Annotated in this window: 57 protein-coding genes (1 of these 57 cut by a window edge); 24 read left to right on the forward strand and 33 right to left on the reverse strand. The window is 52.6% G+C overall.

Translation table 11 applies throughout. From position 1 onward, the window contains the following. The 3 genes in view from napA to napF are tightly spaced (each overlapping or abutting the next) and all read right to left on the reverse strand, a layout consistent with a single transcriptional unit that may run on beyond the window. Positions 1-131: the beginning of a nitrate reductase catalytic subunit NapA gene (gene napA, locus ACY2RQ_RS12470; protein WP_490113308.1), read on the reverse strand. Its footprint begins 2,410 nt before the window's first position; the window shows 131 of its 2,541 coding nt (coding positions 1-131); its start codon is at positions 129-131; its stop codon lies beyond the left edge, outside the window. Further along, entirely contained in the window at positions 128-403 is a 276-nt protein-coding gene (locus ACY2RQ_RS12475; protein ID WP_490113309.1) for a chaperone NapD, read from the reverse strand. The genes napA and ACY2RQ_RS12475 overlap by 4 nt, the downstream gene beginning before the upstream one ends. Beyond that, complete coding sequence (gene napF, locus ACY2RQ_RS12480; RefSeq protein WP_490113310.1) at positions 400-921, reverse strand: ferredoxin-type protein NapF; 522 nt, start codon at positions 919-921, stop codon at positions 400-402. The genes ACY2RQ_RS12475 and napF overlap by 4 nt, the downstream gene beginning before the upstream one ends. A 260-nt stretch (positions 922-1,181) precedes the next feature. Between napF and ACY2RQ_RS12485 the strand changes: the two genes are divergently transcribed. Together ACY2RQ_RS12485 and narL are read left to right on the forward strand one after the other, a co-directional pair. Beyond that, on the forward strand, positions 1,182-3,011 hold the full coding sequence (locus tag ACY2RQ_RS12485) for a histidine kinase (RefSeq protein WP_490113311.1): 1,830 nt from the start codon (positions 1,182-1,184) through the stop codon (positions 3,009-3,011). Then, the gene (gene narL, locus ACY2RQ_RS12490; RefSeq protein ID WP_490113312.1) at positions 2,986-3,624 is read left to right on the forward strand and encodes a two-component system response regulator NarL; all 639 of its coding nucleotides are present in this window, start codon (positions 2,986-2,988) and stop codon (positions 3,622-3,624) included. Before ACY2RQ_RS12485 ends, narL begins: the two co-directional genes overlap by 26 nt. Positions 3,625-3,639: 15 nt before the next feature. On the opposite strand, the gene tadA is transcribed toward narL, so the two are convergent. Continuing rightward, on the reverse strand, positions 3,640-4,191 hold the full coding sequence (tadA, locus tag ACY2RQ_RS12495) for a tRNA adenosine(34) deaminase TadA (RefSeq protein WP_490113313.1): 552 nt from the start codon (positions 4,189-4,191) through the stop codon (positions 3,640-3,642). Positions 4,192-4,269: 78 nt separating this feature from the next. Beyond that, on the reverse strand, positions 4,270-5,127 hold the full coding sequence (locus ACY2RQ_RS12500; protein WP_490113314.1) for a MaoC/PaaZ C-terminal domain-containing protein: 858 nt from the start codon (positions 5,125-5,127) through the stop codon (positions 4,270-4,272). 237 nt (positions 5,128-5,364) lie between these two features. Between ACY2RQ_RS12500 and ACY2RQ_RS12505 the strand changes: the two genes are divergently transcribed. Then, the gene (locus ACY2RQ_RS12505) at positions 5,365-6,393 is read left to right on the forward strand and encodes an AraC family transcriptional regulator (protein WP_490113315.1); all 1,029 of its coding nucleotides are present in this window, start codon (positions 5,365-5,367) and stop codon (positions 6,391-6,393) included. A 79-nt stretch (positions 6,394-6,472) separates the two neighbouring features. Here the strand turns inward: ACY2RQ_RS12505 and ACY2RQ_RS12510 are convergent, their stop codons facing one another. After that, positions 6,473-7,894, reverse strand: coding sequence for a 3-oxoacyl-ACP reductase (locus tag ACY2RQ_RS12510; RefSeq protein ID WP_490113316.1), 1,422 nt, complete (start codon positions 7,892-7,894; stop codon positions 6,473-6,475). A gap of 194 nt (positions 7,895-8,088) precedes the next feature. Between ACY2RQ_RS12510 and ACY2RQ_RS12515 the strand changes: the two genes are divergently transcribed. From ACY2RQ_RS12515 to ACY2RQ_RS12565, 11 genes are all read left to right on the forward strand, one after another. Further along, positions 8,089-9,387 (forward strand): acetyl-CoA C-acetyltransferase, encoded by a 1,299-nt coding sequence (locus tag ACY2RQ_RS12515; protein WP_490113317.1) that lies wholly within the window; start codon positions 8,089-8,091, stop codon positions 9,385-9,387. 245 nt (positions 9,388-9,632) lie between these two features. Next, entirely contained in the window at positions 9,633-10,160 is a 528-nt protein-coding gene (locus ACY2RQ_RS12520; protein ID WP_490113318.1) for a type III secretion system chaperone, read from the forward strand. Positions 10,161-10,255: 95 nt separating this feature from the next. After that, positions 10,256-11,590 carry a type III secretion system ATPase SctN gene (sctN, locus tag ACY2RQ_RS12525; protein WP_490113319.1) on the forward strand — a complete coding sequence of 445 codons (1,335 nt, stop codon included), beginning with the start codon at positions 10,256-10,258 and terminating at the stop codon, positions 11,588-11,590. Positions 11,591-11,607: 17 nt separating this feature from the next. After that, complete coding sequence (gene sctO / locus ACY2RQ_RS12530) at positions 11,608-12,069, forward strand: type III secretion system stalk subunit SctO (RefSeq protein WP_490113320.1); 462 nt, start codon at positions 11,608-11,610, stop codon at positions 12,067-12,069. Between the two features lie 40 nt (positions 12,070-12,109). Next, positions 12,110-12,823 (forward strand): type III secretion HpaP family protein, encoded by a 714-nt coding sequence (locus ACY2RQ_RS12535; protein WP_490113321.1) that lies wholly within the window; start codon positions 12,110-12,112, stop codon positions 12,821-12,823. Positions 12,824-12,828: 5 nt separating this feature from the next. Beyond that, the gene (sctQ, locus tag ACY2RQ_RS12540; RefSeq protein WP_490113322.1) at positions 12,829-13,995 is read left to right on the forward strand and encodes a type III secretion system cytoplasmic ring protein SctQ; all 1,167 of its coding nucleotides are present in this window, start codon (positions 12,829-12,831) and stop codon (positions 13,993-13,995) included. Positions 13,996-14,028: 33 nt separating this feature from the next. Beyond that, entirely contained in the window at positions 14,029-14,679 is a 651-nt protein-coding gene (sctR, locus tag ACY2RQ_RS12545) for a type III secretion system export apparatus subunit SctR (RefSeq protein WP_490113323.1), read from the forward strand. A 12-nt stretch (positions 14,680-14,691) separates the two neighbouring features. Next, positions 14,692-14,955 carry a type III secretion system export apparatus subunit SctS gene (gene sctS, locus ACY2RQ_RS12550; RefSeq protein ID WP_490113324.1) on the forward strand — a complete coding sequence of 88 codons (264 nt, stop codon included), beginning with the start codon at positions 14,692-14,694 and terminating at the stop codon, positions 14,953-14,955. 12 nt (positions 14,956-14,967) lie between these two features. Next, positions 14,968-15,765 carry a type III secretion system export apparatus subunit SctT gene (gene sctT, locus ACY2RQ_RS12555; protein ID WP_490113325.1) on the forward strand — a complete coding sequence of 266 codons (798 nt, stop codon included), beginning with the start codon at positions 14,968-14,970 and terminating at the stop codon, positions 15,763-15,765. A 24-nt stretch (positions 15,766-15,789) separates the two neighbouring features. Continuing rightward, a complete protein-coding gene (sctU, locus tag ACY2RQ_RS12560) occupies positions 15,790-16,848 on the forward strand; it encodes a type III secretion system export apparatus subunit SctU (RefSeq protein WP_490113326.1) in 1,059 nt (352 codons plus the stop codon). A gap of 509 nt (positions 16,849-17,357) precedes the next feature. Further along, complete coding sequence (locus ACY2RQ_RS12565; protein WP_490113327.1) at positions 17,358-17,999, forward strand: response regulator transcription factor; 642 nt, start codon at positions 17,358-17,360, stop codon at positions 17,997-17,999. Between the two features lie 116 nt (positions 18,000-18,115). Here the strand turns inward: ACY2RQ_RS12565 and ACY2RQ_RS12570 are convergent, their stop codons facing one another. After that, a complete protein-coding gene (locus ACY2RQ_RS12570; RefSeq protein WP_490113328.1) occupies positions 18,116-18,310 on the reverse strand; it encodes a hypothetical protein in 195 nt (64 codons plus the stop codon). On the opposite strand from ACY2RQ_RS12570, the gene ACY2RQ_RS12575 reads away from it, so the two are divergent. Next, positions 18,297-18,668, forward strand: a complete 372-nt coding sequence (locus ACY2RQ_RS12575; protein ID WP_490113329.1) for a response regulator — start codon at positions 18,297-18,299, stop codon at positions 18,666-18,668. The genes ACY2RQ_RS12570 and ACY2RQ_RS12575 overlap by 14 nt on opposite strands. A gap of 29 nt (positions 18,669-18,697) precedes the next feature. Here ACY2RQ_RS12575 and sbcB read toward each other — a convergent pair whose 3' ends face one another. Both sbcB and ACY2RQ_RS12585 read right to left on the reverse strand, forming a co-directional pair. Beyond that, positions 18,698-20,146, reverse strand: coding sequence for an exodeoxyribonuclease I (gene sbcB, locus ACY2RQ_RS12580; protein ID WP_490113330.1), 1,449 nt, complete (start codon positions 20,144-20,146; stop codon positions 18,698-18,700). A gap of 96 nt (positions 20,147-20,242) precedes the next feature. Next, positions 20,243-20,608 carry a PilZ domain-containing protein gene (locus ACY2RQ_RS12585; protein ID WP_490113331.1) on the reverse strand — a complete coding sequence of 122 codons (366 nt, stop codon included), beginning with the start codon at positions 20,606-20,608 and terminating at the stop codon, positions 20,243-20,245. Between the two features lie 442 nt (positions 20,609-21,050). On the opposite strand from ACY2RQ_RS12585, the gene ACY2RQ_RS12590 reads away from it, so the two are divergent. After that, positions 21,051-21,902, forward strand: coding sequence for a tetratricopeptide repeat protein (locus tag ACY2RQ_RS12590; RefSeq protein WP_490113332.1), 852 nt, complete (start codon positions 21,051-21,053; stop codon positions 21,900-21,902). Here the strand turns inward: ACY2RQ_RS12590 and dnaE are convergent. The 9 genes from dnaE to rseP form a co-directional block, all read right to left on the reverse strand. Further along, the gene (gene dnaE, locus ACY2RQ_RS12595) at positions 21,883-25,386 is read right to left on the reverse strand and encodes a DNA polymerase III subunit alpha (protein WP_490113333.1); all 3,504 of its coding nucleotides are present in this window, start codon (positions 25,384-25,386) and stop codon (positions 21,883-21,885) included. The genes ACY2RQ_RS12590 and dnaE overlap by 20 nt on opposite strands. Positions 25,387-25,531: 145 nt before the next feature. Then, complete coding sequence (gene rnhB, locus ACY2RQ_RS12600) at positions 25,532-26,158, reverse strand: ribonuclease HII (protein WP_490113334.1); 627 nt, start codon at positions 26,156-26,158, stop codon at positions 25,532-25,534. Next, the gene (lpxB, locus tag ACY2RQ_RS12605; RefSeq protein ID WP_490113335.1) at positions 26,155-27,318 is read right to left on the reverse strand and encodes a lipid-A-disaccharide synthase; all 1,164 of its coding nucleotides are present in this window, start codon (positions 27,316-27,318) and stop codon (positions 26,155-26,157) included. Before lpxB ends, rnhB begins: the two co-directional genes overlap by 4 nt. 3 nt (positions 27,319-27,321) lie before the next feature. Beyond that, positions 27,322-28,092, reverse strand: coding sequence for an acyl-ACP--UDP-N-acetylglucosamine O-acyltransferase (lpxA, locus tag ACY2RQ_RS12610; RefSeq protein ID WP_490113336.1), 771 nt, complete (start codon positions 28,090-28,092; stop codon positions 27,322-27,324). A gap of 2 nt (positions 28,093-28,094) precedes the next feature. Continuing rightward, positions 28,095-28,535, reverse strand: coding sequence for a 3-hydroxyacyl-ACP dehydratase FabZ (gene fabZ, locus ACY2RQ_RS12615; RefSeq protein ID WP_490113337.1), 441 nt, complete (start codon positions 28,533-28,535; stop codon positions 28,095-28,097). Positions 28,536-28,647: 112 nt separating this feature from the next. After that, complete coding sequence (gene lpxD / locus ACY2RQ_RS12620; protein ID WP_490113338.1) at positions 28,648-29,676, reverse strand: UDP-3-O-(3-hydroxymyristoyl)glucosamine N-acyltransferase; 1,029 nt, start codon at positions 29,674-29,676, stop codon at positions 28,648-28,650. Between the two features lie 12 nt (positions 29,677-29,688). Continuing rightward, positions 29,689-30,189, reverse strand: a complete 501-nt coding sequence (locus ACY2RQ_RS12625; protein WP_490113339.1) for an OmpH/Skp family outer membrane protein — start codon at positions 30,187-30,189, stop codon at positions 29,689-29,691. Positions 30,190-30,319: 130 nt separating this feature from the next. Beyond that, positions 30,320-32,665 carry an outer membrane protein assembly factor BamA gene (bamA, locus tag ACY2RQ_RS12630; protein WP_490113340.1) on the reverse strand — a complete coding sequence of 782 codons (2,346 nt, stop codon included), beginning with the start codon at positions 32,663-32,665 and terminating at the stop codon, positions 30,320-30,322. 48 nt (positions 32,666-32,713) lie between these two features. Further along, entirely contained in the window at positions 32,714-34,075 is a 1,362-nt protein-coding gene (rseP, locus tag ACY2RQ_RS12635; RefSeq protein ID WP_490113341.1) for a sigma E protease regulator RseP, read from the reverse strand. Between the two features lie 151 nt (positions 34,076-34,226). On the opposite strand from rseP, the gene ACY2RQ_RS12640 reads away from it, so the two are divergent. Next, the gene (locus ACY2RQ_RS12640; RefSeq protein ID WP_490113342.1) at positions 34,227-35,012 is read left to right on the forward strand and encodes a methyltransferase domain-containing protein; all 786 of its coding nucleotides are present in this window, start codon (positions 34,227-34,229) and stop codon (positions 35,010-35,012) included. Between the two features lie 51 nt (positions 35,013-35,063). Here ACY2RQ_RS12640 and cmoB read toward each other — a convergent pair whose 3' ends face one another. The 14 genes from cmoB to ACY2RQ_RS12710 all read right to left on the reverse strand — a co-directional run bounded on the left by cmoB (position 35,064) and on the right by ACY2RQ_RS12710 (position 48,925). Next, positions 35,064-36,047 carry a tRNA 5-methoxyuridine(34)/uridine 5-oxyacetic acid(34) synthase CmoB gene (cmoB, locus tag ACY2RQ_RS12645; RefSeq protein ID WP_490113343.1) on the reverse strand — a complete coding sequence of 328 codons (984 nt, stop codon included), beginning with the start codon at positions 36,045-36,047 and terminating at the stop codon, positions 35,064-35,066. Between the two features lie 11 nt (positions 36,048-36,058). Next, complete coding sequence (gene cmoA, locus ACY2RQ_RS12650) at positions 36,059-36,784, reverse strand: carboxy-S-adenosyl-L-methionine synthase CmoA (protein ID WP_490113344.1); 726 nt, start codon at positions 36,782-36,784, stop codon at positions 36,059-36,061. A gap of 137 nt (positions 36,785-36,921) precedes the next feature. Beyond that, positions 36,922-37,719 carry a phosphatidate cytidylyltransferase gene (locus tag ACY2RQ_RS12655; RefSeq protein WP_490113345.1) on the reverse strand — a complete coding sequence of 266 codons (798 nt, stop codon included), beginning with the start codon at positions 37,717-37,719 and terminating at the stop codon, positions 36,922-36,924. 30 nt (positions 37,720-37,749) lie between these two features. Beyond that, positions 37,750-38,541: a polyprenyl diphosphate synthase gene (gene uppS, locus ACY2RQ_RS12660; protein ID WP_490113346.1), complete on the reverse strand. Its 792-nt coding sequence runs from the start codon at positions 38,539-38,541 to the stop codon at positions 37,750-37,752. Positions 38,542-38,668: 127 nt separating this feature from the next. After that, the gene (gene frr, locus ACY2RQ_RS12665; protein WP_490113380.1) at positions 38,669-39,226 is read right to left on the reverse strand and encodes a ribosome recycling factor; all 558 of its coding nucleotides are present in this window, start codon (positions 39,224-39,226) and stop codon (positions 38,669-38,671) included. Between the two features lie 122 nt (positions 39,227-39,348). Continuing rightward, positions 39,349-40,077 (reverse strand): UMP kinase, encoded by a 729-nt coding sequence (gene pyrH / locus ACY2RQ_RS12670; protein ID WP_490113347.1) that lies wholly within the window; start codon positions 40,075-40,077, stop codon positions 39,349-39,351. Between the two features lie 300 nt (positions 40,078-40,377). Continuing rightward, the gene (tsf, locus tag ACY2RQ_RS12675; protein ID WP_490113348.1) at positions 40,378-41,229 is read right to left on the reverse strand and encodes a translation elongation factor Ts; all 852 of its coding nucleotides are present in this window, start codon (positions 41,227-41,229) and stop codon (positions 40,378-40,380) included. 180 nt (positions 41,230-41,409) lie between these two features. Next, a complete protein-coding gene (gene rpsB / locus ACY2RQ_RS12680; protein ID WP_490113349.1) occupies positions 41,410-42,249 on the reverse strand; it encodes a 30S ribosomal protein S2 in 840 nt (279 codons plus the stop codon). A 283-nt stretch (positions 42,250-42,532) separates the two neighbouring features. Continuing rightward, the gene (mvaD, locus tag ACY2RQ_RS12685) at positions 42,533-43,534 is read right to left on the reverse strand and encodes a diphosphomevalonate decarboxylase (RefSeq protein WP_490113350.1); all 1,002 of its coding nucleotides are present in this window, start codon (positions 43,532-43,534) and stop codon (positions 42,533-42,535) included. Beyond that, entirely contained in the window at positions 43,515-44,492 is a 978-nt protein-coding gene (gene mvk, locus ACY2RQ_RS12690; RefSeq protein ID WP_490113351.1) for a mevalonate kinase, read from the reverse strand. The genes mvaD and mvk overlap by 20 nt, the downstream gene beginning before the upstream one ends. Further along, positions 44,473-45,498 (reverse strand): mevalonate kinase family protein, encoded by a 1,026-nt coding sequence (locus ACY2RQ_RS12695; RefSeq protein WP_490113352.1) that lies wholly within the window; start codon positions 45,496-45,498, stop codon positions 44,473-44,475. Before ACY2RQ_RS12695 ends, mvk begins: the two co-directional genes overlap by 20 nt. A gap of 120 nt (positions 45,499-45,618) precedes the next feature. Then, positions 45,619-46,791 carry a hydroxymethylglutaryl-CoA synthase gene (locus tag ACY2RQ_RS12700; protein WP_490113353.1) on the reverse strand — a complete coding sequence of 391 codons (1,173 nt, stop codon included), beginning with the start codon at positions 46,789-46,791 and terminating at the stop codon, positions 45,619-45,621. A gap of 21 nt (positions 46,792-46,812) precedes the next feature. Next, positions 46,813-47,886, reverse strand: a complete 1,074-nt coding sequence (gene fni, locus ACY2RQ_RS12705; RefSeq protein WP_490113354.1) for a type 2 isopentenyl-diphosphate Delta-isomerase — start codon at positions 47,884-47,886, stop codon at positions 46,813-46,815. 4 nt (positions 47,887-47,890) lie between these two features. Further along, positions 47,891-48,925: a hydroxymethylglutaryl-CoA reductase gene (locus ACY2RQ_RS12710; protein ID WP_490113355.1), complete on the reverse strand. Its 1,035-nt coding sequence runs from the start codon at positions 48,923-48,925 to the stop codon at positions 47,891-47,893. A gap of 200 nt (positions 48,926-49,125) precedes the next feature. On the opposite strand from ACY2RQ_RS12710, the gene map reads away from it, so the two are divergent. From map to ACY2RQ_RS12725, 3 genes are all read left to right on the forward strand, one after another. Next, positions 49,126-49,920 carry a type I methionyl aminopeptidase gene (gene map, locus ACY2RQ_RS12715; RefSeq protein ID WP_490113356.1) on the forward strand — a complete coding sequence of 265 codons (795 nt, stop codon included), beginning with the start codon at positions 49,126-49,128 and terminating at the stop codon, positions 49,918-49,920. Positions 49,921-49,988: 68 nt separating this feature from the next. Further along, entirely contained in the window at positions 49,989-52,706 is a 2,718-nt protein-coding gene (gene glnD, locus ACY2RQ_RS12720; RefSeq protein WP_490113357.1) for a [protein-PII] uridylyltransferase, read from the forward strand. Between the two features lie 231 nt (positions 52,707-52,937). Beyond that, positions 52,938-53,708: an SDR family oxidoreductase gene (locus ACY2RQ_RS12725; protein WP_490113358.1), complete on the forward strand. Its 771-nt coding sequence runs from the start codon at positions 52,938-52,940 to the stop codon at positions 53,706-53,708. A gap of 88 nt (positions 53,709-53,796) precedes the next feature. Here ACY2RQ_RS12725 and ACY2RQ_RS12730 read toward each other — a convergent pair whose 3' ends face one another. After that, on the reverse strand, positions 53,797-54,150 hold the full coding sequence (locus ACY2RQ_RS12730) for a DMT family protein (protein ID WP_490113359.1): 354 nt from the start codon (positions 54,148-54,150) through the stop codon (positions 53,797-53,799). Between the two features lie 312 nt (positions 54,151-54,462). On the opposite strand from ACY2RQ_RS12730, the gene ACY2RQ_RS12735 reads away from it, so the two are divergent. The 4 genes from ACY2RQ_RS12735 (at position 54,463) to dapD (ending at position 57,467) form a co-directional block, all read left to right on the forward strand. After that, on the forward strand, positions 54,463-54,936 hold the full coding sequence (locus ACY2RQ_RS12735; RefSeq protein ID WP_490113360.1) for a hypothetical protein: 474 nt from the start codon (positions 54,463-54,465) through the stop codon (positions 54,934-54,936). Positions 54,937-55,020: 84 nt separating this feature from the next. Then, entirely contained in the window at positions 55,021-55,893 is an 873-nt protein-coding gene (locus ACY2RQ_RS12740; protein WP_490113361.1) for a phytanoyl-CoA dioxygenase family protein, read from the forward strand. Positions 55,894-55,946: 53 nt separating this feature from the next. Beyond that, positions 55,947-56,291 carry an ArsC family reductase gene (locus tag ACY2RQ_RS12745; protein WP_490113362.1) on the forward strand — a complete coding sequence of 115 codons (345 nt, stop codon included), beginning with the start codon at positions 55,947-55,949 and terminating at the stop codon, positions 56,289-56,291. A gap of 138 nt (positions 56,292-56,429) precedes the next feature. Then, the gene (gene dapD, locus ACY2RQ_RS12750) at positions 56,430-57,467 is read left to right on the forward strand and encodes a 2,3,4,5-tetrahydropyridine-2,6-dicarboxylate N-succinyltransferase (RefSeq protein ID WP_490113363.1); all 1,038 of its coding nucleotides are present in this window, start codon (positions 56,430-56,432) and stop codon (positions 57,465-57,467) included. Positions 57,468-57,671: the final 204 nt, after the last annotated feature.

Consider the following 57,671-nt stretch of genomic DNA (forward strand, 5'->3'; position numbering starts at 1 on the left):
TTGGTAGCAGACGACGGCATGCTTATACCTGCCGCTGCGGCAGTGGCCGCGACCGCGCTGGATTTCATAAAATCCCGGCGGCTCTGCTTAGGGGACATCGACTTTAATGTCTCTTTAATAGAGCGCTTCATGTTTCACTCCAGGCATCATTGTGCGTGTACACCAGCGCGGTGGAAATCACCCCCTCCACGTGGCTGATTCGATCAATGGTATCGACCATTATTTTTTGTCCGGGGAACTCTTCCACAGTGACCACCAGTTTGCCTTCCGGCGCGGCAGCATGGACTTCTACCCCGTCAATCAGGTTCAAGTGTTCCTGTACATCAGTCAGCTTTACCGGGCTTGCATGTACGACCAGACCCGACACGGATATGCCTTCCTTATATTCCATTGGCCTGTTCATGTTTTCTCCCCGCCAAAAGGCATCATGGCAATGGCTGAGACAGGACACCCCGACACACAGGCCCCACAACCATTACAGAGTTCACTGTTTATGAAGGGCCTGGCCACCCCACCGGGCATCAGGCGAAAAGCAATCGCCTCCTGTTCGCACCGTTCGCCACAGGTCCGGCAGTGAACCCTGTTGTGTGCCAGACAGGAATCCTGAATACGGGCCTGCAGTGTCCAGGGCGCTTGTTGTGTGTTCTTCTGCAGGGCGTTCTTGTCTAAAGCATGAGTTGGACAGGCATTGACACAGGCCTGACAAAAGCTGCATTCCGCCGTGGTAAAGTCGGCTTCAGGAAAACCACCGTCACCTTTTTTCAGCAACCCGGTTTCACAGACATCAATACAGGCATTGCAGCGTGTACAGCTATCAACGAAAGCGTCCTCAGAACGACTCCATGGAGGACGCAGAACGACCTCTCTGCCCCTTCGGCCCCTTAAAAGGCTTCTTCGTGAATGGTTAATTGCCTGCTGCATAACGCTCTGAAACCTGCCTGAAAAGACGACACAGGTTTATAGTAATGCTGCGAAAAATAAGAGAAAGAGGGGAAAAAGCGGTGGTCTGGCGGGAAACACTCCCCCTCTACCACTTTAGGGGTAGAGCCAGACCCGGGAAAACTCCGACGCTATCGCTAATATCGTAAACTTGTGTAAAGATGCTCAGACGCTGCCAACTCATTGGTGGTAGAGCAAGAAAAACAATCAACCATTGATTCAAATCAATTAATGAAAAACCAATGTCTCTTCGCTGCAAACATCTACTGATTCTTTTCTCAATAATCACACTGGCCGGAGCCGCCATTCTGACATCATTGTGGTTTGCCAGAATCACCAGAACAGACGCGGCGGCGATTAATGAAGCCGGCTCCCTGCGCATGCAGTCCTGGCGGCTGGCCGAGCAAGTTGTGGTGCCTGAACTGGTAACAGAAGAAATTCTTGCTCCACTGGTAAATGTCTACGATCGCAGTATTGAACATCCTGCCCTTTCACTCCTGGCGGAATGGAGCAATCCCATAGGTCAGCAATACCGCCAGATTCGTACAGACTGGCATAACAATATGCGCACCATGCTGGAACAGCGTAACTTCGCCGGTTATATCAGTGCCGTCCCTGCTTATGTTGACAGGATTGATGTCCTGGTTGATGCCCTGCAGCAGCATACCGAGAGTAAACTTCACAGACTCTACAGCGCTATGATTGCCGCACTGGCCTGTCTGATCATTATCGCCGTACTGGTTCTTCGGGATACGCGAAAAAACCTGCTGGAACCTGTCAGCGACTTGGCCAAAGCCGCAAGAAAAGTCCACCACCAGGACTTTAATATTCACCTTTCCTACAGCGGAAATAATGAACTGGGACAACTCACCCGTGCATTTACCGATATGGCCGGTGAACTGCAGGAACTCTATACCCGGCTTGAACAGAAAGTCCAAAAGCAGACCCAGGCTCTGAGTCATGCCAATGAAGCATTGAAGTTACTTTATCTGTCATCCCGCACACTGTCCGGCAACCCATACGACAAAGACAATATGACGTTATTGCTGGATCGCTGGCAGACACTGCTCAGACTCGACAGTTGTTATCTTTGCCTTTCCGACTCCACCAGCCAGCAATGGCTGCAGAGAATAGATGCTCCCTCCAGTCACGCCCTGGCATGCCATGGCAATCACTGCCTGACCTGTCTGAGCAGTTGCGGTAACAACCATATACCGGACAACGCCTCCAGTCATATAACCGAGCAGCTGCCGGTTATCAGCACCAAAAATAACCAGCACTTTGGTTTTCTGCAGATTCAACCCATGCCGGGTCATACTCTCAGTGAAAAAGAGCGACAATGGCTGCAGGTTTTTGTCGATATTCTGGCCACAGCCCTCAGTCAGAACCGGCAACAGATGCATGAACGAAGACTGTTGTTGATGGAAGAGCGTACCGTTATTGCCAGGGAGCTCCACGACTCCCTTGCCCAGGCTCTCTCCTACCAGAAAATCCAGGTCTCCCGCCTGCGTCGGCAGTTGTCTTCCGACAACAACCATCCGGCAAACAGCATCATGGAAGACCTTCAAACAGGTATTAACAGCGCCTACAGGCAGTTACGGGAGCTGCTGGTCACTTTTCGTCTGTCGATGGCGGAAGGATCACTGCAGGACAATATTGCCCAGACTCTGGAAGAATTTAATAAACGGGCCGACAGCACTCACTTTGACCTGGACTACCGTATCCGTTTCCAGCAGATAGGTGCCCACCAGGAAGTGCATGCTCTGCAGATTATTCGGGAAGCCCTGAACAATGTCGTTCAACATGCCGGTGCGCAGCAGTGTACGGTCAGCTGTTTTCAGCAGAACGATCAAAAAATCCTGATAACCATTGACGATGACGGCCGGGGGCTGCCGAACAACCCCGAACACCATGGCCATTACGGCCTGAGTATTATGCAGGAACGGGCCAGCAGCCTCTCGGGACAGCTGGACATGCTTCCTTCCCCCCTCGGGGGTACCCGTGTTCAGCTGCACTTTTATGCCCCATCCAGAGAGACCGAAAATAATGACATCGAGCGTGTTGCTGATTGATGATCACCCCCTGTTACGCCGGGGGCTTAAACAGTTGATTGATGATGAGCCGGATCTCCATGTCGCAGGTGAAGCCGGCAGCGGAAGTGATGGCCTGAAGCTGGCCTCGGAGATAGACCCAGACCTGATCCTTCTGGACTTGAACATGAAAGGCATGAATGGCCTGGATACCCTGAAAGCGATCAGAGCCAGCGATATTACCTGCAAGGTTGTGATGCTGACGGTCTCAGACCACAGAGATGATGTTGCCGCCCTGTTCCGGGCCGGTGCCGATGGTTACCTGCTCAAGGATATGGAACCGGATCACCTTATTGAGCAGGTGCGGGAGGCGGTCAGTGGGCAGGTGGTTGTCGACGACCGACTGGCCGGTGTTCTCGCTTCCATTTTACGGCCGAATACAGACGGCAACAGTAACCCCCTGGAGAATCTGACAACCCGGGAACAGGATATTCTTCACCTGATTACTGACGGTCTGTCCAACAAAATGATTGCCCGTAACCTGGATATCAGCGAAGGCACTGTGAAAGTCCATGTCAAACACCTGTTGAAAAAGCTGAATGTCCGCTCCCGGGTAGAAGCTGCCGTATGGATGCTGAACCGGAAAAAACGATGATTGACCACAGCCTCGTTAAAGCTGCCGCCTTGCCTGTTTTTTCTGGATTCGGCGACGGCGAAAAAAGGCCGACATCATCTCAGAGCACTCATCCGCCAGTACACCACCCACAACACCCACAAAGTGGTTCAGGCTGCCCCGGGCCAAAGCCTGGTCCTGGCTTTCAACCGCACCGGCTTTGGGTTCTGTCGCGGCATAAACAAGCCGCCGTATACGACTATGGACTAAAGCCCCGGCGCACATGCCGCAGGGTTCCAGGGTCACATAGAGATCACAATCCACCAGCCGGTAATTATCCAGGGTGCGGGCAGCATCCTGAAGGGCCAGGATTTCGGCATGGGCGCAGGGGTTGGAACGACCTATAGGACTGTTATAGCCCCGACCGATAATACGTCCCTGATAAACAACAACCGCACCAACGGGCACTTCCCCGACAGCTCCCCCCAGTTTTGCCAGGGCAATGGCTTCCCGCATCCAGTGCTCATCCTGCACCTGTTGTTTCCGCAGATGCTGTTCCCGTAAATGCTTTGCCCGTAGAGAGTTGGATTGTGCAGTTTTTTCCGACATTGCCTTTTCTAACACAGGTATTCCGCAAACAAATCGGCCCATTATACAGGCCGACTGCAGAATCTGTGAGCGCTCGTCCTAAAGAGGCAGAAGCGTTAACTGACCTTCAAGGTGAGGTTTGCCTGAGGATTCTGTACGGAGCAGAAAATCAACATGCTCACCTTCCTTAGCATGGCTGAACTCCACCTGTCCCGGCAGAAAGATCGGGGTTTTAAAATCAACCCGGATTTCAAAACCATGGTCTCCAATCTCCGCCATCAAAGCCGCCAGACAGCGGGCCTTGGACCACATACCATGGGCAATATGTCGCTTAAACCCCAGGAACTTTGCGGTAAGTGGCCAGAGATGTATCGGGTTAATATCCCCGGAAATGCGCCCGTACCGCCTGCCAAGATTGGCCGGCATCTGCCAGCTTTGCACGGTTGTGTAAGGCTCCGGGGGCTGATGCTGTTTCTTGCCCTTGCCTCCAGCGCCGGAACTGGCACGACGGCGCAGATTGGTGCTGGTGCTTTCCCAAACCAGCTCACCGGAGGCATGAATACGGGTGTAAATATCAAACTCCTGGCCAGCATCCACATCCCGGGGCTGCCCCAGGGAGCACTCGATATGCAGCAGCTCTTCTTTCTCCACCGGTCGCAGCTGGCGAATGGTGTTGTGAATATGAACCAGGCCAACGGGTTTGTAGGGCATACGTTCATCGGTCATCAGACACATATGCAGAGGGAAAGCCATTACATGCAAAAACGTGGGCGGCATAAAACGGCTTTGGGGGAAATGGCACAGGCGTTCATAGGCCCGCACATCCTTCAGGACTGCCCTTTCCCCCTGCAGCACAACGGACAACTCCGGGAAATCCCTTTTCTGGGCTTTTTTCAGTGCTGCCCGTCCATATAACGACAGCATTGAAGGGGTGTTCTGCAGCACCTGTGTCGGCATACCTGTTTCCTTTCGAGACTGTTTTCTCTATTTACCAGCAGAGATTGTTACTCCACTCACCCCGACAACCATTGGCAGACGGGACAAAACCCTTATGAATCCGCCGCCAGTGACACTCTGTCATATTCACATGTGACTTTAATTTGATAACCGATTGTCACTCAGACCAATCGGTTCTAAGATAGCTCCTCAGGGACATGATTAAAAAAAATAAAATACCCACAGGGCTGTATATCCATGAGCGAACTCAGAGACGCAGGTATCCTGGTACGGATGGCCCATCAGGGCTTTATCAATGCTGGCATCGACGCCAGTGCTATTTATGAACGATGCGGTATAACCCGGCGACACCTTGAAGATCACCAGGTGCGCACTCCCCACGATGCTCAGGCCATTTTCTGGAAAAGCGCTGAAGATGTGACCGGCGACCCCTGTATCGGTCTTCACCTCGGCGAGCATGTGCCGGTCTTCCGCGGACAGGTGATTGAATACCTGTTTCTCAGCAGTCCGACCTTTGAAGAAGGCCTCAACCGGGCCATACGCTACCAGCGCCTGATCAGCGACGCAGTGCTGGCCAGCTTTGAACGCAACGGCGATACCTGTCGTTTTACCATGGACCCCTGCAGTGACGGCAAAAATATACGTCACCTGATTGATGCAGTACTGCTTAATGCCCTGCGTTTCTTCCGTAACCTGACCCAGAACAGCTTTGAAGCTCTCTCGATCAGCCTCGTGCATCAGGGCTCCGCTGATAACAGCGAGTATACCCGTCGCTTTGGCTGCCCGGTGATTTTTGGTGCGTCTTCCAACTCTATTGAGTTCAGCGCCAATATCCTGCAGTTCCCGTCCCAGCATGCGGAGCCGGAACTGATGCGGGCCCATGAACTGGTAGCCCTGGAACAGATTTCCCGACTGGAAAAACAGGATATTGTCAGCGACGTGAATCGCGTGATCGCAGAACTACTGGATTCCGGTGAAGTCAGCCTTGAGTCGGTGTCGGAACGTCTTGATATGACTGCCCGCTCCCTGCGCAGCCGGCTGGCCGATGCCAATACCAGTTTTAACCATCTGCTGGCCAACTATCGCTGTAATCTGGCCAAGCAACTGCTGGCCCGTACCGATGAATCCATTGATGAAATTGTTTATCTGACCGGTTTCTCCGAGCCCAGTACTTTCTATCGGGCCTTTAAGCGCTGGACCAATCTGACGCCTATTGAATATCGCAAAACCAAGAAAGCTTCTCGCACTACTGCGGAAGCTGTTTAAACCAACCCAATAAAAAGAAAAAAGCCTGACGAGTTGTGAGCCCGCCAGGCTTTTTTATTTCAGGCAATATTTTTAGATATCAGGCACCCAGCAGAGACTGACCACAGACCCGAATCACATTCCCATTAGTGCCCGTTGAAGCCGGGCTGGCGAAAAATGCGATAGCTTCCGCCACATCCCTTGGCTGGCCACCCTGGGACAGGGAATTCATACGACGGCCGACTTCCCGTGTCATCAAAGGAATCGCAGCGGTCATCTGGGTTTCGATAAAGCCCGGGGCCACTGCATTAATGGTGATATTCTTTTCAGCCAGAGGCGCGGCCATAGCCTGCACATAACCGGCAACACCGGCTTTGGAAACCGCATAGTTGGTCTGCCCAAAATTACCCGCCAGTCCGCTGACAGACGATACGCAGACTATACGACCATTTTCACGCAACAGATTGCGGGACAGTAATTCATCATTAATCCGCTCTTCCGAGGAGAGATTGATATCAATCACCATATCCCACCAGTCAGGCTTCATATTGGCCAGAGTCTTGTCCCGGGTTACACCGGCATTATGGATCAGCACATCTACGCCTCCGAATTCACTTTCCAGGGTATCGGCAATAATCTTTGGCGCATCGGCAGCAGTAATATCCACAGCAATGGCAATACCACCCAGACGACTGGCGACTTTTTCCAAGGCATCTTTGGCCTGGGGTACATCCAGGCACACCAGTTTGGCACCGTCCCGGGCAATCACTTCCGCGATAGATTCACCAATGCCTCGGGAAGCGCCGGTCACCAGTACAACCTTTTCATTCAGGGGATAAGCCCAGTCGATAGCGGAAGGCTCCTGAGCAGGGGAAACATTCAACACCTGCCCGGTAACGTATGTACAACGGGGAGAGAGACAGAAACGCAGCGGGGAAGTAATCAGGCTTTCTGCACCCTTGCCAACATAGACAAGCTGAACGGTCGTACCTTTTTTACCCACTTCCTTACCAAAGCTGCGGGTAAAGCCTTCCAGTGCCCGCATAGCCGCAGCCTGGGAAGCCGTTTCACATTCAGACATAGGGCGACCCAGCACAACCACACGACCGCAGCCTCCAAGCTTGCGGGCCACCGGATTAAAAAAGTCGTACAGCGCCCGCAGTTCAGATGTTGAGCTGATACCCGTGGCATCAAACACCATGCCTTTAAAACGGGTCGCGTCTTCTTTTCCAGTGCTGACCTGGGTGACTTTTTTATCGACGGCTTCTGCCGCATTCACTATCTCTGAGGCTGTTACGGCATTAGCCTGGCAGCATATCTGGGCGCTGGAGTCAGCCAGGGTCTCCATAATATCGCTCAGCAGTGCCGAACCCTGGGCCACGCCCACCAGCACCCGCCCCTTGATAAAATCCGCTTCCGCCTGCTCCTGACGGTCCAGAGTCACCGGAGTCGGCAGACCGAGGCTGGTGAAAATACTTTTGCCCAAAGGAGAATTGGCAATCTTCTGGTATCTGTCAGACATGGTGATTCAGTTCTCTTTATTATGTTGCAGGATTTTATCAATCCGTTTGCCCGGTCGCTATTTCAGCAAAGCTACCGTAACAGTGAATTGACTCGACTGGATTCAGAGACCAGTCATAATAGCCAATGTGAGTGTAATCCTGCGCTATACACTTCCTGCAAGACGATAAAACGAACATCCACACAGGACAAGTCATGAGCCAGTCTGTCAGAAAGGTTGCCATTATCGGGGGAAACCGTATTCCCTTCGCCCGCTCCAACACCACTTACTCCCATGCCAGTAATCAGGATATGTTAACCGCCACGTTAAATGGCCTGATTAACCGTTACCGGCTGCAGGGGGAACGTCTCGGCGAAGTGGTGGCTGGCGCAGTGATCAAACACTCCCGTGACTTTAACCTGACCCGGGAATCCGTTCTCAGCACCTCCCTGAGCGCCAGCACCCCCTGTTACGATATTCAGCAGGCCTGTGGCACCGGCCTAGAAGCAGCCATTCTGGTGGCCAATAAAATCGCCCTTGGCCAGATCGACAGTGGTATTGCCGGAGGCTCCGACACCACCTCCGACGCGCCCATCGGTGTGAATGAAGAGCTACGCAAAATCCTTCTGGACTTAAACCGCTGCAAAACCAATGGCCAGAGACTGAAAGTCGCCGCCCGCCTGCGCGCCCGTCATATTGTTCCCCTGATTCCCACCAACGGCGAACCAAGAACCGGACTGTCCATGGGCGGACATACAGAAATCACCGCCAAAGAGTGGCAGATTCCCCGGGAAGAGCAGGACAAGCTGGCCCTTCAAAGCCATCAGAATCTCCATAAGGGCTATGAAGACGGTTTCTTTGATGATCTGGTGACGCCCTATCTCGGGCTGGAGCGGGATAACACCATGCGCCCGGATACCAGTCTGGAAAAACTGGCTTCCCTGAAACCCGCCTTCGACAGAAAGAGCGGCAAAGGCACGCTTACCGCCGCCAACAGTTCCAACCTGACCGATGGCGCTTCTGCCGTTCTGCTCTCTTCCGAAGAGTGGGCAGCGGAACGGAACCTGCCTGTGCGTGCTTACCTGACCCATTGTGAAACCGCTGGCGTGGATTTCTTTGGTAAAGAGGGCAGGGAAAAAGAAGGGCTGTTGCTGGCTCCCGCTTATGCTGTTCCGAAAATGCTGGCCAAAGCTGGTCTTACCCTTCAGGACTTTGACTACTACGAAATCCATGAAGCCTTTGCCGCCCAGGTGCTGGCCACCCTGCAGGCTTGGGAAAGCGAAGACTTCTGCAAGAACCGTCTGGGTCTCGACCAGCCCCTGGGCTCCATTGACCGCAGCAAGCTGAATGTCTGCGGCAGTTCACTGGCCACCGGCCATCCCTTTGCGGCCACTGGCGGACGCATTATTGCCACCCTGGCCAAGATTCTTGAACAGAAGGGTTCCGGTCGGGGACTGATCTCCATCTGCGCCGCTGGTGGCCTGGGTGTGACAGCCATTGTTGAGCGCCCTTAACAAATCATTGAACGTCCCTGACAAGATTGTGACCCAGTTATAAACAGTCGGGTACAACTGCACGATCAACTACGGTTTTCCGACTTTTCCCCTCCGTGGTTACCCTTCCTTATAAGAAGCAGGCTTGTGCCTGCTTTTTTTATGCTTAACTTCTACTAAGACCTGGACAGTACACAGCAATACGTGACCTGAACAGACCATCATAAGGAATACGGACAGAAAAGAAGCCAGGGAGGATTTCACCCATGTCCCATCGGCAGAATGTCGAAGAGAACCTGCAGCGATTTGCCGAAGGTATTGGCCTTGGCGAATTAAAGCTGAATGAGCACGGTGCCTGTGGCCTCTGCTTTGATGACACCCTTATCGTCAACATGGAATACCTGGAAGAAGATGAAGCCCTGGTCTTTGTCTCCGCGGTAAAACCTGTTGAGCCCCATTTAGACACTGAAGATAAGCTGGCCCTGTTTGAGAAGCTGCTGTTTATCAATCTTCAGCACCACAGCATGCAGGGCGCTTACCTGGCCCTGAACCATGACAAAACTGAAATCCTGCTGATTCGCTCCATGCCCGCCGGTATCGACTATGGCTCCTTTGAATCCAACCTGGAAAAATTCGTTAATACTCTGGAATGGGTCGTTCAGGAAGCCGGCAATACCGACAGCGACGGTACAGCGCCCCAGCCCCCCACCAGTTCCGGTACTCCCAGTGGTGGCAATCAGCCACCGGGAACACCTCCAAACCAGCCCGGCGGAGATATGGGCATTATGGTGTAACAGAAATCCCCCCACTCATAGCGTCATAGCGCCCCTTCGGGGCGTTTTTTTTGATGGGCGGAGTTTCAAACAGAGTCAGGCACGAGGAATACGTTTTGAGCGACAGTGACGCACTCAGCTATTTAACCGAATCCCTGCAGAACGCCGTGGATGGCAGTCGTCTGGTGGATATCCGCGGTCGGGTCACCGAAGTCCAGGGTATGATTATCAAAGCCGCCGTTCCCGGAGTAAAAATCGGTGAACTATGCGAGCTGTTTACTCCCGGCGAAGACGATATGAACTATGCCGAAGTGGTGGGCTTTGAAGGCTACGACGCGGTTCTTACCCCCCTCGGCGATATGCTCGGTATCTCTTCCAATACCGAGGTGATTCCCACCGGTCGGGTACACCATGTGGCCGTTGGCACTCACCTGCTGGGTAAAGTCCTTGATGGAATGGGCCGCCCTCTTCATGAAGACCCGGATGATACCACCCAGCCAGAAACCTGGTATCCAGTGTATGCCGACGCTCCAGACCCGCTGACCCGAAAGCTTATCGATAAGCCTCTCCCTCTTGGCCTGCGGGTGATGGATGGAGTACTGACCTGCGGCGAAGGCCAGAGAATGGGTATTTTCGCTGCGGCCGGTGGTGGTAAGTCCACCCTACTCTCCATGCTGGTGAAAGGGGCGGAAGTGGATGTCACCGTACTGGCCCTGATCGGTGAACGGGGGCGGGAACTGCGGGAATTCCTGGAACACGACCTTGGCCCGGAGGGTGTCCAGAAATCAGTCACCGTTGTTGCCACCTCAGACAGATCCTCCATGGAGCGTGCCAAAGCTGCTTATACCGCAACCGCTGTTGCTGAATACTTCCGGGATCAGGGGAAACGAGTGCTTCTGCTGATGGATTCTGTTACCCGTTTCGCCCGGGCACAGCGGGAAATCGGCCTGGCAGCGGGTGAACCTCCCACACGGCGTGGTTTCCCGCCTTCTGTCTTTGCCACACTGCCAAAACTGATGGAGCGGGCCGGCATGTCCGACAAAGGCTCTATTACTGCGTTTTACACTGTTCTGGTAGAAGGCGATGATATGACCGAACCCGTAGCCGATGAAACCCGTTCAATCCTGGACGGTCATATTATCCTCTCCCGAAAACTGGCTGCGGCCAACCACTATCCGGCCATTGATGTTCTCGCCAGTGCCAGCCGGGTTATCAACAACATCGTGGACCGCGAGCATCTGGATGCCATAGGCAAAATTCGGGAGCTAATGGCCAAATACGAAGATATTGAGCTTCTGGTGAAGGTGGGCGAATACAAACAGGGAACAGATGCCATGGCAGATCTGGCCCTGGCCAAGATCGACAGTATCCGCACATTCCTGAAGCAACGAACAGATGAACTCTCGGAATTTAATACAACAGTTCAGCAACTGCACCAGCTCGCCCGCTGAATAAAGGATGATTCCAGATGCTGAATGACCTGCTGAAAATCAAACGGATTCGGGAGAAATCAGCAGAAGATGAAGTCCGTAAATGCCGTTATCGGGTAGAAGTCGCATCCCAGGAGCTGGAGAAAAAGCGTCAGGAACTGGTGGACTACAAAGTCTGGCGCCAACAGGAAGAGCAGCGGCTCTACGACAACATTATCAATACCTCGGTTAAACAGTTCGACCTGGATATCCTGAAACAGAAAATCGCCAGGCTTCGAGAGAAGGATCTGGTGCTGGAAGAGAATATTGCCGACGCCGAGAAACACTTGGAAGAAACCAAAAAGCAACTGGCCGAGGCCGAAGAAAAATACCGCCTGGCAGTACAGGCCGTTCAAAAATTTGAAGAATTTACCGATGTACTCAATAAGGAAGAGGCTAAGGAAAAGGCCCGTATCGAGGAACTGGAGCTGGAAGAGTTCACACCCAGAAACCGGTTTTAGGACACAAGCCGTTAGCCAAAAGCACTGAGGGTATAACACCATGAGCACCATGCAGACACCCCCGCCATCCTCCGGTGCCGCCAACAGCGGCCGGGCCAACCATCAGGATAACGCAGCCAAAAGCCGTCCCAAAGAACAGGAAGCCGAGCGGGGCAGTGATGATTTCAGTAAAGCCCTGGATAAAAAGCCCAAAAAGGACATTGCCGATCAGGTGAAAGGCCAGGGCCAGGGCGAAGAGAAGAAAAAAGGTGTTGAAGACCTGTTCCGCCAGGCCCACAGCAAGAAGAAAGACACCAAGGACGAAGGGGAAGCCCTGGCTTCCGGCGACGTGGCCAAGGGTATGAGCACACAGGCCAGTGGCAAGGCAGAAGTCCAGGCCGTTGATAATAAGCAGATGATCGAGCGGATTGAGAAGATCGCCGACCGCATTATGGTCAGCGAAGCCAGCAATGTAAAAGCAGTTAAGATCGACTTTAAAGACGGCGTTCTGCCGGGCACAGAAGTCATGATCCGCAAGGATGCCACCGGTAAACTGCAGATCGACTTTACTACCACTTCCTCGGAATCCTTCAACTTTCTTAACAAGGGTGAACAGGCTCTGATGGATACCCTGACCCGCAAGATCGGGGGGGATATCAACGTCAATATCAAGATGCAGGGTGACGGTACGGACCAGGACACCGGCGATGGTCGTTCCCGTGAGAAGTATTTCGCTCAGGACGATGATGGCAAACAAGACGGACGGAACACCTGATAACCATGTCAATCCGGCCCTTCACCTTTACCCCGGTTTCCCACCAGCAGGCCTTGCTGAATAACCTTGTCTGCCTGCCGGGTCGCGCCCTGCAAAGCCAGATCAACGGTATGCCCTGCGCTGTTTCCCTTACGCCTTTATCCGAGACCCGGCCGTTTGACCTGGAATTCCACTGTTCCATTGATAGCCTGCCGGTACGGGTGCAAGCCTCACGGGATCTGTTTGCGAATATCTCTATGGGTGGTGTTCCCCTGGGGGATATTCTGGAGCAGCTACCCGATGATCTTCGTCTTGGCTGCGCGTCATCGGCTATAGACCGCCTGCTGGCGGACCTGCGTTCCCTGATTCAGAAAGATATCACCCTGAACCGTATCAGCCGCTGCGAACATATTCCTGAAGGAACACCCTGCCTTGGTATTCAGTTTCAACAGGAAGACAAAGTCAGCAGCGGGCTGCTGGTGATCAGCGACCAGATTCACGGCCTGCTGAAAACCGCCCTGGATACAGCTCCCGTTCCTGCGGCCGATCATATTTTTATGCCTTTAGCGGTTGAGGTTGGTTACACCATGATCGCCGACCGGCGTCTGGCAACCCTGGCCAGCGGCGATATCGTGTTACTGGATCGCAGCTGGCACAGGGACGGAGAACATGTCTTTTTGCGGCTTTCGGAAACCAGCGGCTTCCTGGCACGCATGGACGATAACCGGATCACTCTGGAACAACGGCTGGAGAACCCTATGAGTGACGACGATTTCGATGATTTTGATGATCTCGACGACGAGCTTGACCTTGGCGACGACTTCGATGATGACGACGATCTGCTGGGTGGTGAGCCACAGACGGATGCGGCCCCACAGGACGTCCAGCAGCCAGCGCCCCAACCGGAAGCTGCCCAGTCACAACCTCAGCAGCCTCAACAACAGGCAGTCCCTGCACCCCAGACCGTCAGCCACGAAGATGTACAGGGACTTCCGGTGAAACTGGTCTTTGATATAGGCCACCACGAGCTAACCGTGGGTGAAGCCGGGCGTCTCGGGCCGGGTTATACCTTTGAGCTGAACCGGGATATCACCAGCCCGGTTACCATGAAGGCCAATGGCAAACCATTCGCGGAATGCGAACTGGTCAGTATCAACAACCAGCTGGGCGCACGTATTACCCGTCTGCTCTGACAGGCTCTCTGAGCCGGGGACCAAGGATCGGTTATGGAGTTTGATATCTCCACCCCGTTTTACCTGATACTGCCACTGGCGCTGTTGTCTCTGGTGCCGTTTGTCGCCATTCTCGGTACATCTTTTCTGAAGCTGGTTGTCGTCTTCGGCATCCTGCGTAACGCCACCGGCCTGCAGCAGATTCCCCCGAATATGGCCCTGAACTCCCTGGCCATTATCCTCACTATCTACATCATGGCTCCCGTCGGCATGGATATGTATGAGGTATTGAAGGAGGAAAAAATCAATATTCAGGACAACTCCTGGAAAGGCGCTTTTGAAGCCGGTGTGGTGCCCTATCGGAAGTTTCTGGTGCAGAATACCACAGAGCGGGAACGGCGCTTCTTCAAGAAAACCGCTGTCGCCCTCTGGCCTCCCAAGTACCAGGAAGAACTGGCCACCGACAGCCTGATGATCCTGATTCCCGCCTTTGCCATAGGGGAACTAACCAAGGCGTTCCAGATCGGCTTCCTGCTCTATCTGCCGTTTATTATTATCGATTTGATTGTCTCCAACATTCTTCTGGCCATGGGTATGATGATGGTTTCCCCCATGACCATCTCCCTGCCATTTAAGCTGTTGCTGTTTGTGCTGCTGGATGGCTGGACCCGGTTGATCCACGGCCTTGTGCTCAGTTATCAGTGACGGGGAGATCCTATGGTTGAAGCAGAAGTTCTGACAATGACCTCCAAGGCACTGATGTTGACCTTGATTCTGTCTATGCCGCCCATTATTGCCGCGGCCGGTATCGGCCTGCTGGTGAGTCTGATACAGGCTCTGACTCAGATTCAGGAGCAGACCCTGCCCTTTGCCTTCAAACTGGTGGCTGTGGTGATCAGTATTTTTGTCACCGCGCGCTGGATGGGTATTGAGGTGTATAACTTCTCCCTGGCCATTCTTAATTACCTGCCACAAATCTAGGGGGCTGACACCGTGCCTCCGGAGCTGAACCCCAACGAAATCAAAGGCTGGCTGTTTATCTACTCCCTGACCATGGTGCGTATGGCAGCGGCCTTTAATATTTTCCCGCTGCTGAACAAACAGATTGTCGGTGGAGCGATGATTCGCAACGGTATTGTCGGGGCCATGGCGATCTTTCTGTTTCCCCTGGTTTCCTCCCAACAGCCGGAAACTACGCCAGGCATGCTGGTGATTCTGACCATTATTCTGAAAGAAGTAATGATTGGCTTGTTTATCGGCTTTATCGCCACTATTCCCTTCTGGGCCATGGAAGCAGCGGGTTTTGTAATCGATAACCAGCGGGGCGCGTCCATGGCCAGTACCATGAACCCCATGTCCGGCTCCGAGTCTTCCCCCATGGGGCTGATGTTTGCCCAGTCCTTTTACACCATTTACCTGATCAGCGGCACCTTCCTGATTCTGCTGGGCAGCCTGTTCCACAGTTACCAGGCCTGGCCGGTGTTTGAGTTTTACCCCCAGATGAACCAGTCAGCGGTGCTGTTCTTCCTCGGGCAGTTTGACCAGATTATTACCCTGGGAGTATGGCTGGCGGCCCCCATTATGATCTGCATGTTTATAACCGAATGGGGCATTGCCCTGATCAGCCGTTCGGCCCCCCAGCTCAACGTGTTTATTCTGGCCATGCCTATCAAGAGTGCGGTGGCCGTGGCCATTCTTGTGCTCTATATCGCTACAGTGATGACCCTCGCTAAAAAGAATGCCGGTAAGTTCCCTGACGTACTGCAGATTCTTGGCCAATATTTAACATAGCGTTCTCAAAAGAAGCCTCAATCCATGAGCGGCAGCAGCGGCGAAAAGACTGAACAACCCACCCCGAAAAAACTGCGGGATGCCCGTAAAAAAGGCCAGGTTGCCAAGAGCAAGGAAGTCTCTTCAACCATGGGCATTATTGCAGTAGTGGTGATTATCTGGGCGCTGAGCGACTGGTATCTGCAGATGTTCCAGGAAATAATGCTGTTTCCAGCCGAATTCTATGAGATGGAGTTCCGCAATGCCCTGAAAGCAGTGACCTGGGGCCTTTTATCCAAAGCCCTGCTTATGCTGGCACCTCTCGTTGTCGCATCCGCCTTTGCCGCTATTGCCGGTAATCTGATTCAGTTTGGTTTTCTGCTGGCCTTTGAGCCTATCAAACCCGATATTAAGAAAATTAATCCGGTACAAGGTGCCAAAAAGATTTTTTCCATTAAGAACGTCGTGGAACTGTTTAAATCTATTATCAAGATTCTGTTTCTCTCCCTGGTTGTCTATTTCGTGATACGGGACAGCCTGAATGACCTGATGAATATGCCCTGGTGCGGGTCATCCTGTATTTTACCGGTGCTGGGTTCCCTGATGAAAAAGCTGATGCTGTTTGCCATCGTCGCTTTTATCGTGATTTCCATCCTGGATTTTATGTTTGAAAAATACCAGTTCACCAAAGAGCAGAAGATGACCAAGGACGAGGTGAAACGGGAATACAAGGAGATGGAGGGTAACCCTGAAATCAAGGGCAAACGCAAAGAGCTGCACCGGGAACTGCTGAACTCCGAAGATAATGTCGCCCAGTCCGATGTGGTGATAAAAAACCCCACCCATCTGGCCGTTGGCCTGCACTACGACAAAGCCTCAACTCCCCTGCCCATGATTACCTGCCTGGGCAAACGCAACCAGGCGCAGTTTATTATCAAGGTGGCCGAGCGCCATAATATTCCGGTGATGGAGAATGTCCCCCTTGCCCACGCCCTGTTCAGCCAGACGGAAGTGGGGGATTACATCCCCAGCGAACTGATCAGCCCGGTGGCGGAAGTGTTCCGCTGGGTTCAGCAAATGCAGCAGGATAACGAGCCGGAATAATTATCAACACGTTGAAAACGCTATCTTGAAAAGACACACTCAACATTTGGCACAAAATAAATACACGACAAAACATGTGTCTATACAGATAAAATACGCTCAACAACAGCAAACATAGTATTTTTACGAATAAAAATCCGCAATTTTACGCTATAAACTTGGCAGAATCGTCGGTATTCCCTTTACCCTTAAGGAAAACAGGCAATAACAAGGGAAATACCACTAATCGGCAGGACGTCAGTCGCACACAGTGATTAAAGCTGTACCAAAGCCTACATTGCACTGAGAACGCATTAAGACAACTGTTTTTACCACGGGCAAACAGATCATGTTGAGCCGTGGTTTGCCGATTCTGTGTCCAGCGGCTATAAAACTGACATCCTGATTCAGGGGAATGACAAATACGGGACCCTCGTGCACACGCACAGAAATCATGTTTCCGGTAAACAGTCAGCCCTTCAGTCAACTCAATCCAGAGCTTACAGTCTGTTAGCAGTACCGGAGCAATCATGCAGCAACAACAGGAACCCACTGTATTTATCATCGACGATGATGAAGCAGTTCGCGACTCACTCAAAATGCTGATGAATTCTGTGGGTCAGAAGGTTGAAGCTTTTGCCTCTCCTGCGGATTTCCTCGAAGCCTATGACGAGAACAGGCCTGGCTGCATTGTTCTCGATATCAGAATGCCCGGCATGAGTGGCCTGGAACTACAGAGCAAACTGAACAACATGCACTGTATCCTGCCCATCATATTTATTACCGGTCATGGGGATGTACCTATGGCGGTTCAGGCCATCAAGGATGGTGCCATGAACTTTATTCAGAAGCCCTTCCGTGACCAGGAGCTGCTGGATCTGATCAATGATGCTCTCAAACTGGATGCTCAGCAGCGGGCCGAACTGCTGGAACACAAGGAAATTCTGCGCCGCCTGTCTACTCTGACCGAGCGTGAACGGGAAGTTCTGCATCATGTTGTTGAAGGTAAGGCCAATAAGGTGATCGCTGCCGATATCAACCTGAGCCAGCGTACCGTGGAAATCCACCGTTCACGGGTTATGGAAAAAATGGTGACCAAATCACTGGCTCACCTTGTACGTCAGGTCATGCAGGTTAAGGATCACCTGAAAGAGGATTTTCATTTCAAGTAAGACATCAACAGAAAGATCTTTCAGTAGCCCCCCCACTCCACCCGGTATCTGAGCAAAGATACCGGAAATCATCCCCCACGATTTTTCCCAACGCATACTTGCCCGTCTCCTTCCGGCTAGTCACTTGGCGCATGACGCTGGGTAAAAGCAACAATAGTTCTGACAGCCCCGGCAAAACTATGATTGTCTTTCCGCCCGGACAGGAACACGCGGATATTTTTGTATTCCTGAAAACCTCCAAGCCGGACAAGACGTACCAGAAAGTGCGGGCGATGATAAAAACTTTTGGGGTAAAAGATGAACAATGCCACAGAGTCTTGCGTTTTCCTGTATGAAAACGACCAAGCGACGACAAGCGCCATCAGCCGTCTGTGCAAACAGAAACAACTGGCATTGTACAGTTTCACCACCTGGCAAGACGTAATTCAGCAGCTCAAAAAAAAATCCCCCTGCTGCCTGATTATTTCACAAGATTATGAAAGCAGCAGTGTGCCTGGATACATCACTGATATCAGCCTGCACGACGAAAATATTCCGGTGATAGTCCTTGGTCAGCAGCATGATCTGACAGGAGCTGTTGCGTCCATTCAGGCTGGCGCTATCGACTATATTGAAAAGCCGGGCATCAGCGGACGGTTGTCTCAGCATATCACCCAGCTATTTGCTTAAGCCCGGAGCCAAAAAGCCTCAGCCCGGAGTTAAAGAGCCTTTTCCTGCCGGGCACCGTAAGCCAGCAATTCTTTCAGAATCTGCTGATTTCGCTGATCCTGCTTATCATTCAGCATATGATGAATATGTTCTTTGTAGCTTTCAAGGTTATGGCTGCTGCCACCACAGCCTTTACGCAGCCTCCTCACCCGGTGTTCCGCCCAGCGCATCTTTCCAGCTTTATCTAACAGCTCCGGCCAGTTTCTGGCCCGATAGCGGAACAGCATTTCTTCCAGGCGACCTTCTGTAAAAGGAAGGTTTAAACTCGCCAACCCTTCCGAAGGCGTACGTCTAACCTGATCGATATAGTTACGGTCTTCATTGGAAAAGAAACCTCCATAGAGCTGCTGGTCCGGATCATCACTTCCTTCAAAATCCCTGCTGGAGAACACTTCCGCCAGTTTGATTCTCAGACCGTGAATATCCTGATGAAAAATAGAATCGTAATGACGCCTGCAAAGATCAAGATCAACGCTCAGCCTTTCCTGATCGGCTGGCGTCATAACCTTTAAAGGCACAACCACCGGACATTTATTGATACGAATCGTTTTCAGAGGGATGCGTTCAACTCCTTCCACATTTAATTGCTCGGTGGACGTGTAAATCCGGTGTCGAATATCATCCGCCGAAAGACTCAGTAAAGGTATAGGGTCAACCGACAAATCATAAACAATTACCTGATTCTTATCAGTAGGATGAGAGGCCAGGGGAACAACAACACCAAGACAGTGTTTAAGGGCGGAAAAACGACCGGAGATATGTATCACCACATTTGGACGGGAAGAGACTGTATCCAGCATCTCCGCCACCTTATATTTCACCTTGTGTTTCAGGGCGAAATCAAACAGCTTCGGTTGTTTTTCTCTTAATAGCTTCGCCATGGCAATCGTTGCCCGCACATCTGACAAAGCATCATGGGCATCCAGATGGGTAATACCATTAGCTTTGGTCAGTTCTTCCAGGCGAAAGCTCTTGGCTCCATCTTCCCGCTCCGGCCAGTTAATACCGTCGGGTCGCAGTGCCGCGCACAGCCGCACCACATCAATCATATCCCAGCGGCTGCAGCCGTTCTGCCACTCACGGGCGTAAGGATCAAAGAAGTTGCGGTAGAGACTGTAACGAGTCACCTCATCATCAAAACGCAACGTGTTGTAACCCAGCACACAGGTATTTGGCAGGGAGAATTCCTGGTGAATACGGCTGATAAAGTCCGCCTCACACATGCCACGTTCGTTGGCAATATCAGGGGTAATACCGGTCACCAGACAGGCCTCCGGGTGGGGCAGCTGGTCATTAGGCAGGCGGCAGTAAATATTCAGTGGCTCGCCAATCTCGTTGAAGTTTTCGTCGGTGCGCATACCGGCAAACTGGCAGGGCCAGTCCCGGGCTGGATCGACACCAAAGGTTTCAAAATCGTAGAAGTAAAAAGTCTGAGCCACTGGGAAGTCCCGAATAGAAGTGTTCAGTACAGCTTACCACTCCCTTTCAGGAACAGAAGTCACCCACCTGAGAAATGGGCAACTTTGAAGAAAGGATTATTCGTCGGGGAAAGAGAAATAGCGGCGAAGAGCCTTGATCAGAAGATCGTAATTGACCGAACTCTGCACAACCGTATAACCGGAATCAAAGCTCTCTGCATCAATATCAGGGCGGCACCACTGGCACCGTGCATCAAAGTCCACATAGAGCCGGCCCAGCAATGTGCCCGGAAGCACTATACGCATATTAAATACGGAATCCACCTGCATCCGCCAGCGGGTAATCAGCATCAGACCATTACGGCTGATATTGCCGATATAACCCATCTCACGACCGGTACGTCGATTAAACACCCTGAGATATTGACCGAGGCTGTCCCCATGAAACGGAAGAGGAGCCTGTGTGAACGCTTTTTTTGACATCACCGAAACATCCTTGCTGCATTCGGACTTTGTGCATCACCAGACTTGTTGATTTATGGGTATCTGGGTACGAAGCCGTAAACCAAACCGTTCCGCAGTTAACAAACCATTAGAACAGCTAAAAAAATCCGCCCGACCCGCTAACCGGTAAACTGGCCCCGATACACTCGAACTGTCATCGGGAAGCCGGACACTACGGATACTTCACACCCAAGACTAGAGCAGCCGGAATCCGGTCAATTAAAACCCTTCGGTCTAGATATCCGGCTATTCATTCCAACCCCGCCAAATCAATCAGGAACAGGAATAAGAAGATGACAGATTAATTACCGATAAATCCATTCGCCCGGATTCATGACTCCCCTGTCAGTCTGACCAGAACCCGCCCCGGCAAACATGTTATCATCCCGACAAACAATCATAATCAACCATGGAACCCGGTATGCCAGCAAAACGGATAAGAGGCATAGTCCGCCCCTGCCTGCTCTTGCTATTGAGCGTTTTTCTGGCTGCCTGCGCAGCGACAACCCCTATATATATTGCCGAACTGGGCACACGGGAATTTGCCCGCCATGAAGACCTGAAAGGCCGGCTCTCCAACGCCATTATTGATGAGGAAGGAGACCTGTTTACCTACTCGGTGCGGGCCATTATCAATAACACTTCCAAATCTGCAGAAAAGCTGTACCTGAAGGGTTATCAAGACCCGGACTTCGGGGATGAGATCAAAGGCATTGCCCTGTACCAGATTGCCATGATTTACAAAAGCAGCTACAACACTGACAGGGACTACAACAAGTCCCTCAGTTACCTCAGCAAAATCGTCAATGAATTCCCGGAAACCCAGGCTGCCCAGTATTCCGCCCGGCAGATGAGCAAAGTTCTGAAACTACGGAACAGCCCTATTCAGCTCTCCCCGAAAGAAAAACTGAAAGAGTGGGAGCAGACCGGTACCCGACTGGATGCCCTCTACAAGACCTTTGACCAGGATATGAACCCCCTCTCCCGCAGGGCCGTGGTGAAACAGCGCATCGCCGAAGCCATGGACCTGTACACCATTGTCTATGAAGAGAGAGGTATGCCGGAGGATTTCCGGGCTGCGGCTTTATATCAGAAGTCACTGATCCTGATCAGCCAGAAACCTGTCAGTGCCGGGGACCGCAGTGAAGCCATTCTCACCCTGCGCCAGATACTCAGGGAGTTCCCCAACACCCGCTACAGACCGGGTGTGGAAAAGCATTTGAACACATTACTCAATAAGGACATAAATATCCTCAGGAGTACAGAATCTTAACCCGCTTCTTGCCGTATCTGTCCCGGAGCAGCTGAACCAGCTCATCTCCGGGACTGACGGACCACTCCTCTCCCAGCTGTATACGACCACTGGCGTCTTCTTTTTCAAACTGTACGGCTACCGGCGTATTGCCCCGATGATCCGCCAGCAAGGTCTGCAGTCGCCCGGTAAACTGTTTTGTACAGTCATCGGTATCCATACCAATTTCCAGCTCTTTCACATACTGGCTCCGGGCATCCACCAGGCTCATCACCTTGCGGGCATTGGCCTTCAGGGAACCAGAGTAGTCATCAAAGCTGACCTCCCCTTCAACCACCACCAGAGTATCTTTTACCAACAGGTGCTGATGGCTGGCAAAGGCATCGGAGAATACAGACACCTCAATACGACCACTGCGGTCATCCAGAGTCAGGAAGCCCATCTTGTCCCCGCGCTTGTTCTTCATCACCCGCATATTGACGATAAGGCCTGCAAGGTTGATGGTGTCACGGGCGGGCTGAAGATCAGAGATACGGTTACGGACAAAGTGACGAATCTCATGCTCGTACTCATCAATGGGATGACCGGTCAGATAAAGCCCAAGGGTATCCTTCTCCCCTTTTAACCGCTCTTTATCCGGCCATTCCCGGGTGCCCATATATTTCTCGTAGGTTTCTTCGTTTTCTTCCGGAGCCAGACCACCAAACAGATCCCCCAGTCCACCAGCAGCACTGCGGGCAGCCTGATCCGCCGCCTTGACCGCTTCCGCCATGGACGCATCAAGAATAGCGCGATTGGTATTCAGGGTCTTTTTGCCGGGACAGGGACCAAGAATATCAAAGGCACCGGAACGAATAAGGGCTTCCAGACAGCGCTTGTTGACTTTTTTACTGTCGATACGCTGACAGAAATCAAACAGATCTTTAAAAGGGCCACCCTCTTTACGGGCAGCAACAATGGCTTCAATGGGACCTTCACCCACCCCCTTGATCGCGCCTAGGCCGTAGATAATCTGCCCCTTGTCGTTTACATCAAAAAGATAGTCGCCGCTGTTGACATCCGGGGGCCTAACATCCAGTTTCATATTCCGGCACTCTTCAATAAACGTCACCACCTTATCGGTGTTCTGCATATCCGACGACATAACCGCCGCCATAAACTCAGCAGGATAGTGCTGCTTCAGCCAGAGAGTCTGGTAAGAGACCAGGGCATAGGCGGCAGAGTGGGATTTGTTAAAACCATAACCGGCAAATTTTTCCACCAGGTCGAAGATTTTCATGGCCAGTTCGCCATCAACACCCTTGGCTACCGCGCCAGCCTCAAAACCGGCCCGCTGCTTGGCCATCTCCTCGGGCTTTTTCTTACCCATGGCCCGACGCAGCATATCCGCACCGCCCAGGGTGTAACCGGCCAGCACCTGGGCAATCTGCATAACCTGCTCCTGGTACAGGATAATGCCGTAGGTGGGTTCCAGAATCAGTTTCAGCCACTCATGTTGCCACTGCACATCGGGATAGGAAATTTCCTCCCGGCCGTGTTTCCGGTTAATAAAATTGTCCACCATGCCGGACTGCAGAGGACCGGGGCGGAACAGGGCCACAAGGGCGATAATATCTTCAAAACAGTCGGGCTGAAGACGTTTAACCAGATCTTTCATACCCCGGGATTCCAACTGAAAGACAGCTGTCGTTTCCGCAGACATCAGCAGTTTGAAAGAAGCCTTGTCTTCCAGATCAATCTGCATAATGTCGATGGGCTCTTTCCCCTCCTTCTCCAGGCGGGGGTTAATCATCTTCAGAGTCCAGTCAATAATGGTCAGGGTCCGCAGGCCAAGGAAGTCAAACTTAACCAGCCCGGCGGTTTCCACATCATTCTTGTCGTACTGAGTCACCAGCCCCTGGCCGTTTTCATCACAGTACAGCGGCGCGAAATCCGTGAGCTTTGTAGGGGCAATAACCACACCACCGGCATGTTTACCCACGTTACGAGTGATGCCCTCAAGCTTCAGGGCCATGTCCCAGACTTCCCGGGCATCCTCGTCATTATCAAGGAATTCCCGCAGGGCTTCTTCCTGGTCATAGGCTTTGGAAAGAGTCATGCCCACTTCAAAGGGAATCAGCTTGGAGAGCTTGTCGGCCATACCATAGGATTTGCCCTGAACCCGAGCTACATCCTTGACCACCGCTTTCGCGGCCATGGTACCGAAAGTAATAATCTGGGAGACCGCATCCCGACCGTAGGTACGGGACACGTAATCAATCACCTTGTCCCGGTTATCCATGCAGAAGTCGACGTCAAAGTCAGGCATGGATACACGTTCAGGGTTCAGGAATCGCTCAAACAGCAGGTCATATTCCAGGGGATCAAGGTCGGTAATCTTCTGGGCATAGGCCACCAGAGAACCAGCACCGGAACCACGACCCGGCCCCACAGGTACACCGTTATCCTTACCCCACTGGATAAAGTCCATTACGATCAGGAAGTAACCGGGGAAACCCATCTGCAGGATAATATCCAGCTCGAAATTCAACCGGTCGTAGTAAACCTTGCGACGCTCCTCATAATCAGGAGCGTTCGGATCAAGAATAATTTTCAGGCGCTCTTCAAGCCCTTCCGCGGAGAACTCGCGGAAATACTGATCCATGGTCTTGCCTTCCGGCACCGGGAAATCCGGAAGGAAATAAGTCCCCAGTGGAACATCCACGCTGCAGCGGCGGGCAATCTCAAGGGTGTTTTCAACAGCCTCCGGAATATCGGCAAACAGCTCACACATCTCTTCCGGAGTTTTCAGGTATTGTTGATCGGAATAGTTACGCGGACGACGCGGGTCGTCCAGCGTCCGGCTTTCACCAATGCAGACCCGGGCTTCATGGGCTTCAAAATCGCTCTGGTCCACGAACATAACATCATTGGTGGCGACAACGGGCACATCCATACGCACAGCCAGGTCAACTGCGCCATGGAGATAACCCTCTTCACCGGGCCGCCCGGTGCGCTGCAGCTCAAGGTAGAAACGATCACCAAAGGCCCGCAGCCAGTCTTCCATCAGCTCATCGGCCTGACCGGGATGCCCCCCCAGCAGCACCTGACCGATTTCTCCACGTCGGCCACCGGAAAGGGCAATCAGCCCTTCATTGCGTTTAAAAATCCATTCACGCTTGATAATCGCTTTGCCCTGGTGCTGGTTTTTCTGGAAACCCTCAGACACCAGCTCAAGCAGGTTCTTGTAGCCGGTGGTGTTCATGCACAGCAGCACCAGCTGTGTGGGCGGCTCCTCCGGCACAATATTTTCCACCCACAGGTCACAACCGCAGATCGGCTTAAGCCCGGCCCCCTGGGCACCCTGATAGAAACGTACAAGGGAGCACATATTAGCCTGGTCCGTCACGGCAACCGCTGCCATGCCGCGCTCGGCCACGGATTTAATCAGGGGCTTGATACGAACAAGACTGTCGATCAGTGAGAACTCACTGTGGACGCGCAGGTGCACAAACTGGGCAGACATGAAGATCCCGAAACAAGAGTAATAGCCAATCGTACAATGATACCAGCTACAGCGATACAGCAGGGAGAATTACAACCACCTTCAGGGAAAGGAAGAGGCAGATAATACAGGCAACACCCAGGACTCATCTGATGCATTCATTCAGTCAGTCAGTCAGTAGCTCAATATATTCCCGCACAGGCTTAAAAGAACGGCGATGAATCGGCGTTACACCCAACCTTTTTAAAGCTTCCATATGAGCCTTGGTTGGGTAGCCCTTATGCCCGGCAATACCATAACCGGGATAAAGCTTATCCAGCTCCTTCATTTCCCAGTCACGAACAACCTTGGCCAGAATGGAAGCGGCGGAGATTTCCGCTATACGACCATCACCTTTCACTTCCGCCCGAGCACGGCAACCGGAAAAATCCGGAGTCCGGTTGCCATCCACAAGTACCAGGGTTGGTTTTACGGAAAGACCGTCAACGGCCCGCTGCATGGCCACCATGGTTGCCTGCAGAATATTAATGCGGTCAATTTCCTCAACCTCAGCCCGGCCAATTGACCAGTCCAGAGCCTTCTCTTTAATCTCATCAAAAAGTGCATCACGCTTTTTCTCAGAAAGCTTTTTGGAATCATTCAGCCCGGCAATGGGACGAACCGGGTCAAGAATCACCGCAGCGGTCACCACAGCTCCGCATAAAGGACCACGGCCAACTTCATCCACACCGGCCACAATATCTTTCAAGGGATTTTCCGCGAAATCCAGTCCGCTCTGTACCCATTCAGTCATGATCTGTCTCCGGTAATTTCAGCTTTCTCCACCACAGAAAGTACAACTTCTGCAGCCCTGGCGCTGGCATCCCGTTTCAGCATTTTGTGAATGGAGATAAATTCCTCAACCTGGGCCTGGTTGCTGTCGGAGTTTGCAAGGCAGGCCAGTGTCGCACGGGAGAGAGCATCAGGGGTTGCGGCATCCTGGATAATTTCCGGCACCAGATCACGCTCTGCCAGCAGGTTAGGCAGGGAGTAACGGGTAACAGACACCAGCTTTTTGAGAATCCAGTAGGTCAGAGTATTGACCTTATAGCTGATCACCATCGGTTTTTTATGGAGCAGACCTTCCAGCGCTGCGGTGCCAGATGCCATCAGCAGGGCATCTGAAGCAGCCATAACTTCATGGGAGTGGCCATCAAACAGAGTAATGGGTAGCTCTGCATTTCTTTCCGCAAGCACTTTTTCCATTTGTGCCTTTCTGGCGCTGTTGGCACAGGGCACCAGAATACGGATATCCGGTCGGGCAGCAACAATCTGTTCCGCCGCTTCAAAAAACAGGGGAGCCAGACGTTTTACCTCCCCTCCCCGGCTGCCCGGAAGCAGGCCCAGCAGGGGGTCATCACTTTCATAGCCCAGTGCCTTGCGGGCTTCGGCAGTTTTCGGTTCAAGGGGGATCTCATCCGCCAAGGGGTGACCAACAAACGTAGCCGGAACGCTGTGCTCTTTATAAACGTCCGTCTCAAAAGGCAGCAGACAGAGCATATGATCCACGGCATCGCGGATTTTCAGCACCCGTTTTTTACGCCAGGCCCAGACCGAGGGGCTGACATAATGCACAGTGGGAATACCGGCTTCACGGAGGGACTTTTCCAACCCGAGGTTAAAATCCGGGGCATCGATACCAATAAATACCGAAGGGGGGTTGGCAATAAAAGTCTTTTTCAGGCTTTTGCGGATGCCCAGCAGCTCTTTCAGCCGCCCCAGCACTTCCACCAGCCCCATAACCGACAGGCGATCCATGGGAAACAGGGTTTCAAAGCCTTCAGCGATCATCAGTGGGCCGCCAATACCCACAAAGCGGATATCAGGACAGGACTGTTTCAGGCTTCGGATAAGGCCGGCACCGAGGATATCCCCGGAGGCCTCACCCGCGACAAGGGCAAAGGTTCTGGCCATAGATCAGCGCGTAATACCCCGTGTGGACCCCTGAAGGGTGTCAACAAGGGCCTGGATTTGCGGTGTTTTCGAGGTCATGCCCTGGAGCACTTCCACTGCTTCGGTAAGCTTCATGCCCTGGCGGTAAACAACCTTATAGGCCTTGCGCAGGTCACGGATGGTGTCATCGTTCCAGCCCCGACGGCGCATACCTTCAAAGTTCATACCGTGAACCCGGGCCGGATTGCCGCTGGCCATAATAAAGGCTGGAAGATCTTTAAACAGCGCGGTCTGGGCCGCAGTCATGCTGTTGCGACCGATCAGGCAGAACTGGTGAACCGTTGTGAAACCACCCAGGATCACGTTATCCTCAACCACAACATGGCCGGCGATGGAGGCATTATTGGCAAAAATGCAGTTATCACCCACGATGCAGTCATGGGCAACATGGACATAAGCCATCAGAAGGTTGCCACTGCCGATACGGGTAATACTGTTATCCTGAACAGTGCCCCGGTGTATGGTGCAGCCCTCACGGATAACATTATTGTCCCCGATTTCCAACCGGGTTGGTTCATCGGCGAATTTTTTGTCCTGGCAGTCCTCCCCCACTGAGGAGAACTGAAAAATACTATTGTTACGACCGATGGTCGTTGGGCCTTTAATGACAACGTGGGAGTGGATCTTCGTACCAGACCCGATTTCCACATCGGGGCCTATGGTAGTGAAAGGCCCCACCTCTACATCATCGGCCAGCCGCGCGGATGGATGGATAACGGCACGGGAGTCGATCAAGGTCAGATTTCCTTTTTCGCACAAGTTATAACAGCAGAACTTGCCATTCTACCATCAACCAGCGCCTCACAGGAAAATTTCCAGATACCTCTTTTTTCCGTGATAAATTCCGCTTTTAACTGCAACCTGTCTCCCGGAACCACTGGCTGACGGAAACGAACCTTGTCAGCCGCGGCAAAATAATAAACAGAATTTTCCCCGGGTGCCTTGGCTGCCATACTGAAACCCAAAAGACCAGCGGCCTGAGCCATAGCCTCCACAATCAGCACACCGGGCATAACCGGATGCCCGGGGAAGTGCCCGTTAAAAAAATCTTCGTTACTAGTGACATTCTTGTAGCAGTCGATGGTGTTCTTTTCGAGGTCAATATCGACAACCCTGTCAACTAACAGAAACGGATAGCGCTGGGGCAACAGCGTTTTGATTTCCTCAATCTGCATCATGGCAGAAAAAAGCCTCCCAGTACTTTAAAAATTTATTGCGTCGCATTTGTTGTCTCTGAAAATAGAAAAGCCGGCAATGCCGGCTCTCTACGATTCAGGGAAAAAGCAGGGATCAGGGCTGCTTTTTCTCCAGATTCCGTAACCGCTTCGCCATATCGTCCAGCTGGCGGAAACGAACCACATTGCGTCGCCACTCTTTCACCGGCATGGTTCCCACGCCAGCAGAAGACCAGGCTCCTGCCTGGGTAATGGACTTGGTTATCATGGCCATTCCGGCAATATGAACATTGTCCGCTATAGTCAGATGCCCGGCAATCCCTGTAGCTCCGGCAATGGTACAACCTTCACCGATACGGGTACTACCGGAAATACCAACACAGCCGGCAATAGCCGTATTTTTACCGATTTCCACGTTATGTGCGATCTGGACGAGGTTATCCACCTTCACCCCGTCGTGCAGCACGGTATTCCCCAATGCCCCACGGTCAATAGTTGTGTTAGCGCCAATATCCACATCGTCGCCAATCACCACGCTGCCCAGCTGGGCAATCTTGACCCATTCGCCGCCACTGCTGGCAAAACCAAAACCATCAGAGCCAATCACCGCACCGGAATGGATTATACCCCGTGCGCCCACCGAGACTTCGTGACAAAGGGTAACATTGGCTTTAAGAATCGTATCTGCGCCCACATGGCAGTCACGCCCAACATAACAGCCACCAAGAATACGTACGCCGTCTTCTATAACAACGCCCGCCTCAACTACAGCATTAGGGCCAACCCAGGCTTTGGATGAAACTTTGGCCGTAGAATCCACGACCGCATGGGGATGCACCCCCAGCTCCTCACCATTACCCGGATCAAACAACCGGCTGACTCTGGCAAAGCCAAGATAAGGGTTTTTCATGACCAGCGCGTTACCGGCAAATTCCTCTGCCATTTCCGGTGTGAGCAATACCGCACTGGCACCTGTGCCCGCAAGGTGTTTTTCATAAACCGGATTGGCAAGGAACGAAAGGGTCCCGGCCTTGGCATCATTGAGGGTGGCCAAACCCGTGATGACGCACTCAGCATCACCACGAATGTCCGCCTGTAAAAAATCTGCCAGTTCTGACAGAGTGTACTGCTTCACCGACGTCATCAGTCCCTGCTTTTACTTAGTCAGCTTGTTGAGCTTCTCGATCACCTTGCCGGTGATATCGAGACCCGGCTTGGTGTAACGAGTTGTCGCCTGTTCAATAACGGCATCGTAATTACCACCAGTGGCCACAGACTTGATCGCTTCTTCCAGCTTGGGACGCAGACGATCCAGCTCGCCCTGGTCGGAGCGGGCTTTTTCGTCCTGCAGCATCTTCATCTGGATCTGGTAATCTTCCTGCTTGCGACCCAGTTCACGTTCAATCTTGGAACGTTCGCCAGCGCTCATGGTGGCACCATCACGCTCAAGCTTCTGCACCTGCAGTTTATACTCATCTTCCAGCTTCTTCAGACTGGCGATCTGGGAGCTGAACTTCTTTTCAGATTTCTGGGCATAAGCTTTTGCCGCGCTGGATTCCAGCAGTGCTTTCTGGGTATTGATAACAGCAACACCGGCGGCCTGTGCCAGGGGAGCTGTCAGGGCCAGGGCCACCGTTATATATTTCAGACTACGCAATTCTTTCACTCCTGAAATTCATTTCGCTATCTATTGAGCTTTTAACACTAGTTTACAAAACTAGTTTACAAAAACAGAGGCAAGGCTAACGCCCTGCCCCTGAAATGTCACCTGTCTGATACTTCCTCAATCAGAACGGTGTACCAAGAGAGAACTGGAACACCTGAGTCTCGTCATGCTTTTCTTCCTTAAGCGCTTTCGCCAGGCTGAAAGTCAGCGGACCCATAGGGGTAATCCAGGTCAGGCCGACACCGACACTGTAACGCATGTCGGAGAAGGACGGTTTGTAACAGTTCTGACTGAGGTCCTTACCTTTGTTCGTACCGGAAGTTTCCGTACCGGTCTTACAGTTGGTATCAAAAACATTACCCACGTCAAAGAAGACAGAGGTACGCAGCTGACGCTGGTCCTTGATAAACGGCAGCGGAAAAAGGATTTCTGCGGTGCTTTCCACCAGTACGTTACCACCGATGGGATCATAGTCACCATCCACCTGCAAGGAACGGGGGCCAAGGGTATTGTCTTTGTAACCACGGACAGAGCCGAAGCCACCGCCGTAGAAGTTTTCAAAGAACGGCAGTTCAGAGGTGCTGCCGTAAGCACCACCGTAACCGACACGTCCGGCCAGACGCAGGGTCAGATTTTCAGTCAGGGGGACAAAGTACTGACCACGGTAATTCAGCTTGTAAAAATGGAGCTTACTGCCGGGAATCGTCACTTCCGCAGAAATGCTCTGGGACCAGCCACGGGTAGGTAGCAGACCATTATTCAGATTCGACTGGAACAGACCGACATTAGCTTTGAAATTGGTGAAATTATTACCTTCCCGCTTAATAAAGTCTTGGACTTCCCGAGCCGGGTCCTTGCCTTCTTTCAGTTTGTTGTTCTCAACACCAGCCCCGAAGCGCAGGCTGGAAAGCTCAGAGATCGGATAGCCGAAAGTAATGTCCGCGCCCATATTGTCGACGCTGTAATTGGAAATATTACTGTCTTTGTTATTGGTTTCGCTGTAATACAGACTGTATCCACGACTTACACCATCAACGGTGTAGTAAGGGTCGTTAAAGGAGAAGCTGTACAGCTTTCGGACTTTACTGGTATTAGCCGCAATGGACACCCGGTTACCAGAACCCAGGAAATTATCCTGGCTGATTGACCCTCCCAGAATCAAACCATCGGACTGGGAGTAACCCACACTGGCGGTAATAGAACCGGAAGGCTGTTCTTCCACGCTGTAGTTCACATCCACCAGATCGCTGGTGCCAGGAACCGGTGTGGTTTCAACATTCACTTCCTTGAAGTAACCCAGACGGCTCAGGCGGGCCTTAGAGCGATCAATCTGCGCAGTATTGGCAGACGCGCCTTCCATCTGGCGCATTTCCCGACGCAGCACTTCATCTTCCGTTTTGACATTGCCGGAAAAGTTGATACGGCGAACATAAGCACGACGGCCAGGTTCAACAAAGAAGGTAATATCAACGGTATTGTTTTCGTGATTGGGCTGGGGAATACCTGCCACGTTGGCAAAGGTATAACCTTCGTTACCCAGACGACGGGTGACCAGTTCTTCAGTACTGGTCATCAGCTGACGTGAGAATACAAACCCTTCTTTGACCAACAGCAGCGGCTCAATTTCCGCTTTGCCCACCACCAGGTCACCGGCAAGTTTCACTTCATTAACAGTGTACTTATTACCTTCGTCCACATTAACGGTGATATACACACCCTGTTTGTCTGGGGTGATGGACACCTGGGTCGAAGTGATATTGAAATTGATATAACCTCGATCAAGATAATAGGAACGCAGGCGCTCCAGGTCTCCGGAGAGTTTTTCCCGGGAATACTTATTATCGCTGGAGTACCAGGATGTCCAGTTGGTGGTTTTCAGGTCGAAGAGATCAATCAGCTCTTCAGTTTTGAATACCTTGGCACCAACGACATTAATGTCCTTGATGGTGGAAACCTTTCCTTCCCGCACCTTGATAGTCACTGCCACACGGTTACGGGGCAGGGCCCGGACATCAGCCTCAATACGGGCACCATAACGGCCCTGGGCGACATACTGGCGTTCCAGCTCCATGCGGATGGCCTCGAGAGTGGCCTGCTGGAAAATTTCCCCCTCTGAAAGTCCTGACTGTTTCAGACCCTTTAGCAGATCTTCTGTTTTTATCGCTTTGTTGCCTTCGATCTCAATCTTGCTGATCGAAGGCCGCTCCACCATGGTCACTACCAGAACATCGCCATCCCGACCAAGCCGGATATCCTGAAAATACCCTGTGCGGAACAGTGCTTTTGCCGCCTCAGCCACAGACTGGCTGTCAAGATCGTCACCAATTGTTACAGGTAACACATTGAAAACGGTACCCGCAGACACCCTCTGCAGGCCGTCAAGACGGATGTCGTTTACTACAAAAGCACTGGCCTGGCCGGCGGCGAGCATGCTTCCGGCGACGAGCGGCAGTAATAATCGCTTCATGGAATCCGTTCTTCCAGATTAAATAGTCTCTTTATCCCCCAAAGAGGGTCACAGTCGACTCAAGTCATTAAACAGGGCGACAAACATAACACCCAGAATCAGCGCCAGGCCTATCCGCATGCCAAACATCTGTACCTTCTCCGACAGGGGCCTGCCTCTGATCAGTTCTACGAAATGATACAGCAGGTGGCCACCGTCGAGCACCGGCACTGGCAACAGGTTGATCACACCAAGACTGACACTCAACATGGCCAGAAAACCGAGAAAGCTTTCCAACCCTGATTTGATAGAAGCACCGGCAGCCCGGGCTATTGTAATGGGACCACTCAGATTACTGACTGATACCAACCCCGTTACCATCTTGCGTAATGAGTCAATCATCAAGACTGATAAGGAGGCCGTTTCTTCGGCAGCCACCCCCAGTGCGGCAACCGGACTAAAACGAATATCCCGAATTTGATCTTCTGGCCACTTATACGGGCTCGACCCCGCACCAATGTAACCAATTTTTGTGTTATCGGCTAATGGTTTTTCCCCGGGCACCAGCTTCAGCGGTACCTCAGAGCCATTTCTTTCCACGATAATTTTCAACGTGTTACCCGGGTTATCCCGAATCATGCTGACCCATGCGCCCCAGCTTTCCACCGCTCGGCCATTCATACTCAGTATCCTGTCACCCGGCTTCAGCCCTGCCTTTTCCGCAGCCTGGCCAGGAACTATTTCACCAATCACAGGAGCAACTTTAGGAGACCAGGGGATAATACCCAGCGCCCGTACCGGGCTTTGGGGTTCATCACCGGAAAGCCAGCGGGAAATCTGCACCTGTTCAACCGTTGGCAAAGAAGCCTGTTGACTGAAGGGCTGGGTGGCAATTTCCACCGTCCGGGTTTCACCGGCAAACCGGAACAGCTCCATATTGACATCGTTCCAGCTACGGGTCGGAACACCACCTACGGAGAGAATTTCCATATCGGTCATAAGCCCGGCTTTCGCCGCTGGCGAATCCGGCACGACATCACCCACAACAGGGATAATCGAACGTACGCCAACCATATACATAATCCACAAAGCCACAATGGCCAGCAGGAAATTGGCGACAGGACCTGCGGCGACAACCGCAATTCTGGCCAGAGGAGATTTGCTGTTGAAAGACAGGTGGCGCTCACTCTCCGGAACTTCCTCTTCCCGCTCGTCCAGCATCTTGACGTAACCGCCAAGGGGAATAAGAGCGATAACAAACTCTGTGCCGTGTTTATCATGCCAGGTCCACAACGCCCGGCCAAAACCAACACTGAAGCGCAGAACCTTGATGCCGCAGCGGCGAGCTACCCAGAAGTGGCCATATTCATGAATACTGACAAGTAACCCAAGGGTCACAATAAATGCAAGTATTGTCTGGATTGAATCCATACAGTGAAAGTCTCTTTAGATAATTCTTTAAAAACGCAGGGCAAAATTCATTTATCTGTTAATGCTCGCACAGAGACCGCAGAACAGGCAAATATCCAGAGAAAATTCCGATAAGCAATGATATTATTTCTTCTTTTCAGGAGAGCAGGTGTTGGCCGAGGACAGAAACTTCGACGCACTGGCTGAACGCTTTGAACGACAAATCTACGGCACCCCAAAAGGTGCTCTACGCACAGCCCTGCTCAGGGAAGATTTTCAACAGTATATAGACTGGCTAAAAATCCCGAAGGCGTCCAAATTCATCATCGACGCAGGCGGCGGTACCGGCCTGTTCTCCGCAGAACTTGTCAAGGAGAGCAACAATACCGTCGTCCTCTGCGATATCTCTTGTGAGATGCTGAAACGGGCCGAACAGAACTATCAGGATATTGCACCAAATACATCCGCATCCTTTATTCACACACCGGCACAGAAGCTTCCCGAATATATTACCGGGCAAGTTGACCTTATTCTGTTCCACGCGGTTGTCGAGTGGCTGGAAAACCCAAAGCAGGTTCTGCAAACCCTTGGAACTCTGGTAAAACCCGGTGGCTGGTTTTCCGTTCTGTTTTACAACCGACAGGCCCTGATCTGGCGCCACCTGATGATGGGCAACTTTGTTTACACCAATAATCCCGGAGCCCGACTGAAAGGCAATGGCAAAACCCTGACGCCGGATAACCCTCAAAATCCTGAAGATGTTGAACAGTGGCTTCTTGAAGAAGGGTTCGATATTAAAGCCCGCACAGGTATCCGCAGCGTCTACGACAATATGTACCCCCATGACCGGGAACGCAGCCGCTTTGAAGATATTCTGGAAGCCGAAAAGATTTATGGCCGCCAGGAACCTTACCGACAGATGGCCCGGTATATTCACCTGCTTTGCCGGAAAGTCTGAACCAACAACCAGATACACAAACCATAAGATTCTGGTTTGCGTAAATCCCCCTTAGCCAGCTTCAGCAACTACGACTGCCCGTAAAGGCGCAGGAAGCCCTTCCACAGTTCTTCTGGGGTCTTCAGGGTCGAGGAAATCTTTCAGGGAGTTAAAGCCCATCCACTCGGTCTGACGTTGTTCTTCCATGGTCGTGCGACCCATATCCACAACCCGGGCATTGCGGAACCCGGAACGACGCAGCCACAGCAGCAGCGTATCCGGGCTAGGCAGAAACCAGACATTACGCATCATTGCATATCGGTCTTCCGGCATCAGCACCTCACCCGGTTTTCCGTCAATCACCAGGGTTTCCAGCACCAGCTCACCGCCGGCCCGCAGAGAACCGTGAAGCTCCTGCAGATGCTCAATGGGTGACTTCCTGTGGTACAGCACCCCCATGGAGAATACGGTATCAAAGGCCCGCAACCGGGGAGGCACATCTTCCATCTTCAAGGGCAGAAGGTGAACCGGGCTGTTAGCGCCCACATAACGCTTCACCGCCTGGAACTGCATCAGGAACAAACGGGAGGGATCAACCCCCAGCACCCGCTCCGCCCCTTCACCCAGCATTCGCCACATGTGATAGCCGGAACCGCAACCCACATCAAGCACCTGTCTTGAGGCCAGGGGAGCAATATGATCTTTCAGACGATCCCACTTCCAGTCGGAACGCCATTCCGCATCAATATATTCACCAAACAGGTTAAACGGTCCCTTGCGCCAGGGACTCAACCCTTTAAGGGCATGATGTAACTGTTGACGCAATTCATCAGATACAGGCTTCTCTGAAAAAGCTGATACCGCACTGCCATTTAACCCAATCTTACTGACCGGAATATCCGGCAGCGCATCCAGAGACTTCTGCCAGCGTAACATATCCCCGTGGGGAGTATTGACCAGCACTTCGTGGAGCTGGTCCCTCAGGGTATCCAGCCAGGGTTCGAGCCGTGTACCCACCATGGCTGAAAAGAGGTCATCATAAAAGGCAGAGATCATCACCCGGCTCCTTAGCGCACAGCCAGCAGAGAACAGAAATTAAAGCCCTGGTACCAGGGAACCACATGGTGAAAACCAGCATCCAGTAAACGCTCACGGTGCACGCTTAACGGCTCGGGAATCAGCACATTTTCCAGGGCCGTACGCTTCTGACTGATTTCCAGCTCCGAATAACCATTGGCCCGCTTGTAGTCGTAATACAGGGTATCCAGGATGCTCTGGTGCTGATCAGGAAAGGCCAGCTTCTCCGAAAGCACCAGGACTCCACCGGGGCGCAACCCTTCCCGAATAGACGACAGTAGCTCAAGGCGGTTCTCCATCGGGATAAACTGCAGAGTAAAGTTCAGAGTAACCACAGAGGCATTCTGAATAGTGATATTGCGAATATCTTCGCACAGCACATCTACCGGCGTGATGCCATTATCATTAACAACAATCTCCCGACAACGGCGGGTCATGGCTTCAGAGTTATCTACCGCAATCACCCGGCAGTCTTCACGATTCACACCATGACGCATGGCAATGGCAGAAGCCCCCAACGAGCAACCCAGATCATACAAGTTGGTATGGGACTTACCATAACGGGCAGCGATCAGTCCGATCATAGATACCACCATGCTGTAACCCGGCACGGAGCGCTGAATCATATCCGGGAATACCCGGGCAACAGCTTCATCAAATTCAAAAGCCGCGACAGAATCCTGGGGGGCGGCAAATACGCAATCTTTGCTGCTCATCAATAACAGCCCGAAAAATTTAAGCAGGGAAGTGAAACACGGGAAGAGGAAAAGCGCCAACGGGCGCCAGCAACTTCACAATCAAAGTCCCGGAGAGTTATGTCTCTCCGGGGATAAAACTCTTCAGGCAACCGGTATCAGGAGGCCAGAAGCCAGAACAGAGAGAATATAGGCACAGCCGCTGTCAGGCTGTCGATCCTGTCCATCACACCGCCATGGCCGGGCAGCAGTTGACTGCTGTCTTTAATGCCCTGCTCCCGCTTAAACATACTTTCCAGAAGGTCACCCAACACAGAGACAAGGCCAACCGCCCAGGTCACCGCCAACAGCGCCAGAGTATGGAACAGATAGAGTTCCCGATACCAGGCTACAGCAAGTGCAATCACGGTAATCAGCAACATGCCACCCAACACACCCTCCCAGGTTTTTCCAGGACTCAGATTCGGAGCCAGCTTGCGCTTGCCAAAGGTCTTGCCGGAGAAATAAGCGCCGACATCAGCGCCCCACACCAGCACAAACACATAGAGAATCAGCAGATTGCCAATATCCTGAGACTTCAGGAACACCAGCCCGGCCCAGGCGGGAATCAACACAAACCAGCCAATAATCAGACGAATCACCCTCTGTCGCCAGGCAGCAGTTGAATCCGGGTAACTTATAACCAGCATCAGCGCCATCAGCCACCAGGCCAGACCGGCACCCAGCATTAAACTGGCGGGTAAACCAAACAGGGGGATCAGGGTCGCGCCGGTCAGCAGGGCGTAGAGCACGCGCTGCCACTGGGCAGAGAAGCCGGAAAGGCTGGCCCACTCCCAGGCTCCCAGGGTAATAATCGCGCCAACGAACACGGCGAACCATTCAAGGGGAAGTCCAAACACACCACCCAGGGCAACGGGAAGCAGCGCCAGGGCGGTTATCACTCTTTGTTTCAGCATAATTATTGTTTCAACATAGTCAGTCTGCGTTTAATCGCCTGCTTCTATCTGCGCGCTGGTACGTCCGAAACGCCTCTGGCGCTGACCATAACTCTGCAGCGCCCGATAAAACTCGTCCTGACTGAAATCAGGCCACAGCACATCGGTAAAATAAAACTCCGCATAGGCACACTGCCACAGCAGAAAATTACTGATGCGGTGTTCGCCACTGGTGCGGATCAGTAAATCAGGGGGGGGAATGTCTGCGGTTGAGAGGTTCCGCTCAAGAAGTTCGCCGGTAATGTCTTCAGGGGCCAGTTCTCCGGCCTGAACCTGTTCAGCCAGCCTTCTGGTGGCCTCAACAATATCCCACTGCCCGCCATAACTGGCAGCAATAACCAGGGTGACCCGGTAATCTTCAGCGGTCTGCTGTTCCGCCTGGTGGATATGCTTCTGAATAGATTCACTGAACTGGCTGATATCGCCAATCACCTTCAGGCGAATACGGTGCTTGCGCAGACGTTTGACTTCCCGCTTCAGGGCGTGGAGGAATAACTCCATCAAGCCCCGCACCTCATCCCGCGGGCGATTCCAGTTCTCGCTGGAAAAGGCGAACAGGGTCAGCACTTCTACACCATATTCACCACAGGCTTCCACAACCTTGCGCACAGCCTCAACACCGGCACGATGCCCGCCCAGACTGCCCTTGCGGTTTTTCTTTGCCCAGCGATTATTACCGTCCATAATAATTGCCACATGGCGGGGAACGGCCACCAGGGGCTGCTTTTCCAATGGGGCCTCAGTCATACTGCTGGCCACATCATCAGCCGATGATTGGGTCATATATTCAATGCTGCCACAAAAAACCTGCCGGCTCTGCAACCGGACCCAGAACATATCGCCGGAAACAGAAACACCCGGCGATATAAACCGAAAAAACCGGCCTTCAGCAAACTCCGGCCTTTAAAAATCAGATTGCCATCAGATCGCTTTCTTTGGCTTCAAGAGCTTTCTCAACTTCGGCGATAAAGCGGTCAGTCACCTTCTGGACTTCTTCCTGGCCACGACGCTCGTCGTCTTCACTGATCTCTTTTTCTTTCTCGAGATCCTTCAGGTCACCAATAGCGTCACGGCGAATATTACGGATAGATACACGGGTCTGCTCGGCTTCCTGGCGAGCCTGACGGGTGTAACCTTTACGGGTTTCCTCGGTCAGGGCAGGCAGAGGAACACGGATCACTTCACCGGCCGTGGAGGGGTTCAGACCCAGGTCAGACTTGAGAATGGCCTTCTCAACGTCAGGCACCATGGAGCGCTCCCACACACGGATAGCCAGTGTACGGGCATCTTCAGCGGAAATATTGGCCACCTGACTCAGGGGGGTATCAGAGCCATAGTAGCTGACCTTAACGCTTTCCAGCAGACTGGGGTGAGCACGCCCGGTGCGGATTTTGGCGAAAGCATGATGCAGCGCGTCGATGCTCTTGGTCATGCGATTTTCGGCTTCAGACTTGATTTCGTTGATCATCATTCACTCCCGAAACAATCTGGCGGAACCCCATTCCTGGTTCCGCCGGGTAAAACAGAACTGATGGCCTGGACTTACAGGCCGGAGCAGTGACAGGTTTCAGCACTTCCGGCTTACCCTTATCAGAGGGAAACCAGTGTACCCTCACTACCACCCACAACAACATTCAGCAGCGCCCCGGGCTTGTTCATATCAAAGACCCGTACAGGCATATCATGGTCACGTACCAGACAGATGGCAGTAAGATCCATAACGCCAAGCTTACGATCCAGCACTTCGTCGTAAGTCAGCTCATCAAATTTCATCGCATCCGGGTTTTTCACCGGATCACTGTCGTAGATACCATCAACCTTGGTGGCCTTCAACACCACATCCACTTCCACCTCAATACCCCGCAGGCAGGCCGCGGAATCGGTGGTGAAGAAAGGATTACCGGTTCCTGCAGAGAAAATTACGACATCGCCGGAGCCCAGGTAACGCACGGCACGACGACGGTCATAATGCTCAACAACGCCGCTCATGGGAATAGCAGACATGACCCGGGTATTAATATTGGAACGCTCCAGGGCATCCCTCAGGGCCAGGGCGTTCATAACTGTAGCCAGCATACCCATATGGTCACCGGTGACCCGATCCATTCCGGCCTGCTGCAGGGCCGCACCACGGAACAGGTTACCGCCCCCGACAACCAGACCCACCTGAACACCGATTCCCACCAGCTGGCCGATTTCCAGGGCCATACGGTCAAGGACTTTGGGGTCTATACCAAAATCTTCATCGCCCATCAGCGCTTCGCCGCTGAGCTTGAGAAGAATACGTTGATACTTAGGCTGACGATCAGTGGCAGGCATAAGAAATTTCCGTGTCTGTAAACAGTAAACAAAACCCGCAACGCTCTGGCGTCAGAGCAGTACTATGACATTACGCTGCACATTTCACGAACCAGGCAGTCGGCTGGGCACTTTTTATCTGTACGTCATCTGCACGCACTATCTATTCTGCACGCACTATCTATATTGCAAATACCCAATCAACTGGTGCTTTCTGCGCTTTTAATAACTACCCAGTACAGGCTTTAAATACACAACTTTAAATACACAACAGGGTGATGACATCACATCACCACCCCGTCAGCAAGACAATCAGAAGACTTACTGGCCAGCTGCAGCAGCAGCTACTTCGGCAGCGAAGTCAACTTCTTCTTTCTCAATACCTTCACCCACTTCGTAACGAACGAAGCTCAGGATGGTAGCGCCAGCGTCTTTGGCCATCTTGCCAACCTTAACATCGGGATCTTTAACAAAGGGCTGCTCAACCAAGCTGCTTTCAGCCAGGAATTTGTTAATACGGCCAACGATCATCTTCTCGATAATTTCAGCAGGCTTACCGGACTGCTCAGCCTGGGCCTTGAAGATTTCCTTTTCCTTCTCTACCAGCTCGGCAGGCATATCTTCTTTGTTAACAACCTGAGGGTTAACAGCTGCAACGTGCATGGCAACGTCTTTGGCCAGCTCTTCGTTACCGCCTTCCAGGGCAACCAGCACAGCGATACGCTTGTTACCGTGAACGTAGGAACCAGTTACGCCGCCTTCCAGCCTGGTGATACGACGGATGTCGATGTTCTCACCGATCTTCTGAACCAGAGCCTGACGCTCAGTTTCCATAGCTTCTTTCAGAGCGGCTACGTCGGTCAGGTTTTCAGCTTCAGCCTTGTCCAGAACGGAGTTTACGAAGCCCAGGAAACCTTCGTCACGGGCAACAAAGTCAGTTTCAGAGTTCACTTCCAGAATCAGGGAAGCACCACCGATGTTACGGGCAGCCACGACACCTTCAGCGGCGGTACGGCCAGCTTTCTTGGCAGCCTTGGCCTGTCCGGACTTGCGCAGCTCTTCGATAGCGACTTCAACATTACCATCGGTCGCAACCAGAGCGCGCTTGCACTCCATCATGCCAAGACCGGTACGATCACGCAGTTCTTTTACCAGAGCAGCTGTAATTGCCATCTCAGATTCCTCTTACCTGTCAGAACACAGATCCCGCAGCCAGGCTTCACCACAGCAGGCTTCACCACATGCATGCGTTATCCGTTAAAACCCTTTTGAAAAAAGGGGGCCAAGCCCCCTTTTTTATTTCTGTGACCCAGTGTTCACAATCATATTATGACCTGCACCGGGTCAGACGGATCAGGCTTCTTTAGCGCCAGACTCGTCTTCAGCAGCTTTAGGTGCTTCGGGAGCTTCGGGAGCTTTAGGAGCTTTAGGAGCTTCGGCTTCCGCAACAGACGCTTCGGCCTCCGCAGCAGGAGCTTCTTCTGCTTCAACAAACTCACCTTCAGCAACCTGGGCTGCGCGGGCTTCCAGGATGGTGTCGGCAGCGCTTTCCAGGTACAGCTGGATAGCACGGATAGCGTCGTCGTTACCGGGAATAACCATGTCAACGCCATCAGGGTTGCTGTTGGAGTCAACAACACCGATAACGGGGATGCCCAGTTTGTTGGCTTCCTGAATAGCAATCTTTTCGTGCTCTACGTCGATCACGAACAGTGCGTCAGGCAGGCCGCCCATGTCCTTGATACCACCCAGAGAGCGGTCCAGCTTTTCCAGCTGACGGGTACGCATCAGCGCTTCTTTCTTGGTCAGCTTCTCGAAAGTACCGTCTTCACGCTGGACTTCCAGGTCGCGCAGACGACGTACAGACTGACGGATAGTCTTGTAGTTGGTCAGCATGCCGCCCAGCCAGCGGTGGTCAACGTAAGGCATGCTGCAACGCTGGGCCTGCTCACGTACGTGCTTGCTGGCAGCGCGCTTGGTACCTACGAACATAACCTTGTTCTTGCCTTCAGCCAGCTTCTTGATGAAGTCCATGGCGTTGTTGAAAGCAGGAAGGGTGTATTCCAGGTTGATGATATGAATCTTGTTGCGGGCACCGAAGATGTAACGACCCATCTTGGGGTTCCAGTAACGGGTCTGGTGACCGAAGTGGACGCCGGCTTTCAGCATCTCGCGCATGGTAACGTGTGCCATGTCTTTAAACTCCTAAAGGGGTTATGCCTCCATATACCCCATAATCCGACCCTCTATGTCTGCATAAGAACAAACATGGGGCACCCCGGATCATGTGCCGATATATGTGCGATTTTAAATAATTCAAACAACTCTGCAGTGCATTAACAGCATCGCAGCGCGGCTTTATATCATATCAGGATGCCCACTTCCACCCACTTTCGTCTTTGCATCTTTTCTCAGCACCCCAAAAGAAAGGGCAACAGCAAATAGTTCTGACTATTTCATCAGAGTATCAAGAGCATCAGTGAAAGGGAGCGACTATCTCCAGCTCTGGAAACGCGGAACGAACATCATCCGCAGTAGAAGAGAGAAACAACAGCTTCACATTGGGACCAGCATCCATTGTTACATAAACCGGCAATCCCTCTTCCCGCAACTGCCAGACCTTTTGTAACACTTCCACAGATTCAGGCTGCCAGTACAGCAGCGGCGGCCAGGACGCCAGCATAGTAGCATGCATAGCCATGGCATTCTGCTCCCCTGTTGTACCCAGCAGGGTAAAGTCCCGAATAGTAATAGCATGCTCAAGGCGGGCAATATCCCTTTCCGCCTGCTCCGGCCAGCTGCTGTAAAGAATGGCGCTGTCTACTGTGCGCTGCATACCTTCACGGGAACCGGTTTTCTTCTCCTCACCGGCCAGGGTCAGCAGGCCAATACGAAAGTCTGGCCAGATTTCCGGCAACCTTTCAGCAAAGCTGTCCATACCATCGGCACGCACTCCCCGGTGCCAGCGTACAAAGCCATCATAGACAGAACGGCAGGCACTCCCACTGCCCAGACGGGCCAGCACAGACAACTGCTGATCGTCCAGCTCTACGCCGTAAAGCCCTGCGAGAGCCTTGGTCAACGCAGCAAAACCCGAGGCAGACGAGGCAAGCCCCGCACCAGTGGCTACATCATTGCGGGTATCCACCAGCAGGTGGCCGGGCACCAGAGGGCGGAACAGATTAATATGTTGAACAACCTTGCGATAAAACCCGGATTCCAGATCAACTTCAGCGCCATTCAACAGAACAATATCTGCGCTCGCATCCGGCTGCCACTCCAGACGGGTAGTGGAACCCTTTTTCCCCAGGGATACTGACAGGGAATCATTCACCGGCAGATTCAGCGCAGCATTACGCTTCCCCCAGTATTTGCACAGGGCAATATTTACGGGGGCAAAAGCTTCAAAAACCGGGGCAGGAGCCGGATCACAGCCACCCAGAATCCGGGCCGCCACATCACTCCGATTCAAACTCACAAGACACTCCTTTCCTGGACACGGTAACGGGCAGGGTTTCAAAATCGGGCAGGTCAGCCTCACCTTCACCCAAACTGATAACACAGTCCCCCAGGCCGGAGCCGGAGATTTTCACCCCCTGCCGCCCCTGCTGTCGTAACTGATAAACCATGGATGCCAGGGTACCATCGCACACTCCAAGAGCATCCATCAGGCCATGGTAAATATTCATACAGCGCCCAAGGCGCTCAAGATTATTGGAACGGATAGCCCCCGTCGCCTGCTGAGTGCATTCCCCCATCATTCGGAACAGATGATCATAAAGAGAAGGTACCAGAGCACGTTCACCGGCAACCCTGCGAATCACTTCCGGCGTTGGGGTTTTGTAACCACAATAGTGCAGGGTCAGAGGGAGAGCATCCACCAGCGGAGTCACGCTGCGGGTTTTGGGACGGTAATGGACAACCCCACCATAAATACTGGCCACAAGATCCGTGCCGGAACCACCGCCCTGCACTTCCTGCACCACCGCCAGACACTCATCCAGTAACACTCGGGGCTTACTGGACAGCCCGGACAAAACCCTCAGCGCCGCGGCGACTGCCACCGTCAAAGCTGCCGAGGAACCCAGGCCAACTTTATGGGAAAAGTCAGAGCTTATGGTCAGCTCAACCCCCGCCGGCAACCGTCGCCTCCAACGGGACAACAATGCAAGAGTGAAACGATGGGTATGCTCGCTGGCCAGATTATCCAACTCTGTTTCAAGATCACCGAGCGAGGAGCGGATAATTACCCGGCGATCACTGCGCAGACAGGCTTTAACACGGAGGCGTGTGCTTACCGCACAGGCAATGGCCGCTTCACCATAAAGAACAGCATGCTCACCGAACAACATGGTACTGCCTGGCACAGAGACATTAACACGGGTTCCGGCAACAGGAATGTTGGGAACGAAGAGCTCAGCAAAGTCGGACACCATAGGGATCACACTGCAGTCGGGTTACCGAGAAGCCATACTCGCGGCAAAGAAAGTCAAAAGGCTCATCACTCTGCACCAGCACAAAACCTGCTTTCTCTCCAAACACAGCTCCGGCACCACTGATTTTACCTACAGCATTATGACGGGTACGCAGGTCTTCAATAAATTTCTGCACAGTACCCGGCACAACACCAATATCCACCAGCAACTGATGGTTACGCTTGACATACTCTTTGAGGGCACCGATATCCCGGCACAGGAAAGCCTGCTCCAGGCCGGTGACAATACTGTGAAATTCATTCCAGATAGTACTGGTACCAAAGCGGCGACGCACTTCGGCCACACACTGGCCGGTACTCACCTCCGGTGCTCCGGAATTCACCAGATACCAGTTCAGCTCCGGAATTTCCGGACGAGCCTCAACTTCGGCATTTTCCATGCGAATAAGCCCGCCGTGAACCGTGACCATAGGGTCTATGGTGCTGTTACAACCATGCTGCAACCGTTCAGTATGACTGGTGAAGCGAAATAATGCGGTTTTATCCAGATTTATTTCAAGATATCCCGCCACAGCCGCCAACACAGAAGCCACTGTCGCGGCGGAAGACCCCATACCGGAACCCATGGGAATATCAGATTTCAGATGAACTTCAAAGCCCTGATCCAGGGAGACAGCATAGCTGCTGAACAGCCCGGCAATGGCATACAGATACAGATCACCCGACCCGGCAAGCACATCGGCGATATTCAGCCGCCCCAGCAAATAAGCCTGGTAAGCCTCATCCACGCTCCGTCGCAGGTTACCCAGGGAATCCAAGGGACACTCACTCAGCTGCACCCGGGAACCTTCTCCAAGATTATCCAGATACAGGTGAACCACTTTATCTGCAACCGGCTTCACTTCACACCGGGCATGGATATTTACCGCAACCGCCAGAGCGGGCGTGCCATACACAACCCCGTGTTCACCGGAAATAATTATTTTGCCAGGAGCAATGGCTTTCATCAGTTACCTGTCTTGTACATCCTGTTGACGGCCAATTCTATGCCGATCCGCCTACCGACATAAGTCCCAAAACACGCCAGCTTCCGCAGACCTGCTACAACAGCCACCGATACCAGACCATCAGCCCGTTATTTCTGTATAAATCCGCTTGTGATCATGGATACCCGCCAGACGGTAATAACCGGAAGCCATCTCCGAAAAATGGTGCTCACCACCATCTTTCGGGCAGGTATAGCTGAACCATCGGGCATAGCTGTCGTAATCCAGCTCCTGGCGATTCTCCAGCATATCCACATGATACTGGCGTCGAGAGTGTTCCCGGTAACCGGGCACAACCATCATGGAGAAGAACTCCCCGACACAGCCTGAACCATAACTGAACAACCCGATATTCTGGCCGGACAGGTCTGCTGAATCATTCTCAAGCAAGGAAAGCAAGCCGATATAGAGAGAGGCACTGTAACTGTTACCAATCTGGCGATTGTAATACAGCCCTGCGCCAATCTGCTGCTCCAGCTGTTCTGCCCCCATGGAGACACTGTTGGTCACAGCCAGTTTACGATGAGCTTTTTCGCCCATCTTGGTAAACGGCAGGTGGTAACAGAAGCGGGAAAAGTCCTCAAAGGGCAGTCCACCGTCTTCCCGGTAGTTTTTCCAGCTCTGCCGCAGTGCCTTGAGATAAACAATGGTGGAGTACTTGCCGTCCACAAGGGCCGTATCCAGGTAATTAGGCCGCCAGAAGTCCATAACATCTTCACTGTAACAGCCGGTTTCAGTATGGACACCAAGCAGCCGGGGCTGCGCCTTGATAATCAGCGCCACAGCGCCACAGCCCTGGGTCGCCTCCCCCGGCGTACCCAGGCCGTAGCGGGCAATATCAGAGGCCACCACCAGCACCTGGCTATCGGGCTTACGGGCCACCATCCCACAGGCCATCTGCACCGCCGCCGTTGCGCTGTAACAGGCCTGTTTCAGCTCCACTACCCGGCAGTTATGGCCCAGTCCCAGTAGACGGTGTACGTATACACCGGCCGCCTTGGACTGGTCAATACTGGATTCTGTTGCAAACAGAACCGTGGAGATTTTGTCCCGGTTACTGTCGTTAATCAGGGGCCTGGCAGCGCTGGCCGCCAGGGTAACTACATCTTCATCCTGTGCAGGCACGCCCATCCGCTCCTGCCCCAGGCCTACCCGGTATTTGTCCGGGTCCTCTCCGTTATGCGCTGCCAGTGTACTCAGCGACAGATACATCCCAGAGGAAAAAAAACTGATGTCATCAATACCGACAGACATAGCACTCTATAAGGAAAATCGTCAGGAAAAATCGTCCAGAATTAACCGTTCATTGCCGTATAAACCGGCAATATCGGGGGTTCCCAGCAAGAACATGGCGGTCACAAGCTCCCGCCTGAGAGCTTCAATAACCTCAACCACCCGATCAACGGATTCCATGGCCGGCTTCAGCAGCGGAGCTGCCAGCCCACACAAACGGGCGCCGAGTATAACAGACTTAACCATATCAACGCCGTTGCGCAACCCCCCACTGGCAATCAGCTGCACCCTGTCTCGATAGGGGGCCGCCAGCTTCAGGGCCTGCGGGGTTGGAATACCCCAGTCCTGGAATAAAAGCCCAAGACCGTGCTGATCATCGGAACGGTGGTGCTCAATCCGGCTCCAGGATGTGCCACCCTGCCCTGCCACGTCGATAGTGTCAATGCCACAGTTGGCAGCGGCGACAATATCTTCGGCTGAAAAGCCGCAGCCAACCTCTTTCAACAGCAGAGGATACCCAAGCTCACGACGAATGTCGCGCAACTTGGCAAGCAGGCCGGAAAAATCCGTATCCCCTTCCGGCTGAACAGCTTCCTGCAGGGGATTCAGGTGAAGATAGAGACCATCCGCCCCCACCAGCTCAACCGCCTGCCTGCACTCATCCAGACCAAAGCCCTTGTTCAACTGCACCGCACCGAGATTGGCGAGCAGCAGAGCATCGGGAGCATACTGGCGCAGAGCAAAGCTTGCCCGGGCTGCCGGTTCTTCAAACATTACCCGCTGGGAACCCACCGCCAGAGCCACACCGGTTTCCTGGGCCGCCAGGGCCAGGTTGCGGTTAATGGTTCTGACCAGGGCATGATCCCCCCCGGTCATAGAGGAGATAAGCAGGGGAAAAGAAAGTTTGCGCCCCATAAACTCTACGCTGGGATCAACATCATCCAGGCTGATCTCCGGCAGTGCCCGGTGGGTCAGCCGAATGCGATCGAAGTAACGGGCATCACGGTCTGTATCGCCGTTCTGCTCAATCATTCGAATATGTTCCAGCTTACGCTCGTTGGTCTGCTGCCCGCTCGGCTGTTCGCTCAGCTGTTCGCTATTGTGTTCTGCAGCCATGCAATCAGCGCTCAAATTTTACATGGGCGGCCATCAGCTCACCCGGGTTGGTCTGGGCAGCCAGCAGGGACAGCTCGCCACACAGCACACTGGCGGCGCAGACAATGGCCAGCCTGCGGGCATTAGCACCCGGCTCGCGGTCTTCCCGGCAGCCAATCAGCTTCAGGTTATCTTCAACAAAATCCAGCCCCTTGCCATTACCGACAGAACCGACAATCAGGTTGGGTAGATTAACAGAGAAGTAGAGATCGCCATCACGGACTTCGCAGTGAACAACGCCCTGTGAACCCTCAACAATGTTGGCTGCGTCCTGGCCTGTAGCCAGATAAAAAGCCAGCAGCATATTGGCAAAATGGGCATTGGCGCTGCGCATACCGCCAGCCAGCATGGTACCGATCAGGTTCTTCTTGATATTGAGTTCAACCACCGCTTCCGGGGTTGTTTTCAGGCGACGTTCGCAGAGAGCCCGGGGAATGTTGACTTCGCACACAACATTTTTACCCCGGCCAAGGATACCGTTGACCGCCGTCGCTTTTTTATCGCTGCAATAGTTTGCGGAGATAGAGGTGTACTTCAGCTGCGGATACTCACCCAGCAGCCAGTCCTGGATTTTCTCGGACGCAAGGGTCACCATATTATGACCTGAGGCATCACCGGTTGTGTATTCCAGGCGCACATACAGCATATTGCCAACAATCTGGTGATGCATATCGATCAGCTTTGCAAACCGGCTGCATTCCCGCACTACCATATTCATTTCATCTTTACGGGCTGACAGGCTCTGCCAGGCCTTCAGCGCTCCGGTAGCATCCGGCGCTTCCAGCAGGATGGAGCGGGTCATCCGCTCATCCACCAGGGTCGCCTTTATACCACCAGCCAGGGTCGCCACCCTCGCCCCTCGACCCACCGACGGCCACAGCGGTGTTTCGTACGTTGCCAGGGGCAGCATCACACTGTCATCGACAACTTCGCCGATGATCCGGACCGGGCCAACCAGCCGCATGGGCACAGGTGCCTGGGTAATCTTATGTTGTGACATATCCAGGAAATCGTCCTGTCAGAATCCAAGTCTTCCCGGTCGAAGGTGACCAGAGAGCGCCACTTTACCATAACCTTTCGGGTTTCGCTCTTCTCGCAGGAGTCCCATCTTCACCGCAAGACTGTTTAGAATAATCGCTATTTTGCTAGAATGAGGCATCAGCCCTTGACGGGCCTACACCAGGGATTACACAGCAGCATATGCCTGTCATTATCAAAACCGCAGAACAGATTGAAAAAATGCGCATCGCCGGTCGTCTGGCCGGAGAAGTGCTGACCATGATCGCCCCCCACGTAAAAGAAGGCGTGACCACCGGCGAACTGGATCGCATCTGTCACGATTACATCGTCAATACCCAGAAAGCAATTCCCGCTCCGCTGAACTATGGCGCGGCTCCCGGTCGCCCGGGCTTTCCGAAATCCATCTGCACATCCCTGAACAAAGTGGTGTGCCACGGTATTCCCGGGGATAAAAAGCTGAAGAAGGGCGATGCCTTGAATATTGATATCACTGTAATCAAAGACGGTTACCATGGCGACACCAGCCAGATGTTTATTGTTGGCGAAGCGCCGGAGTTTCTGAGCAAACTCGGCCAGGTCACCCGGGAATGCATGTTCAAGGGTATTGAGCTGGTGCGCCCCGGTGCCCATCTCGGTGATATCGGTGCGGCCATTGCCAGCCATGCCCATAAACACAATTACAGTGTCGTTGAAGACTACTGCGGTCACGGTATTGGTGAAGGCTTCCATGAAGAGCCTCAAGTCATGCATAACAGCGTGGCCGGAACCGGTATCAAGCTGCAGGAGGGCATGATCTTTACCATTGAGCCAATGATCAATATTGGTAAAAAAGAGACCAAACTGTTGCGGGATGGCTGGACTGCTGTCACCAAAGACGGTCGTCCTTCCGCCCAGTGGGAACACACCATTCTGGTGACCAGTGATGGCTACGATATTCTGACTCTCCGGGACGGAGAAACCTCCCCATTCGCCTAAGCTTTATACGAGCCGGTGCGTTCTCTACCGGCTCACACACAACAAAACGACAACAAGAAGAATTCTCCATGACCGCCGTATTGAGTGCCGAGCAAAAGACGGCCCTGTTCAACCGCAGCCAGTTTCGCGCGGAACTGACTGTCACCCCCCAACCTTTCCTTGCCTACCAGAAATGTCTGGAAAAAGCCGAACAATTGATGGACCAGTGGTTCGCTGAAGGTGTCTCCATCCAGACGCTGGTGACAGGCCGCGCCTGGCTGATTGACCAGGCGCTGATTCTGGCGTGGGAACATCTGGTTGGAAAGAATACTGACGATATTGCCCTTGTGGCTGTTGGCGGTTATGGCCGGGGGGAACTTCACCCCCATTCAGATATTGATATTCTTATTCTGCTGAAACACGATGATGCTGAACCCCACAGGGACAAGATTGAGCAGTTCCTGACCCTTCTCTGGGATATCAAACTGAAAGTGGGCTCCAGTGTGCGCTCGGTCGCCGAGTGCGCCAGCCAGGGCCGGGAAGACCTGACCATTATCACCAATATGATCGAGTCCCGTCTTCTGTCCGGCCCGGAAGACCTGTTCCAGGAGATGCACAACAGCATCAACCCGGAAAAAATGTGGCCCAGCAAGGAATATCTCACTGCCAAGTACGATGAACAGCAGGCTCGGCACCGTAAATACAACCAGACAGAATACGATCTGGAACCTAATCTGAAGAGCTCTCCCGGTGGCCTGCGCGATCTGCATATGATTGGCTGGGTCACCCGCCGCCACTACGGTACGGATGATCTGAAGGAACTGGTACGTATCGGTTTCCTTAACGAGCGGGAATACCATATGTTGATGCGGGCCAGGGACTTCCTCTGGCGGGTTCGCTGGGCCCTGCACCGACAGGCAGGCCGCCCGGAAGACCGGTTATTGTTTGATCACCAGCGCACTCTCTCGGCTCAGTTTGGTTACAAGGACAAAGAAGGCGGGCCGCTGGCTGTCGAGCAGTTTATGCAGAAGTATTTCCGGGCCGTTATGATTCTCGGGGTATTAAACGACCTGCTGCTCCAGCACTTCGACGATATGATTCTGGACGAAGGCAAACATCAGGATATCGTCCCCCTGAATGAGCGGTTCCAAGTCTGTAACGAATATATCGAAATTACCCAACCCGATATTTTTACCACCCATCCGTCAGCCATCATGGAACTGTTTGTGCTGATGTCCGGCAATCCGTTTATTCTTGGCCCTACTGCGGAAACCATTCGCGCCCTGCGGGATGTCCGCCATAAAATAGACGACGATTTTAGAAACGATCCCCAGATTCATGCTCTGTTTCTGGAGTTGATGCGTTCTCCCTACGCCCTGACCGCCAGCCTGCGCCGTATGGTGCGTTATGGCATTCTTGGACGCTATCTGCCGACCTTTGGCCGTATTATCTGCCAGATGCAGCATGACCTGTTCCACAACTATACAGTGGATGCCCATACCCTGCTGCTGATCAAGTTCCTGCGGCGCTTTAATTACCGGGAAAGTGAAGAACGCTTCCCTGTCGCCTGTGCGGCTAAACGACGCCTGCCGAAACCGGAACTGTTGTATATCGCCGGGCTGTTCCACGATATTGGCAAGGGCCGGGGCGGAGACCACTCTGTTCTGGGTGCTGTAGATGCCCGGGAATTCTGTCGGCAGCATGGACTTTCCAGCGCAGACACTTCTCTGGTGGAGTGGCTGGTCCGCCACCATCTGACCATGTCGGTCACCGCCCAGCGCCAGGATCTTTCAGACCCGGATACCATTAATAACTTTGCCCGTCTTGTGGGCGACTCCCGCCGCCTGGATTACCTGTACTGCCTGACTGTTGCAGATATTAATGCCACCAACCCCAAACTCTGGAATGGCTGGCGGGCCAGCCTGCTGCGGGAACTGTTCCGGGAAACCCGCCGAGCCCTGCACCGGGGGCTGGAAAACCCCATTGATAAACAGGAGCGTATGGAAGACACCCAGGGTCTGGCCAGGCTAAGACTTGAAGATTTGGGTATTGACACCAAAGCCGCGGAACAGCTCTGGCAGAATATTGATGCGGAGTATTTCCTTCGCCATAACGCTGTGGAAGTATCCTGGCAGACCCAGGGCATTCTTGAAAACCTGGACGACCTTCCCCTTGTATTGATTCGGGAAACCACGGAGAGGCGTTATGAAGGGGGAACAGCTGTTTTTATTTACAGCCAGGATATTCCCCACCTGTTCGCATCCTGCACAACAGCATTAGGGCAAATGAACCTGACCATCCACGATGCCAGAATTATCACCACCGACAAAGGCTTTGCCCTGGACACCTTTATTGTTCTGGATGCCAGTACCGGCAAGCCACTGGGTAAAGACAACGATGATCGTATAACACGCATCTGCAACCATATTCGTCAGACCCTGCAGGCAGATACCCCTCCCTCACCGGAGTTTAGCTACAAACGGGTTTGCCGACGTCTTAAGCACTTTGCAAAGAAGCCGGAAATCATTATCAGCAATGACCCCACCAACCGTCGTACGGTTGTGGAAGTGAATGCCACAGACCGCCCAGGTCTGCTGGCCCATATGGGTCATGTGTTTATGGAACAGAAGACTCATATCCAGAAGGCCAAAATTTCCACTCTGGGAGAAAGGGTAGAAGATGTATTCTTTATCACCGATCATCAGGGCCAGCCCATCAGCGACCCGGAACGGGTACATCAGCTGTATCAGGCACTGAATGAACGCCTGCAGGCGGCTATTGGTACAGATGACTCCCAGGAACCATAACCTCCCAGGAACTTACCCCGGAGTTTCCCACTGAGAGTCGGCACTTCAGTGGCTCACTCCTGGTCTGATTCACTGTATACTTCCCGGAAGTACAAATCCTGACCACAAAAACACGGCATGCCATCACCGACGGTTTCTTACATTTTTATATGGAAATGTTCAGCCAGAAACGTCTTCTGACAACGATTTAGTATTTTTATAACAACACTAACAAACAATACAGGTCACCCCATGTCTCAGCCACACCTGTTCAGCCTTATCGACAAAGTTGCCCTTGTTACCGGAGCCAGTCGAGGCATAGGCGAAGCTATCGCTCACCTGCTGGCCCGTCATGGTGCCCATGTAATTGTCTCCAGCCGCAATCTGGATGGCTGCGAATCTGTCTGTGCCGCGATCCGTGACGCTGGCGGTTCTGCAGAAGCCCTGCCCTGCCATATTGGAGAGATGAAACAGATTTCAGCCACTATTAAGCAGATTGAAAGTACTCACGGAAAGCTGGATATCCTGGTAAACAACGCAGCAGCCAACCCTTATTTCGGCCATATTCTGGATACTGATTCTGGTGCCTTTCAGAAGACAGTGGATGTAAATATTCGCGGTTACTTTTATATGAGTGCAGAGGCCGGCAAACTCATGCGGAAAAACGGCGGTGGCAGCATTGTGAATGTGGCATCTATAAACGGCGTAATTCCCGGACACTTCCAGGGCATCTACTCGATTACCAAAGCTGCGGTTATTTCCATGACCAAGGCTTTTGCCAAAGAGTGCGCTGACCTGAATATTCGGGTTAATGCCCTGCTTCCCGGGCTAACGGACACCAAGTTTGCTTCCGCCCTTACCAGCAACCCGGCTATTATGAATCAGGTGCTTACCCACATTCCCCTTAACCGGGCCGCCAGCCCGGAAGAGATGGCTGGTACCGTACTCTATCTGGTATCGGATGCGGCCAGTTACACCACCGGAACCTGCATTAATGTGGACGGTGGCTTTCTGACTGCCTAAGACCATGTTTTCTTAAGAATACAGCCTCTTTAGGAACATGGATTCGAGCGCTGATTGAAACCAGCGCTTATCCAGCTGCTTACTGCTTTTACAGGGCACTGCGAAACATAAAAAACGCCGCCCCAACTATACACAACCCGGCCCAGAGATAATCCAGTTTCAGGGGTTCTTTCAGGTACAACAGCGTGAACGGCACAAAGATGCTGAGGGTGATAATTTCCTGGAGGATTTTTAACTGGCCAATACTCAAAGTGGTAAATCCAACACGGTTGGCCGGCACCTGAAACATATATTCAAAGAAAGCCACCAGCCAACTAAGAAAGGCCGCAATAAACCAGGGTTTGCTCTCCAGAGTCTTGAGGTGGGCATACCAGGCGTAGGTCATAAAACAGTTACTGCAGATCAGGAGCGTGATGGTCGCCACAACCGGGTGGACAGACATGGGGCAAGCCCTGCTTCACTGAGAACCTCAGGGTGGCACAGGGAAGTACAGCAAGCCAATACCATTTTCGAAAAGGCGTTCAAAATACAGCGCCTGCATTGGTTATTCCCCTTTCGACATACCAGATGAATCAGGTGTCAAAAACTACGAGCTACCGTAATCAAAATGGTCAACGGCTATGCTCCCAGGATACTGGTCACAAGGATAACGCAGGAGAGGCAGATTGTGCCCTGATGAGAGAAATTATTGAGGCCCGCTTTCCTGCTAAACTTCACATCCAGCCCCCCTGACCTGATTGATTAAGGTGCCGTAATGCTCAGAGTCAGAAAAGCCGCAATTTTAATGGTCATCAGTACTTTAGACTGTGCAAGCCTGACCTATGCTGCCAATACATGCACTGTGACCAACCAGACTGAATGCTATTGCTATAGCGATATCGGCGAGGACAACACCATTGCCTGCAAAAAAAAGGGCCACCCAAAAACTGTAGAGTATGAGATTCCACGGACAGACGGCATCACTGGTTTTCAGGTGGTCGGGGAGATAGCCCCGGGCCAACAGGCGGAAGTGCCTGTTTATTCTGACCGCTGGCAGTGGATCACTCTGCGCTACAAGGGTGAAGACGACTCCACCAATACGTTCGGGTATGTCTATGGTGCTCAACTGGTCGGAAACCATATTTATGTGGTCCGTGATGCCAGCGGCAAAGTCGGTTTTCTTGATGACGACGGACCTGGAGGGTCGCTGGCCATGTGCCTTCACCCAGCACCTCCTCCCGGCTCCTGAACCCCTCCCGCTGAATAGCTGCTATAACCATTATTGAATCCGGGATTCCCCAAGGGCTGTTCACATTCGTTATGCAGGGGACAAATGACAGAAGAGACAAATATCAAATACTGGTTACATGGGCGTAGCTTCCAGGAGTGGTGCACAGAGTTTGATCAACAGGGATATATTATTTTTGAAGAGGTACTGTCCTCAAAACAGGTTGAGAATATCCATCAGGCCCTGATGCCTTACCTTGTCGACAACATCACCGGAAGAAATAATTTTGAAGGAATGAAAACCAACAGGATTTATAACCTGCTGGCGAAATCTCCGGTATTTGGTGAATTGGTTATTCACCCTCTGCCACTCACATTTGCTGAAGCCTGCCTTGGGAAAAGCTGCCTGTTATCCGCCTGCCTGGCTATCAACCTGCAACCCGGTGAAAGCGTCCAGCCCTGGCACCATGATGATGCCCATATTGAAGTCCCAATGCCTCATCCCTCATGGGGTGTGAGCGCATTCTGGGCGCTGGACGACACTACAGAAATGAATGGTGCCACCGAGGTTATTCCCGGCAGCCATAACTGGGATGGATCAGGTCTCAGCAACAGACTAGACGACCAATCATTTACCGATAAAACCGTTTATTCACCTGTAACAGATCCAGGAGCCCACTCATCAGCGATTAAAGCCACTATGCCCGCAGGTTCGCTTATGCTGGCCAAAAGCACTCTATGGCACCGTGGCGGAGCCAACAAATCAAGCAAACCCCGATTGATTGTTACGCCGCAATATTGTCCGGGCTGGGCACGCCAGCTGGAAAACCTGATGGCTGCGATTCCGAAGGAGGTAGTGGCCCGCTACCCCAAACGAGTGCGAGAGCTGATAGGTTATTCCATTCACCCGCCCTTTATGGGGTATGTCAATGGTGTACACCCGGAAAAACTCCTGCCAAAAAATTCTGACAGACAATAGTCAATTATCTTTATAATGACCGCATAATTTTACCCATGGCAAATTGAGCGTTTATGTTAACCATTTACGGTATCCCCAACTGCGACACTATGAAAAAAGCCCGCAAGTGGCTGGATGAACAGGGGCTGGAATACAGCTTCCACAACTACCGCAAGGATGGCCTCAACAAAAACTGGCTCGAAGCCCGCATCAGTGAGCTGGGCTGGGATCAGGTAGTTAATCGCCGCGGAACCACCTGGCGCAAACTGCCAGAAGACGTACGGGAAAATATGGATGCGGCCTCAGCTATAGACGCCCTGCTGGAACAGCCCGGCATGATCAAACGACCACTGCTGGATACCGGCAACAGCTACCTGCTGGGCTTTTCTGCTGATAAATGGCAAGACGCGCTGAAATAGCTTTGTTCATGACCAGCCAGTTTGTTCCAGTATATTTTTCCCTGTATCAGCACTAAAATAGCTAACGCTCAAAGAGCATTCACCCATCTCTGACTGCATGTCTCTCACTCAAGAAGAACAAGGACTCCGCTTCCCACTATGAGCAAAACATATTTCAGCATGGCCGCCGGTATCGGCACCAAGAACAACAAGGGCCAATGGCTGGAGGTTTTCTATCCTTCTCCCCTGTTCCAGCCCGATGCTGAACTGGTTGACGCTGTTGCCGCCATTACCGGTTACACCGGCGGCAATCAGGTTCTGGAACTGGACGGTGCCACCTGCCACGCCCTGGAAGAGCTGTTCCTGCAGCGCAACCTGCTGGATCACACCCTGATCCTCAACTCCCTGGAAACCAGCGACAAGCCCCGTGTACTGACCATCCTGGAAACCGACTCCGCGCCCACAACGACTCCGGAAGCCTATCTCAAGCTGCACCTGATCTCCCACCGTCATGTAAAGCCCCACGGTACGGATCTCAGCGGCATCTTCCCCCTGCTGCCTAACGTGGCCTGGACCAACGAAGGTGCCATCGACCTGGAAGAACTCCCCGCCCGCCAGCTGGCCGCCCGCACCCGTGGCGAACTGCTGGACATACAGTCCGTGGATAAGTTCCCCCGTATGACCAATTATGTCGTACCCAAAGGCGTGCGTATTGCCCACACCGCCCGTGTACGTCTGGGGGCGTATATTGGTGAAGGCACCACAGTTATGCATGAAGGTTTTGTGAACTTTAACGCCGGAACCGAAGGCAAGAATATGGTTGAAGGCCGCATCTCCGCCGGTATCTGGGTAGGTGAAGGGTCCGACCTGGGCGGCGGCTGCAGCACCATGGGCACATTGTCCGGTGGTAACGATATTGTTGTATCCGTTGGCAAGAACTGTCTGATTGGTGCCAACGCCGGCCTGAACATTCCCCTGGGGGACCGCTGCACAGTGGAAGCCGGCCTGTACCTGACCGCCAGCTCCAAAGTCACTGTTCTGAACAAGGACAAGAAGCCCGGGGAAGTGGTCAAAGCCGTAGCTCTGGCCAACAAGTCTGACCTGATGTTCTGGCGTAACTCCCAGAGCGGTGCCATTGAGTGTCTGACCAACAAGTCTGCCATTGAACTGAACGAAGAGCTGCACGCCCACAACTAATCGTTCTGACTTCCCAGAAAAAAGCCCTGATATTTTCAGGGTTTTTCTTTATTCGTAATAAGCTGAAGTACTGCTCTCAGGGAGTTTTTCAAGCACTTCCCCCTGCCCGGTTATACCCCGAACCAACCAGACTGTTATCAATAATTCTCCGCACCCGGGAACTCCCTTCTCCACCGGCTCTCTTATGAAGAGATTTATTTTCCG

Source organism: Parendozoicomonas sp. 209JJ7-1, assembly GCF_058147085.1.

Bases quoted from the DNA above. Each gene is read 5' to 3' on its own strand.
- rpsB (WP_490113349.1), bottom strand. From the start codon at position 42,249: ATGGCACACGTTACCATGCGCGAGATGCTGAAAGCCGGCGTCCACTTC.
- ACY2RQ_RS12505 (WP_490113315.1), top strand. From the start codon at position 5,365: ATGAGCGAACTCAGAGACGCAGGTATCCTGGTACGGATGGCCCATCAG.
- ACY2RQ_RS12725 (WP_490113358.1), top strand. From the start codon at position 52,938: ATGTCTCAGCCACACCTGTTCAGCCTTATCGACAAAGTTGCCCTTGTT.
- fni (WP_490113354.1), bottom strand. From the start codon at position 47,886: ATGGCTGCAGAACACAATAGCGAACAGCTGAGCGAACAGCCGAGCGGG.
- ACY2RQ_RS12695 (WP_490113352.1), bottom strand. From the start codon at position 45,498: ATGAAAGCCATTGCTCCTGGCAAAATAATTATTTCCGGTGAACACGGG.
- glnD (WP_490113357.1), top strand. From the start codon at position 49,989: ATGACCGCCGTATTGAGTGCCGAGCAAAAGACGGCCCTGTTCAACCGC.
- ACY2RQ_RS12735 (WP_490113360.1), top strand. From the start codon at position 54,463: ATGCTCAGAGTCAGAAAAGCCGCAATTTTAATGGTCATCAGTACTTTA.
- sctR (WP_490113323.1), top strand. From the start codon at position 14,029: ATGGAGTTTGATATCTCCACCCCGTTTTACCTGATACTGCCACTGGCG.
- pyrH (WP_490113347.1), bottom strand. From the start codon at position 40,077: ATGCCTGCCACTGATCGTCAGCCTAAGTATCAACGTATTCTTCTCAAG.
- tadA (WP_490113313.1), bottom strand. From the start codon at position 4,191: ATGTCGGAAAAAACTGCACAATCCAACTCTCTACGGGCAAAGCATTTA.
- bamA (WP_490113340.1), bottom strand. From the start codon at position 32,665: ATGAAGCGATTATTACTGCCGCTCGTCGCCGGAAGCATGCTCGCCGCC.
- ACY2RQ_RS12520 (WP_490113318.1), top strand. From the start codon at position 9,633: ATGTCCCATCGGCAGAATGTCGAAGAGAACCTGCAGCGATTTGCCGAA.
- mvk (WP_490113351.1), bottom strand. From the start codon at position 44,492: ATGGTGTCCGACTTTGCTGAGCTCTTCGTTCCCAACATTCCTGTTGCC.
- ACY2RQ_RS12730 (WP_490113359.1), bottom strand. From the start codon at position 54,150: ATGTCTGTCCACCCGGTTGTGGCGACCATCACGCTCCTGATCTGCAGT.
- ACY2RQ_RS12700 (WP_490113353.1), bottom strand. From the start codon at position 46,791: ATGTCTGTCGGTATTGATGACATCAGTTTTTTTTCCTCTGGGATGTAT.
- ACY2RQ_RS12510 (WP_490113316.1), bottom strand. From the start codon at position 7,894: ATGTCTGACAGATACCAGAAGATTGCCAATTCTCCTTTGGGCAAAAGT.
- lpxB (WP_490113335.1), bottom strand. From the start codon at position 27,318: ATGGCCAGAACCTTTGCCCTTGTCGCGGGTGAGGCCTCCGGGGATATC.
- sctU (WP_490113326.1), top strand. From the start codon at position 15,790: ATGAGCGGCAGCAGCGGCGAAAAGACTGAACAACCCACCCCGAAAAAA.
- tsf (WP_490113348.1), bottom strand. From the start codon at position 41,229: ATGGCAATTACAGCTGCTCTGGTAAAAGAACTGCGTGATCGTACCGGT.
- ACY2RQ_RS12500 (WP_490113314.1), bottom strand. From the start codon at position 5,127: ATGCCGACACAGGTGCTGCAGAACACCCCTTCAATGCTGTCGTTATAT.
- ACY2RQ_RS12535 (WP_490113321.1), top strand. From the start codon at position 12,110: ATGAGCACCATGCAGACACCCCCGCCATCCTCCGGTGCCGCCAACAGC.
- ACY2RQ_RS12485 (WP_490113311.1), top strand. From the start codon at position 1,182: ATGTCTCTTCGCTGCAAACATCTACTGATTCTTTTCTCAATAATCACA.
- sctQ (WP_490113322.1), top strand. From the start codon at position 12,829: ATGTCAATCCGGCCCTTCACCTTTACCCCGGTTTCCCACCAGCAGGCC.
- ACY2RQ_RS12565 (WP_490113327.1), top strand. From the start codon at position 17,358: ATGCAGCAACAACAGGAACCCACTGTATTTATCATCGACGATGATGAA.
- ACY2RQ_RS12585 (WP_490113331.1), bottom strand. From the start codon at position 20,608: ATGTCAAAAAAAGCGTTCACACAGGCTCCTCTTCCGTTTCATGGGGAC.
- dapD (WP_490113363.1), top strand. From the start codon at position 56,430: ATGAGCAAAACATATTTCAGCATGGCCGCCGGTATCGGCACCAAGAAC.
- cmoA (WP_490113344.1), bottom strand. From the start codon at position 36,784: ATGAGCAGCAAAGATTGCGTATTTGCCGCCCCCCAGGATTCTGTCGCG.
- rseP (WP_490113341.1), bottom strand. From the start codon at position 34,075: ATGGATTCAATCCAGACAATACTTGCATTTATTGTGACCCTTGGGTTA.
- map (WP_490113356.1), top strand. From the start codon at position 49,126: ATGCCTGTCATTATCAAAACCGCAGAACAGATTGAAAAAATGCGCATC.
- ACY2RQ_RS12590 (WP_490113332.1), top strand. From the start codon at position 21,051: ATGCCAGCAAAACGGATAAGAGGCATAGTCCGCCCCTGCCTGCTCTTG.
- cmoB (WP_490113343.1), bottom strand. From the start codon at position 36,047: ATGATCTCTGCCTTTTATGATGACCTCTTTTCAGCCATGGTGGGTACA.
- napF (WP_490113310.1), bottom strand. From the start codon at position 921: ATGCAGCAGGCAATTAACCATTCACGAAGAAGCCTTTTAAGGGGCCGA.
- ACY2RQ_RS12710 (WP_490113355.1), bottom strand. From the start codon at position 48,925: ATGTCACAACATAAGATTACCCAGGCACCTGTGCCCATGCGGCTGGTT.
- ACY2RQ_RS12475 (WP_490113309.1), bottom strand. From the start codon at position 403: ATGAACAGGCCAATGGAATATAAGGAAGGCATATCCGTGTCGGGTCTG.
- fabZ (WP_490113337.1), bottom strand. From the start codon at position 28,535: ATGATGCAGATTGAGGAAATCAAAACGCTGTTGCCCCAGCGCTATCCG.
- dnaE (WP_490113333.1), bottom strand. From the start codon at position 25,386: ATGTCTGCCCAGTTTGTGCACCTGCGCGTCCACAGTGAGTTCTCACTG.
- uppS (WP_490113346.1), bottom strand. From the start codon at position 38,541: ATGACCCAATCATCGGCTGATGATGTGGCCAGCAGTATGACTGAGGCC.
- ACY2RQ_RS12740 (WP_490113361.1), top strand. From the start codon at position 55,021: ATGACAGAAGAGACAAATATCAAATACTGGTTACATGGGCGTAGCTTC.
- ACY2RQ_RS12655 (WP_490113345.1), bottom strand. From the start codon at position 37,719: ATGCTGAAACAAAGAGTGATAACCGCCCTGGCGCTGCTTCCCGTTGCC.
- sctO (WP_490113320.1), top strand. From the start codon at position 11,608: ATGCTGAATGACCTGCTGAAAATCAAACGGATTCGGGAGAAATCAGCA.
- sctS (WP_490113324.1), top strand. From the start codon at position 14,692: ATGGTTGAAGCAGAAGTTCTGACAATGACCTCCAAGGCACTGATGTTG.
- narL (WP_490113312.1), top strand. From the start codon at position 2,986: ATGACATCGAGCGTGTTGCTGATTGATGATCACCCCCTGTTACGCCGG.
- frr (WP_490113380.1), bottom strand. From the start codon at position 39,226: ATGATCAACGAAATCAAGTCTGAAGCCGAAAATCGCATGACCAAGAGC.
- ACY2RQ_RS12515 (WP_490113317.1), top strand. From the start codon at position 8,089: ATGAGCCAGTCTGTCAGAAAGGTTGCCATTATCGGGGGAAACCGTATT.
- ACY2RQ_RS12575 (WP_490113329.1), top strand. From the start codon at position 18,297: ATGAACAATGCCACAGAGTCTTGCGTTTTCCTGTATGAAAACGACCAA.
- ACY2RQ_RS12745 (WP_490113362.1), top strand. From the start codon at position 55,947: ATGTTAACCATTTACGGTATCCCCAACTGCGACACTATGAAAAAAGCC.
- lpxD (WP_490113338.1), bottom strand. From the start codon at position 29,676: ATGACGTCGGTGAAGCAGTACACTCTGTCAGAACTGGCAGATTTTTTA.
- rnhB (WP_490113334.1), bottom strand. From the start codon at position 26,158: ATGACTGAATGGGTACAGAGCGGACTGGATTTCGCGGAAAATCCCTTG.